The 57,270-nt window shown below is 65.4% G+C and carries 51 protein-coding genes and 1 tRNA gene (2 of these 52 cut by a window edge); 19 read left to right on the top strand and 33 right to left on the bottom strand.

Features of this window, described 5'->3' with window-relative positions; all coding sequences use genetic code 11:
• A protein-coding gene (locus DT069_RS13910; RefSeq protein ID WP_119460910.1) for a response regulator crosses the window boundary here: on the bottom strand, window positions 1-293 show its start. 409 nt of this gene lie to the left of the window's left edge; only the first 293 of its 702 coding nucleotides appear in the window; the start codon lies at window positions 291-293; its stop codon lies off the left edge, out of view.
• 127 nt (window positions 294-420) lie between these two features.
• Between DT069_RS13910 and DT069_RS13915 the strand changes: the two genes are divergently transcribed.
• Window positions 421-1,164 (top strand): HugZ family pyridoxamine 5'-phosphate oxidase, encoded by a 744-nt coding sequence (locus DT069_RS13915; RefSeq protein ID WP_119460911.1) that lies wholly within the window; start codon window positions 421-423, stop codon window positions 1,162-1,164.
• 182 nt (window positions 1,165-1,346) lie between these two features.
• On the opposite strand, the gene DT069_RS24965 is transcribed toward DT069_RS13915, so the two are convergent.
• From DT069_RS24965 to DT069_RS13930, 3 genes are all read right to left on the bottom strand, one after another.
• Window positions 1,347-1,484 (bottom strand): YMGG-like glycine zipper-containing protein, encoded by a 138-nt coding sequence (locus tag DT069_RS24965; RefSeq protein ID WP_425450231.1) that lies wholly within the window; start codon window positions 1,482-1,484, stop codon window positions 1,347-1,349.
• A gap of 233 nt (window positions 1,485-1,717) precedes the next feature.
• Window positions 1,718-4,591, bottom strand: a complete 2,874-nt coding sequence (polA, locus tag DT069_RS13925; protein WP_119460913.1) for a DNA polymerase I — start codon at window positions 4,589-4,591, stop codon at window positions 1,718-1,720.
• A gap of 133 nt (window positions 4,592-4,724) precedes the next feature.
• Window positions 4,725-4,904 (bottom strand): zinc-finger domain-containing protein, encoded by a 180-nt coding sequence (locus DT069_RS13930; protein ID WP_119460914.1) that lies wholly within the window; start codon window positions 4,902-4,904, stop codon window positions 4,725-4,727.
• Window positions 4,905-5,095: 191 nt separating this feature from the next.
• Here DT069_RS13930 and DT069_RS13935 point away from each other — a divergent pair, with 191 nt between their 5' ends.
• The 3 genes from DT069_RS13935 (at window position 5,096) to DT069_RS13945 (ending at window position 7,484) form a co-directional block, all read left to right on the top strand.
• Window positions 5,096-6,154: an ABC transporter ATP-binding protein gene (locus DT069_RS13935; RefSeq protein ID WP_119460915.1), complete on the top strand. Its 1,059-nt coding sequence runs from the start codon at window positions 5,096-5,098 to the stop codon at window positions 6,152-6,154.
• Complete coding sequence (locus DT069_RS13940) at window positions 6,151-7,296, top strand: alpha/beta hydrolase (protein WP_119460916.1); 1,146 nt, start codon at window positions 6,151-6,153, stop codon at window positions 7,294-7,296. Before DT069_RS13935 ends, DT069_RS13940 begins: the two co-directional genes overlap by 4 nt.
• Window positions 7,297-7,407: 111 nt before the next feature.
• Window positions 7,408-7,484 (top strand) — tRNA-Arg (locus DT069_RS13945).
• Here DT069_RS13945 and DT069_RS13950 read toward each other — a convergent pair.
• Entirely contained in the window at window positions 7,455-8,144 is a 690-nt protein-coding gene (locus DT069_RS13950) for a recombinase zinc ribbon domain-containing protein (protein WP_162913190.1), read from the bottom strand. The two genes, DT069_RS13945 and DT069_RS13950, sit on opposite strands and share 30 nt — an antisense overlap.
• A gap of 38 nt (window positions 8,145-8,182) precedes the next feature.
• Here DT069_RS13950 and DT069_RS13955 point away from each other — a divergent pair, with 38 nt between their 5' ends.
• A complete protein-coding gene (locus DT069_RS13955; RefSeq protein WP_119460918.1) occupies window positions 8,183-9,283 on the top strand; it encodes an SAM-dependent methyltransferase in 1,101 nt (366 codons plus the stop codon).
• Between the two features lie 52 nt (window positions 9,284-9,335).
• On the opposite strand, the gene DT069_RS13960 is transcribed toward DT069_RS13955, so the two are convergent.
• Complete coding sequence (locus tag DT069_RS13960; protein ID WP_162913191.1) at window positions 9,336-9,854, bottom strand: DUF1499 domain-containing protein; 519 nt, start codon at window positions 9,852-9,854, stop codon at window positions 9,336-9,338.
• A 223-nt stretch (window positions 9,855-10,077) separates the two neighbouring features.
• On the opposite strand from DT069_RS13960, the gene DT069_RS24650 reads away from it, so the two are divergent.
• The gene (locus DT069_RS24650) at window positions 10,078-10,542 is read left to right on the top strand and encodes a DUF2141 domain-containing protein (protein ID WP_162913192.1); all 465 of its coding nucleotides are present in this window, start codon (window positions 10,078-10,080) and stop codon (window positions 10,540-10,542) included.
• A gap of 11 nt (window positions 10,543-10,553) precedes the next feature.
• Here DT069_RS24650 and DT069_RS13970 read toward each other — a convergent pair whose 3' ends face one another.
• Window positions 10,554-12,020, bottom strand: a complete 1,467-nt coding sequence (locus DT069_RS13970; protein ID WP_425450232.1) for an aldehyde dehydrogenase family protein — start codon at window positions 12,018-12,020, stop codon at window positions 10,554-10,556.
• A gap of 102 nt (window positions 12,021-12,122) precedes the next feature.
• On the opposite strand from DT069_RS13970, the gene crtI reads away from it, so the two are divergent.
• Genes crtI through DT069_RS13990 form a run of 4 tightly spaced genes read left to right on the top strand, consistent with a single transcriptional unit; the run spans window position 12,123 to window position 17,175 of the window.
• Complete coding sequence (gene crtI / locus DT069_RS13975) at window positions 12,123-13,631, top strand: phytoene desaturase family protein (RefSeq protein WP_162913193.1); 1,509 nt, start codon at window positions 12,123-12,125, stop codon at window positions 13,629-13,631.
• 8 nt (window positions 13,632-13,639) lie between these two features.
• Window positions 13,640-15,208, top strand: coding sequence for a phytoene desaturase family protein (locus DT069_RS13980; RefSeq protein WP_119460921.1), 1,569 nt, complete (start codon window positions 13,640-13,642; stop codon window positions 15,206-15,208).
• A gap of 21 nt (window positions 15,209-15,229) precedes the next feature.
• The gene (locus tag DT069_RS13985; RefSeq protein WP_119461035.1) at window positions 15,230-16,024 is read left to right on the top strand and encodes a lysophospholipid acyltransferase family protein; all 795 of its coding nucleotides are present in this window, start codon (window positions 15,230-15,232) and stop codon (window positions 16,022-16,024) included.
• Window positions 16,024-17,175, top strand: a complete 1,152-nt coding sequence (locus tag DT069_RS13990) for a glycosyltransferase family 2 protein (RefSeq protein WP_425450233.1) — start codon at window positions 16,024-16,026, stop codon at window positions 17,173-17,175. The genes DT069_RS13985 and DT069_RS13990 overlap by 1 nt, the downstream gene beginning before the upstream one ends.
• 282 nt (window positions 17,176-17,457) lie before the next feature.
• On the opposite strand, the gene DT069_RS13995 is transcribed toward DT069_RS13990, so the two are convergent.
• Window positions 17,458-17,934 (bottom strand): organic hydroperoxide resistance protein, encoded by a 477-nt coding sequence (locus DT069_RS13995; RefSeq protein ID WP_119460922.1) that lies wholly within the window; start codon window positions 17,932-17,934, stop codon window positions 17,458-17,460.
• Between the two features lie 447 nt (window positions 17,935-18,381).
• A complete protein-coding gene (locus DT069_RS14000; RefSeq protein WP_119460923.1) occupies window positions 18,382-18,639 on the bottom strand; it encodes a DUF1127 domain-containing protein in 258 nt (85 codons plus the stop codon).
• Between the two features lie 135 nt (window positions 18,640-18,774).
• On the opposite strand from DT069_RS14000, the gene DT069_RS14005 reads away from it, so the two are divergent.
• The gene (locus tag DT069_RS14005) at window positions 18,775-20,283 is read left to right on the top strand and encodes a winged helix-turn-helix domain-containing tetratricopeptide repeat protein (RefSeq protein ID WP_119460924.1); all 1,509 of its coding nucleotides are present in this window, start codon (window positions 18,775-18,777) and stop codon (window positions 20,281-20,283) included.
• A 56-nt stretch (window positions 20,284-20,339) separates the two neighbouring features.
• Here the strand turns inward: DT069_RS14005 and DT069_RS14010 are convergent, their stop codons facing one another.
• The 6 genes from DT069_RS14010 to DT069_RS14035 form a co-directional block, all read right to left on the bottom strand.
• On the bottom strand, window positions 20,340-20,732 hold the full coding sequence (locus tag DT069_RS14010) for a GFA family protein (RefSeq protein ID WP_119460925.1): 393 nt from the start codon (window positions 20,730-20,732) through the stop codon (window positions 20,340-20,342).
• Between the two features lie 18 nt (window positions 20,733-20,750).
• Window positions 20,751-21,119, bottom strand: coding sequence for a hypothetical protein (locus DT069_RS14015; protein ID WP_119460926.1), 369 nt, complete (start codon window positions 21,117-21,119; stop codon window positions 20,751-20,753).
• Between the two features lie 415 nt (window positions 21,120-21,534).
• Window positions 21,535-25,260: a hypothetical protein gene (locus DT069_RS14020; protein WP_119460927.1), complete on the bottom strand. Its 3,726-nt coding sequence runs from the start codon at window positions 25,258-25,260 to the stop codon at window positions 21,535-21,537.
• Window positions 25,261-26,296: 1,036 nt separating this feature from the next.
• Window positions 26,297-27,058 (bottom strand): ABC transporter permease, encoded by a 762-nt coding sequence (locus tag DT069_RS14025; RefSeq protein WP_119460928.1) that lies wholly within the window; start codon window positions 27,056-27,058, stop codon window positions 26,297-26,299.
• Window positions 27,055-27,981, bottom strand: coding sequence for an ABC transporter ATP-binding protein (locus DT069_RS14030; RefSeq protein ID WP_119460929.1), 927 nt, complete (start codon window positions 27,979-27,981; stop codon window positions 27,055-27,057). Before DT069_RS14030 ends, DT069_RS14025 begins: the two co-directional genes overlap by 4 nt.
• Window positions 27,982-28,090: 109 nt before the next feature.
• Window positions 28,091-29,305: a phosphoglycerate kinase gene (locus tag DT069_RS14035; RefSeq protein WP_119460930.1), complete on the bottom strand. Its 1,215-nt coding sequence runs from the start codon at window positions 29,303-29,305 to the stop codon at window positions 28,091-28,093.
• A gap of 170 nt (window positions 29,306-29,475) precedes the next feature.
• Between DT069_RS14035 and DT069_RS14040 the strand changes: the two genes are divergently transcribed.
• Both DT069_RS14040 and DT069_RS14045 read left to right on the top strand, forming a co-directional pair.
• A complete protein-coding gene (locus DT069_RS14040; RefSeq protein ID WP_119460931.1) occupies window positions 29,476-30,528 on the top strand; it encodes a class I SAM-dependent methyltransferase in 1,053 nt (350 codons plus the stop codon).
• A 45-nt stretch (window positions 30,529-30,573) separates the two neighbouring features.
• Window positions 30,574-31,722 carry a DUF1207 domain-containing protein gene (locus tag DT069_RS14045; RefSeq protein WP_162913194.1) on the top strand — a complete coding sequence of 383 codons (1,149 nt, stop codon included), beginning with the start codon at window positions 30,574-30,576 and terminating at the stop codon, window positions 31,720-31,722.
• 13 nt (window positions 31,723-31,735) lie between these two features.
• Here DT069_RS14045 and DT069_RS14050 read toward each other — a convergent pair whose 3' ends face one another.
• The 7 genes from DT069_RS14050 to DT069_RS14080 all read right to left on the bottom strand — a co-directional run bounded on the left by DT069_RS14050 (window position 31,736) and on the right by DT069_RS14080 (window position 39,833).
• A complete protein-coding gene (locus DT069_RS14050; RefSeq protein WP_119460933.1) occupies window positions 31,736-33,235 on the bottom strand; it encodes an aldehyde dehydrogenase family protein in 1,500 nt (499 codons plus the stop codon).
• Between the two features lie 11 nt (window positions 33,236-33,246).
• Window positions 33,247-33,588 (bottom strand): cupin domain-containing protein, encoded by a 342-nt coding sequence (locus DT069_RS14055; protein ID WP_119461036.1) that lies wholly within the window; start codon window positions 33,586-33,588, stop codon window positions 33,247-33,249.
• Window positions 33,589-33,740: 152 nt separating this feature from the next.
• A complete protein-coding gene (locus DT069_RS14060) occupies window positions 33,741-35,750 on the bottom strand; it encodes a nucleotide disphospho-sugar-binding domain-containing protein (RefSeq protein ID WP_119460934.1) in 2,010 nt (669 codons plus the stop codon).
• Between the two features lie 175 nt (window positions 35,751-35,925).
• Window positions 35,926-37,032: an ABC transporter ATP-binding protein gene (locus tag DT069_RS14065; protein ID WP_119460935.1), complete on the bottom strand. Its 1,107-nt coding sequence runs from the start codon at window positions 37,030-37,032 to the stop codon at window positions 35,926-35,928.
• On the bottom strand, window positions 37,029-37,811 hold the full coding sequence (locus DT069_RS14070; protein WP_119460936.1) for an ABC transporter permease: 783 nt from the start codon (window positions 37,809-37,811) through the stop codon (window positions 37,029-37,031). Before DT069_RS14070 ends, DT069_RS14065 begins: the two co-directional genes overlap by 4 nt.
• Complete coding sequence (locus DT069_RS14075; protein WP_119460937.1) at window positions 37,808-38,671, bottom strand: ABC transporter permease; 864 nt, start codon at window positions 38,669-38,671, stop codon at window positions 37,808-37,810. Before DT069_RS14075 ends, DT069_RS14070 begins: the two co-directional genes overlap by 4 nt.
• Window positions 38,672-38,765: 94 nt before the next feature.
• Complete coding sequence (locus DT069_RS14080; protein WP_119460938.1) at window positions 38,766-39,833, bottom strand: polyamine ABC transporter substrate-binding protein; 1,068 nt, start codon at window positions 39,831-39,833, stop codon at window positions 38,766-38,768.
• A gap of 258 nt (window positions 39,834-40,091) precedes the next feature.
• Here DT069_RS14080 and DT069_RS14085 point away from each other — a divergent pair, with 258 nt between their 5' ends.
• Complete coding sequence (locus DT069_RS14085) at window positions 40,092-42,320, top strand: CHASE2 domain-containing protein (protein ID WP_119460939.1); 2,229 nt, start codon at window positions 40,092-40,094, stop codon at window positions 42,318-42,320.
• Window positions 42,321-42,327: 7 nt separating this feature from the next.
• Here DT069_RS14085 and DT069_RS14090 read toward each other — a convergent pair whose 3' ends face one another.
• Genes DT069_RS14090 through DT069_RS14105 form a run of 4 tightly spaced genes read right to left on the bottom strand, consistent with a single transcriptional unit; the run spans window position 42,328 to window position 46,340 of the window.
• Window positions 42,328-42,813 carry a GNAT family N-acetyltransferase gene (locus DT069_RS14090; protein ID WP_119460940.1) on the bottom strand — a complete coding sequence of 162 codons (486 nt, stop codon included), beginning with the start codon at window positions 42,811-42,813 and terminating at the stop codon, window positions 42,328-42,330.
• A 37-nt stretch (window positions 42,814-42,850) separates the two neighbouring features.
• Window positions 42,851-43,924: a D-alanine--D-alanine ligase family protein gene (locus DT069_RS14095; protein WP_425450234.1), complete on the bottom strand. Its 1,074-nt coding sequence runs from the start codon at window positions 43,922-43,924 to the stop codon at window positions 42,851-42,853.
• A gap of 5 nt (window positions 43,925-43,929) precedes the next feature.
• Complete coding sequence (locus tag DT069_RS14100) at window positions 43,930-44,946, bottom strand: D-alanine--D-alanine ligase family protein (protein ID WP_119460941.1); 1,017 nt, start codon at window positions 44,944-44,946, stop codon at window positions 43,930-43,932.
• Window positions 44,931-46,340 carry a KamA family radical SAM protein gene (locus tag DT069_RS14105; RefSeq protein WP_119460942.1) on the bottom strand — a complete coding sequence of 470 codons (1,410 nt, stop codon included), beginning with the start codon at window positions 46,338-46,340 and terminating at the stop codon, window positions 44,931-44,933. Before DT069_RS14105 ends, DT069_RS14100 begins: the two co-directional genes overlap by 16 nt.
• A gap of 658 nt (window positions 46,341-46,998) precedes the next feature.
• On the opposite strand from DT069_RS14105, the gene DT069_RS14110 reads away from it, so the two are divergent.
• The 5 genes from DT069_RS14110 (at window position 46,999) to DT069_RS14130 (ending at window position 51,980) form a co-directional block, all read left to right on the top strand.
• Complete coding sequence (locus DT069_RS14110; RefSeq protein ID WP_119461038.1) at window positions 46,999-47,544, top strand: methanogen output domain 1-containing protein; 546 nt, start codon at window positions 46,999-47,001, stop codon at window positions 47,542-47,544.
• Complete coding sequence (locus tag DT069_RS14115; RefSeq protein ID WP_162913195.1) at window positions 47,531-48,601, top strand: histidine kinase dimerization/phosphoacceptor domain -containing protein; 1,071 nt, start codon at window positions 47,531-47,533, stop codon at window positions 48,599-48,601. Before DT069_RS14110 ends, DT069_RS14115 begins: the two co-directional genes overlap by 14 nt.
• Window positions 48,598-49,107 carry a response regulator gene (locus DT069_RS14120; protein ID WP_119460944.1) on the top strand — a complete coding sequence of 170 codons (510 nt, stop codon included), beginning with the start codon at window positions 48,598-48,600 and terminating at the stop codon, window positions 49,105-49,107. The genes DT069_RS14115 and DT069_RS14120 overlap by 4 nt, the downstream gene beginning before the upstream one ends.
• Window positions 49,108-49,402: 295 nt before the next feature.
• Window positions 49,403-50,323 carry a DMT family transporter gene (locus DT069_RS14125; protein WP_119460945.1) on the top strand — a complete coding sequence of 307 codons (921 nt, stop codon included), beginning with the start codon at window positions 49,403-49,405 and terminating at the stop codon, window positions 50,321-50,323.
• A gap of 142 nt (window positions 50,324-50,465) precedes the next feature.
• Window positions 50,466-51,980 (top strand): aldehyde dehydrogenase, encoded by a 1,515-nt coding sequence (locus DT069_RS14130; protein ID WP_119460946.1) that lies wholly within the window; start codon window positions 50,466-50,468, stop codon window positions 51,978-51,980.
• Between the two features lie 78 nt (window positions 51,981-52,058).
• On the opposite strand, the gene DT069_RS14135 is transcribed toward DT069_RS14130, so the two are convergent.
• The 7 genes from DT069_RS14135 to DT069_RS14165 form a co-directional block, all read right to left on the bottom strand.
• Complete coding sequence (locus DT069_RS14135; protein WP_119460947.1) at window positions 52,059-53,681, bottom strand: trimethylamine N-oxide permease; 1,623 nt, start codon at window positions 53,679-53,681, stop codon at window positions 52,059-52,061.
• 231 nt (window positions 53,682-53,912) lie between these two features.
• Complete coding sequence (locus DT069_RS14140) at window positions 53,913-54,254, bottom strand: hypothetical protein (protein WP_425450235.1); 342 nt, start codon at window positions 54,252-54,254, stop codon at window positions 53,913-53,915.
• Entirely contained in the window at window positions 54,202-54,930 is a 729-nt protein-coding gene (locus tag DT069_RS14145; protein ID WP_425450236.1) for a hypothetical protein, read from the bottom strand. The genes DT069_RS14140 and DT069_RS14145 overlap by 53 nt, the downstream gene beginning before the upstream one ends.
• Window positions 54,931-54,995: 65 nt before the next feature.
• Window positions 54,996-55,421 carry a universal stress protein gene (locus DT069_RS14150; protein WP_119460948.1) on the bottom strand — a complete coding sequence of 142 codons (426 nt, stop codon included), beginning with the start codon at window positions 55,419-55,421 and terminating at the stop codon, window positions 54,996-54,998.
• Between the two features lie 38 nt (window positions 55,422-55,459).
• The gene (locus DT069_RS14155; RefSeq protein ID WP_119460949.1) at window positions 55,460-56,854 is read right to left on the bottom strand and encodes an APC family permease; all 1,395 of its coding nucleotides are present in this window, start codon (window positions 56,852-56,854) and stop codon (window positions 55,460-55,462) included.
• A 4-nt stretch (window positions 56,855-56,858) separates the two neighbouring features.
• A complete protein-coding gene (locus tag DT069_RS14160; protein WP_119460950.1) occupies window positions 56,859-57,047 on the bottom strand; it encodes a hypothetical protein in 189 nt (62 codons plus the stop codon).
• A gap of 43 nt (window positions 57,048-57,090) precedes the next feature.
• Window positions 57,091-57,270, bottom strand: the end of a protein-coding gene (locus tag DT069_RS14165; protein WP_119460951.1) for a hypothetical protein. 249 nt of this gene lie beyond the right edge of the window; 180 of the gene's 429 nt are visible here — the last part of the coding sequence; the start codon falls outside the window, past its right edge; the stop codon is at window positions 57,091-57,093.

Here is a 57,270-nt window from a genome sequence, read left to right on the forward strand (position 1 = left end):
TCGTCCGCGCCCATGCGCAGGCCCATCAGCTCGTCCACCTCGTCATCCTTCGACGTCAGGAAGATCACGGGCAGATCGCTGTGGCGGCGCAACCGCTCGAGCAGCTCCATCCCATCCATCCGCGGCATCTTGATGTCGAGCACCGCGAGATCCACCGGAGTCGCGGTCATCGCCCGCAAGGCCTCGGCGCCGTCGGTATAGACACGCACGGTGAATCCCTCGGCCTCCAGCACCATGGCGACTGAAGTGAGAATATTCTGGTCGTCATCGACCAGCGCGATGGTTTGCGGCATGGTCTCGTTCTCCCCCCGCCCTCATATGCGAAGAATCCCTATAAGGGACCGAGATGACAAGCGATTATGACGCGATGTCGGCGCCGACGATTGACGGGTGGCCGGGATTGCCGGAGATTGGGGCATTATGTCGCAAGATCCCTCTGTCGGAGCGGCAGCCCGACACCTCCTGCGCGACCTTGACCGCGCGACGCTGGCGACCCGACTCGAAGACCGCGAGGCGGATGCGGCCGGCTGGCCCTACGCCTCGCTCGTGCTGGTCGCGGCGGATCAGGATGGAACGCCGCTGCTGCTGCTCTCCGATCTCGCCGAGCACAGCCGCAACATCGCCGCCGACCGACGCGTGGCGCTGCTGTTCGACGGCACCGGTGACCGTCCCGATCCCTTGACCGGACCACGCGTCACGGTGCTCGGCACCGCCGAGAGATCGACCGACCCCGGTCAGCGGGCCCGCTTCCTGGCCCGCCATCCGAGCGCCGCGCTTTATGCTGGCTTCGCCGATTTCAACCTCTACCGGGTCGCCGTGAGCCGCGCCCATATGGTCGCCGGTTTCGGCCGGATCGACTGGATCGCGCGGGAGGATCTCCTCTTCGACACGCGCGCGACGGCGGCGCTGGCCGATCGCGAGCGCGATATCCTCGACCACATGAATACCGATCACCCCGACGCCCTCGACCTGATCGCGACGCGGCTGCTCGGCCACGCCGGAACGGCTTGGCGCATGACCGGCATCGACCCGGAAGGCTGCGACCTCCGCCGCGAAGGCACCGTCGCGCGAGCGCGGTTCGCGACGATCGTGGGCGATGCCGATGCGGCCCGCGCCGAGCTTGTCCGGCTGACGCGAGAGGCCCGCTCCCGGCCACTACCCTGAGACAAGCCGCTATCCTGAAACAAAAAGTGACCGGCCCGTGGGCCGGTCACATGCGTCAGGTAGAGGACCTTCTGGGGAACTGGGTTGCTCGACGGAAGCCACGTCTCGCCCAGGAACTATGCCTCCAAATGCAAAGACGGACTTGTGGCAAATTGGTGGCCGAACGGCGCAACCGGGCGCGCCTATTTCTTCTCCTCGATGATATAGCCGGTGGCAACGCCGGCCGCCGCGCCGATCGCCACGCCCGCGCCGACGCTCAATCCCGTGAGCGCCCCGACGACGGCACCCGCGCCGGCGCCGATCGCACCGCCGCTGAGCATCGTTTGCTCTTTCGAGCTCAGGTTGGAGCAGCCGGCTAGGCCGAAAAGCATTACCGCCATGGAGCAAGAAACGAGTCGCCGCATTAGAAACCCCTGAAAATCAAGCTCCCGAAGACATGATCTTCGTAGCCGAAATCATCCAGTGGCAAATTTGTGGCGACAGAACAGACGTCAGGATTGACTGCCCGCCCCATGGCATCAGTCGATTCCTGCTTACACTTTATTAACGTTTATTAATGAGCTTCCGCCCAATTATCGCCGATGCCGGCCTCTGCGACGAGCGGGACCGACAGCTCGAGAACCGGCAGGGTCGCCTGCTCCATGACGCGGCGGACCAGGGCCGCCGTCCGCTCGACCTCGGCGTCCGGCACCTCGAACAGCAGCTCGTCATGGACCTGCAGCAGCATGCGCGCCTTCAGGCCGGCGCTGGCCAGGGCCGGCGGCACGCGGATCATCGCCCGCTTGATGATGTCGGCGGCCGTGCCCTGCAACGGCGCGTTGATCGCCGCCCGCTCCATGAAGCTGCGCCGGGCCGGGTTCTTGTCATTGATCCCCGGCAGGTAGCAGCGCCGGCCGAACAGGGTGGTCACATAGCCGGTTTCGCGCGCCAGTTTCTTGGTTCGTTCCATATAATCGCGAATGCCCGGATAGCGGGCGAAATAAGCCTCGATATAAGCCTTGGCTTCGCCTTGGGGGATTCCGAGCTGCTGCGCCAGGCCGAACGGACTGATGCCGTAGATGATGCCGAAATTGATCGCCTTCGCCCGGCGCCGGATCATCGGGTCCATGCCGTCCACCGGCACGCCGAAGATCTGGCTGGCGGTGATCGCATGGATGTCGGCGCCGTTCCGGAACGCCTCCTTCAGCGCCGGGATCTCCGCCATATGCGCGGCGAGCCGCAGCTCGATCTGCGAATAGTCCACGGACAGCAGCTTGTCGCCCGCCTCGGCGATGAAGGCGCGGCGGATCTTCCGTCCCTCCTCGGTCCGGATCGGGATGTTCTGCAGATTCGGATCGGTCGAGCTCAGGCGGCCGGTCGAGGCGACCGCGAGCGAGAGCGAGGTATGAACCCGTCCCGTCTCGGGGTTGGTCTGGGCCACCAGCGCATCGGCATAGGTGCTCTTCAGCTTCGAGAGCTGGCGCCAATCGAGCACGCGGGCCGGCAGGTCGTGGCCCTGGGCGGCCAGCTCCTCGAGCCGGTCGGCGCCGGTGGCATAGGCGCCGGTCTTGCCTTTCTTCCCGCCGGACAGACCCATCTCGTCGAACAGCACTTCGCCGAGCTGCTTTGGCGAGCCGACATTGAAGGGGCGTCCGGCCAGCTTGTGAATTTCGGTCTCGAGCTCGGTCAGGCGCTCGGCGAACTCTGCGGAAAGACGACGGAGCACCTGCTGATCGACCTTGATCCCTGCTTGCTCCATCTCCGCCACCACCGGAATCAGCGGCCGCTCGATGGTTTCGTAGAGCGTGAGCATCCGCTCCTGGACCAGTCGCGGCTTCAACAACCGATGCAGCCGGAGGGTGATGTCGGCGTCCTCGGCGGCATAGTCGCGGGCCTTGTCGAGCGGAACATAGTCGAAGGTCACCTTCGCCCGGCCGGTGCCGGCCACCTCGGTGAACTTGATCGTCTGGTGATCGAGATAGATCGTCGCCAGCTCGTCCATGCCGTGGCCATGGGCGCCGGCTTCGAGCGCATAGGAGATCTGCATGGTGTCGTCGATCGGCGCGACCGCGAGGCCGGCGCGGCCGAGCACGATCATGTCGAACTTGATGTTCTGGCCCACCTTCAGGATACCGGGGTTCTCCAGAAGCGGCTTCAGCCGGCCCAGGACCTCGTCGCGCGGGAGCTGACCGGCGACCAGGCTGGGCACCCCCTCGCCCTTGCCTTTCGCATCATCGCGACCGAAATCGAGCGTCCCCTGCCCGTTCCCGCCATTCGTCTTGTGGCCGATCGGAATGTAGCAGGCCCGCCCCGGTTCGACCGACAGCGACACGCCGACAAGCTCGCAGCGAAGGGCATCGAGCCCGTTGGTCTCGGTATCGACCGCGACCACACCGGCCGCCGTCGCCCGCGCAACCCAGTCATCAAGAGCCGCGAGGTCCTGGACCAGCTCGTAGCTGGTGCTGACGACGGATAGAACGGCGGCGGGCGGGGTAGGCTCCGCCAAGGCGGGCTCGGCGCCCTGCTTGGTTGCCGCCGTCTCGCCGTCGGCGATCCGTCCGGCGGCGGCCAACCGGTTCTCCACCCGCGTGACCAGCGCGCGGAACTGGTTCTCGCGCAGGAACGCCAGCAGGGTTTCCGAGTCCGGCTCGCGCCGGATGAAGGTCTCGAGCGCCTCCTCGACGGGCACGTCGTCGCGAAGCCGCACCAGCTCACGGCTGATTCGGGCCTGCTCAGCGTTCTGCAGCAGGGTTTCGCGCCGCTTCGGCTGCTTGATCTCGCCCGCGCGCGCCAGCAGCGTGTCGAGATCGCCATAATTGGTGATCAGGTCGGCCGCCGTCTTGACGCCGATCCCCGGAACGCCCGGGACATTGTCCGTCGCATCACCGGCGAGCGCCTGGACGTCGATCACCTTCTCCGGTCCGACGCCGAACTTCTCCCGCACCTGGTCCGGCCCGATCGGGCGGTTCTTGATCGGATCGAGCATGATGATGCCGTCGCCGACCAGCTGCATCAGGTCCTTGTCCGAGGAGACGACGGTCACCCGCGCTCCCCCGGCGGCCGCTTGGCGCGCATAGGTCGCGATCAGGTCGTCAGCCTCATATCCCGCGAGTTCGATGCAGGAGACGTTGAAGGCGCGCGTGGCCTCGCGGATCAGGGCGAACTGCGGGACCAGCTCCGCCGGTGCGTCCGGACGATGCGCCTTATAAGCCGGATAGATCTGGTTGCGGAAGCTCTCCCGTCCCGCATCGAAGATCACGGCGATATGGTCGGCGTCGGTCTCCGCGATCAGCTTCATCAGCATGTTGGTGAAGCCGAGGACCGCGTTGACCGGCGTCCCGTCCGCGCGCGTCAGCGGCGGCAGGGCGTGATAGGCCCGGAAGATGTAGCCCGACCCGTCCACGAGATAGACGTGCCGAGGCGGCGATACGGCGGGTGCTGCGGTCATGCTTGCGGAAAACTGCTGTCGCCCCAGACTCTCGACGAAGCGGCAGCATGCAAGACGCGAGCCGCCCTGTCGAGACTATAGCATTCGAGACTATGGCATTTTGGCGCCGTAGGCCGGGCGCCGGAGTTCGTAATCAGTGACCGGACGCGACGGACGCGGGACGGTCGAGAATGAACCGGCGGCCGCAATAGGGGCAGTCGATCCGCCGTTCCTTCCCGATATTGAGATAGACGAGCGGATGCCCGAGGGCGCCGCCGCCGCCGTCGCAGCCGACCACCTCGGTGTCCACATGCAGGGTCTCGACAGGTTCCATTGTCACTCTTTTCCAGCGCCGGCCATTTCCGGTATTTGGGACGAAAGCCGGCGAGGCGCGATTGACCGCCGGCCGGGCCGGATGATAGGCATGACCAGGCTCCGCAGGCAACCGCTTCCGCCGCCGCCGCCCGCACCCCATATGTCAGCTGCATCCGCGTCTGTCGAAGTCATATCCGCCCGATTGTCCTGATGTCCAGCACAGCCATCTCCCGCCCCGATCCCGTACTCGCCGACACGCCTCCGATGCCGGCGAACGCGGTCGAAATTGCCGGTCTCAACAAGGTCTATGGCGGCGGACGGAAGACCGGGCCGGGAAAGCGGGCGCTGATCGACGTGAATCTCGAGATTCCCCGCGGAAGCCTGTTCGGCCTGCTGGGTCCGAACGGGGCCGGGAAATCGACGCTGATCAACATCATGGCGCAGCTTGTCAATAAGAGCTCGGGCACTGTCCGGATCTGGGACGCCGATCTCGACCGGTCGCCGCGCGCCGCGGCGGCGGCCATCGGCGTCGTGCCGCAGGAGCTGAACATCGATCCGTTCTTCACGCCGGCCGAACTGCTCGATCTGCAAGCGGGACTCTATGGCGTGCCGAAGCGGGAACGGCGGACGCAGGAGATTCTGAGCGCGGTCGGCCTCGCCGACCGGGCGACCGCCTATGCGCGGACGCTGTCCGGCGGCATGCGCCGCCGTTTGATGGTGGCCAAGGCGATGGTGCATCGGCCGCCGGTCCTGGTGCTCGACGAACCGACCGCCGGCGTCGACATTGAGCTGCGCCAGCAGCTTTGGGAGTATGTCCGAGGGCTTGCCACGGCCGGCACGACGGTCCTGCTGACGACGCACTATCTGGAGGAGGCGGAGCAGCTCTGCGACCGGATCGCGATCATCAACCACGGCCAGGTGATCGCCTGCGACACCACCTCCGCGCTGCTGCGCCGACTCGACCGCAAGGAACTGGTGTTCCTGACGGCCACGGACCTGCCGGGGATTCCGGCGCCGCTCGCCCGCTTCGATGCCGAACTCCAGGGTCCGCGGCGTCTTCTGCTGCGCTACCAGCCGAGCCGGACCCGGATCGGCGAGATTCTGGCGGCGGTGCAGACGGCCGGGCTCGAGGTCGTCGACATGACGACGCTGGAAACCGATCTCGAGGACATCTTCCTGCAGCTCACCCGCGGCGCGCATGCCGGAGAGTCGGATCCGGCAATGGCGGCAGATCGGCGCCCGCGCGTCGGGCACGATATCGACGGATGAGACGCCTGATCGGGTGTCGCGGCGCGACAGCCGGTGCAGCGCTCGGACTGCTGCTTGCCCTTGTTCTCGGCGCCTGCGCGCCGCGCGTTCAACCGATCGCGGTCGGCACACCGACGGCGACGCCGCACGTCACCGAGGATCGGCTTGTCATGAACGACGGCGTCGCGCTGCCGCTCCGGCGCTGGCTGCCGGAGGGCGAGCCGCAGGCGGTGATCCTCGCCCTGCATGGCTTCAATGACTACTCGAACGCCTTCACCAAAACGGCCGCGTACTGGGCCGAGCACGGCATCGCCACCTATGCCTACGACCAGCGCGGCTTCGGGGCGACGCGCTATGTCGGCCTGTGGCCCGGTGAGGATAGGCTGATCGAGGATTTGCGAACGGCGGCGGCGCTCCTGCACGCCCGTCACCCGGATCTGCCGCTCTATCTCCTCGGCGAGAGCATGGGCGGCGCCATCGTCATGGCTGCGGCGACATCTTCGGCCCCGCCGGACGCAGACGGAATCATCCTGGCCGCGCCGGCGGTCTGGGGCCGCGAGTTGCAAGGGCCGTTTCAAAGCGCGCTGCTGTGGCTGACCGCCCACACCGTGCCCTGGATGACGCTGACCGGCGAGGGGCTCGAGATCTGGCCGTCGGACAATATCGAGATGCTGCGCGCACTCTCGCTCGACCCGTTGGTCATCAAGGAGACGCGGGTGGACACGATCTACGGCCTGGTCAACGTCATGGACCGGGCCCTGGAAGCCGCGCCGGAGCTCGACGGGCCGGCATTGATCCTCTATGGCAGCCATGAGGAGGTGGTGCCGCCGGAAGCGGCGCTCGCCATGCTGCGCCGTCTGCCGCCGAACCCGCCGGCCGAGCATCGCATCGCCATATATCCCGACGGCTATCACATGCTGCTGCGCGACCTCCAGGCCGAGGTCGTGCGCCACGACGTCCTCGCCTGGATCGCCGATCCGGAGGCGCCGCTGCCCTCGGGCGCCGATCAGGTCGCGGCCGCCGTGCTCGCCTCCGACAGCGACAGCCTGGCGCTCACCGACGACAAGGCGGTGCGGGGCAAGCCGGTGGCGGGACCACCCGCCAGCGGCACGGACGAAGGAACGCGACAGGCCTCCGACGGCGCTTGGTGGACGGCCCGATAGCGGAGCGCCCGGAAGATTAAAGGCAGATGCAGACATGCTTTGCGCCGGCGGCGCCGATGCAGTATGGTGCCCTCCGATTCAGCCCGCCGCCCCGCGGCCGGGCCTGGGCATGCACCCGTAGCTCAGCTGGATAGAGCGCTGCCCTCCGAAGGCAGAGGTCACACGTTCGAATCGTGTCGGGTGCGCCAATTCTGAACAAAAGTGGGCACCGCGGCGGCAGGGTCCGCTGCCAGCTCTTCGGCGGCATTGGCGAGAGCTGTTTTCGGGCCGCGAATCCGTATTTCTTGCCGACCGATGGTAATTCGGTCGATGAATGACCGCACATACGGACGAACGAGTTGATGGCCGAGAAGGCGCTTAATCAGAAGATCATCCTTCACGGTATTTCCACTCTCGAGAAGCCTGTAAAGGTTATTTATCTTCGTTTCGCAGCTCGCTAACTGCCGCTTGAGCGAGTCGACCTCGGCTGTCGCCCTGCTCCGTAACCCGCTCCGATCTTCGAGAACCTTGCCGATGATTGTGCGAAGCCGATTAGGCCGCACGATCCGACCGAGGAAGTGCTTGATGACGATGTCGTCGATTTTGGCCATCGGGTAACTCTGCCCTGAGCATGCCGTAGTGCCCATACGCGCGCGGCTGCAGCAGGTGTAATAACGATATCGACCGCCTTTGCCCGTGCGAAGTGTCATCGCACCGCCGCAGATCTCGCATCGAATCAGGCTCGCGAGAAGGATCGGGCTGCTCGTCGTCCGCGGTGGCGTCACGATGGGGTTTTGGCGCTCGAGCTTTTCCTGTGCCCGTTCGAAGCGATCGGGCCGGATGATTACCGGGCACGGGACTGGACGCACTACGCTTTGTTCCCGATCTCAGCGGGAGTTTACGAGTCATGGCGTCGCGCTTGCCCGCCTTGCTGTCCTACATCGCTGGACGCGTCGTCGATCGGATGGCCGGGACGCGACCCGTGCGGAGCCTGGCCCGGCTGCGCGGTCGGCGGGCGGTGCAGCAGCGGGAGCAAGTGGAGCGGTCGGTGCAGGCCCTTCTCGAATCGGTCTGGACCGCCAATGCCTTGGCCGCAGCGGCCGAGACAACGCTGATCGAGGATCTCGGCCAAGCGCGGCCGCTGACCTTACTGGCGGCGCGCGCCGGGCTCCCCACGCCGATCGCGGAGGCCGTTCTCGATCTGCTCGTCGCCCTCGGATTCGCGCGTCGATCCGGCGATTCGTTCGAAGCTGCGCCGGGTCTTCGGCCCTTCGCGAATTCGGAAGGTGCGGCGGCGTTGCGCGCGACACTTCGCGCCGGACTGCTCCAGAGCCGGGATTTCCTCGACCGGGCCAAGGCCGGCGACCTCGACCTGGGCGGCTGGCGCCATGCCGATCCGGAGCTCATCGAGGCGCAGGGTGCGCTATCGGCCGCGATCGCCGAAGCGGAGATGGAGAAGCTCGCGCTACTGCCCGGCTTGGTGCCGCGCCTTGAGAGTTCCAATGCCGCGCTGCTCGATGTGGGCGCCGGCGCGGCCGCGCTCAGCGTTGCATTCTGCCGCCGGTTTCCCCGTCTGCGCGTTGTCGGGCTCGAGCCGGCGCCGGCGTCTCTCGCAATCGCGCGCCAGAAGATCGCCGAGGCTGGGCTCACGGCGCGGATCGAGCTGCGCCGGCAGAGGATCGAAGACCTCCGGGACCGCGCGGCGTTCGACCTCGCGGTGGTGCCGCAGATGTTCCTATCCGACGCCGTCGTAGAGCCAGCGCTGCGCCGCGTCCATGGCGCGCTCCGGCCGGGCGGCTGGGCGCTGGTGGCGACGATGAGCGGGCCAGGCGCGGACCGGGCCTCCGCGCTCGCGCGCCTGCAGAACCTGCTCTGGGGCGGCCATGTCCGCTCCGGCGCCGAGCTCCGTGCGCTTCTCGCACGGGTCGGCTTCGCGCCTTTGATCATGCCGCGGTCCGGTCCGGGGGTGCGGACGATTTGCGCGCGCCGCCCGCCCGCGCCGCGCTGAAGCAACGTCGGGCCGGCGTGCAAGGCGGCCAACAAATCGTCCGCGGAGGTGGTTAGGTGCCGTCACTCTCGGTCGTGATCTCAGCCGCGATCGCGCCGAGCCATCGCTCGACACGGTCACGGTTGGTCCCGAAGTCCCAGAGCAGACCGTAGTCCGAGCGACTGTAGACGGCGAGGGTCGAACGCGTCCTGTCCAGGGGGATGAACTCAATCCAAATAGTGTCGGGAAAGCCCGCCCATGGCGTGCGCTGCTGGTAGACAAGCTGCCCGCGCCCGCCCGGCTCCGCAGCATGCAGCAGCAGCGTGCGCGGCTGCGCCTGGATCGCTCGGCGCGTTGCAGCCGCCAACTCATGCGCCGCGACGTCAAACGCCGGGCTCATCATGTCGGCCTCCGCCCTGCAATAGTCCGGTGGGCAGGCAAGCGCATCGTTCAAGAGCCAGGTGCGTTCGGCGGTCCGAAGGTCCATCGGGTCGCGCTCCGGAGTGCAACTCGCGGCGGCTGAAGCGACCAGGACAAGAGCCATGAACAGGACGAGGCGACGCAAACGGACCGTTATCGACGACAGTAACATGGTGGCTCCTGTGCTCAGTGCCCACCAAGGCGGCGCGGATCGAGCCGACGGCGTCATGCGCTGGATACGCCAGCTACGGCCCTGCGGTGGCGCCGGACGTCCCGTTGAAATCGGTGGTGCCAGGACACATAATCTGCAGGAAGGCGCGGCAACTCACCAGGGCCGGCGAAAGCGCGGGCCAAGGGCACCTACACCGCCTGACCCGGGCTGTGAGGGAAAGAGCATGCGTTTCGACCATCGCAACGTCAGGTTGGCGGCCGCCGGCTTCGCCTCGATGCTCACACTCTTGGGTGTGGCGGCAGCGTCGGTCGCCACGGCCGGGTCTCCGGTGACGGTCGACCTCCGCGGCCTCCGCGACCGCGGCGGCGACATCCTCGTCGCCCTGTGCTCGTCCGCGACTTACAAGGCCAGGGCCTCCTGCGAGCTGACGCAGCGGTTTCCTGCCGCGCGGCTGAACGGGCCTTTCATTCTGCAGGCACCCGGGCCTGGCCGGTATGCGCTGCTGATCCTTCACGACGAGAATGCGAACGGCAAGCTGGATGCCAACTTGGTCGGCATGCCGACGGAAGCATATGGCTTCAGCAACAACCCGTCGAAGCGGCCCGGTCGGCCGAGCTTCGCGGAGGCCGCTTTCGAAGTAGGGAACGAGCCGATTCGGCTCCGCATAGAGCTCGTCCATTGGCCGTGACCAAGTGAGGCTCAGCGCATTCGTCGCGCCAAACGCCGCACGAGTTCGGCCCAGGCACGCCATCGGCCGGCTCCGTCGCCATGCAGGGCGGCGATCAGTGCCGCGTAGATCTCGGCATCGTCGTCACGAGGCGGATCGAGATGTGACGGTCGCAGGAGACGCCCACGCCGCGTGATCGCCTTCACCGCAGTCATCTCCAACAGCCCCTCGGGACCGCGGGTCACCCCGAAGCCGCTCGCCGCGCGTCCACCGAACGGCAGGCGGGGATCGGCAGTGGGCACGATCACATCGTTGACGGTGACCGCCCCGGCCTCGATCCGCCGCGCGAGCGCGTGGGCCGCGCGCGGGGGGCCGAAGACCGAGGCGCCGAGCGCATAGGGACAGTGCCTATCGAGGCGTAGCGCCTCCTCAACGCTGTCCACGGCCACGAAACTGAGCACCGGCGCGAACACGTCCTCACGCAGCAGCGCCAGATCAGTTCGCGCCCCCTCGACCAGCACCGGGCGAAAACCTGCGTCCACACCTGCGGTGGCGCGGTGCAGGTGGCAGCCGGCGCGCTCTGCCTCTGCAAGCAGGGAATCGAGATGCACCCGTTTGGCGGCGGGGAGAGGCGCAGGCGGCAGGTCCGCAAGCTTCCCGCGCAGCCGCTCAAGGAGATTGGAGACCGCGCCGGAGGCGGCGAAGACTCGCCGCGGCGCGATGCAGGTCGCGCTTCCATTGAGCCGCAGTCCATAGAGCAGCGCCGCCGCGGTGAGGTCGAGGTCGGCGCCGGGCAGCACGAACGCCGCATCGCTCCCCGACAGCTCCATGACTGCGGGGATTGGCCGATTGCCGCTGGCGAGTGCCCGTGCCACGGCTCCCCCTGTTTCGGCCGACCCGGTGAGGATCACCTTAGCGATGCGTCCGGTTGCGATCGCTCTTTCAGCCTGGGACCGATTCTCACCGAGCAGGGTGAGCAAGCCGTCCGGAAGCCCCGCGGCGTCGAGCAGTTCGGCCAGGCGCAGCAGCGGCCCAGCGCAGTTCGGCGCCGGCTTGGCGAACACCGCATTTCCGGCAACGAGCGCTTGGAGAATCTGCACGCCCGCCAGAAGCAACGGGTAGTTGGACGGGGCCAGGATCAGGACCACACCGAGAGGCTCGCGCCGGACCTCCGCGCGTGTGCCGAACAGCCAGAGGGGACGGCCGCGCGATCCGAGCCGACGGGCGGCAAGAAGCCCCGCCGCACTACGCTCCAGAAAACGGCAGGCCTCGAGCAGCGGCAAGACCTCGGCGACCATCTTGTCGCCAGCGCGCCAGTCGGAACGCAGGGCGGCCAGATCATAACCCAGGACCGCGGCGTCGGCCGCCAATGCCGGCCGGAGGCGCCTCAGGATCTTGAGCCGTGCCGCCACTGGACGGGCGGCCCAGGCCGTCTGCACGGCCTCAGCGCGCTGGATGGCCGCAAAAATTTCGTCGGGCGCTGGAACCTTTTGGCGCACGATCTACTTTCCTGCCCGGAGCGGCGCGCCGGAGACTGCCACCCCGGAGGGACATCCCCGGATGGCGGCCATCATGGACCACGTGCAAACGGGGGTGGAGTGATGCGGCACGTCGTCATTGTCGGAGCGGGGCCGGGTGGCCTGGCCACTGCCATGCTGCTCGCAGCGGCGGGCGCGCGGGTGACAATCCTCGAACGCCAGCCGCGCCTCGGCGGGCGCTCGGGTACGATCGAGGCTGATGGCTTCCGGTTCGACATAGGACCGACCTTCTTCCTCTACCCGCGCCCCCTTCAGGACATCTTCCGAGCCTGCGGTCGCCGACTGGAGGAGTGTGTCGATCTCCTTCGCCTCGATCCGCAATATCATCTCCGTTTCGAGGACGGCCAGGAGATTCACGCGACCAGCCAGCTTGAGCGCATGCAGGCCGAGATTCGACGCTTCGCACCGGCGGACGCTGAGGCACTGCCGCAGTTCATGGCCGACAATCGCCGCAAGCTCGCGGCGTTTCGGCCGGTCCTGGAGCGACCCTTCACCAGCCTGAGCGCCTTCCTGGACCCCGCCGTGATCAAGGCGCTTGCCCTCCTTCGGCCGACGAGGAGTGTGGACAGCGACCTGACCCGCCACTTCAAGGACTCGCGGGTGCGCCTCGCCTTCTCCTTTCAAAGCAAGTATCTCGGGATGTCACCCTTTCAATGCCCGAGCCTCTTCACGATCCTGTCCTTCATCGAGTACGAGTACGGCGTCTTCCATCCGCGCGGCGGGTGCGGTGCGGTCATGCAGGCGATGGCGGCTGCGGCCGGCGAAATGGGGGCCGAGATCCGGCTGGCCGACCCGGTGCAGGAGATCCTCTTCAAGGGACGAAGGGCTGTGGGCGTACGGACCGAGGCCGGCACCGAGCTACGCGCCGATGCGCTCGTCCTCAATGCCGACTTCGCCCACGCCATGACAGCGCTGGTACCCGACCGGCTCCGTCGCCGCTGGACGAATCGGCGGCTGGCCGGCAAGAAATTCTCCTGCTCAACCTTCATGATGTATCTCGGGGTCGATGGCCGGTTTCCGGATCTCGCCCATCACACGATCTGGCTGGCGCATGACTATGCGCGCAATATCGCCGAGATTCAGACCGGGCGGAGCCTGCCGGTCAATCCGTCATTCTACGTGCAGAACGCCTGCGCGACCGACCCCGGCCAGGCGCCAGACGGTTGCAGCGCGCTTTACGTGCTCGTGCCGGTCGCGCACCGCACGCCGCACATCGACTGGGCAGCGCGGCGCGCCGAGTTCCGTGCGCTGGCCTTCCGGCAACTCACGCGGATAGGCCTGCCGGCAGACCTCGAGCGGCGCATTCGGTTCGAGCGCATCGTGACGCCGGCTGACTGGGAGCAGGACATGGCCATCCATCGCGGCGCGACCTTCAACCTGGCCCACTCGATGGATCAGATGCTGCATTTGCGGCCTCACAACCAGTTCGAGGACCTCGAAGGTGTGTATCTCGTCGGCGGCGGGACCCACCCGGGCAGCGGACTGCCCGCCATCTTCGAAAGCGCGCGGATCACCGCACGCCTGGTGAGCGGGAATCTCGGCCTCGGACAGCTGAGGATGGCCGCGGAATGAGGCCCGCGATGGACGAAAGCGGGCCAGGGCCGGTACCGGTCGGCGTCATCGGCGGCGGCTTGGCGGGGCTTGCCGCCGCCTGCACCCTGGCGGCGCGCGGGTACCGTGTCGTGTTGCTCGAGAAGAACCCCTGGCTGGGCGGCAAGGCGGCGGCCCTCGAGTCGGACGGCTTCCGCTTCGACATGGGACCAACCATCCTTACGGTGCCGCGCGTGCTGCGGCGGATCTTCGCGGAAGCCGGGCACGACCTCGACGACGTGCTCGCCCTCGTTCGCCTTGACCCGCAGTGGCGCTGCTTCTTCGATGACGGCTCGGTTCTCGACTTGGTCGAGGACGTCGAGACGATGGCGAAGCAGATCCCCGCCCTGGGCGGTGCCGCGACAAACGCTGCGGCGGGCTATCGCGACTTTATCGGCCTGTCCGAGCGCCTCCACGGGATCTCGGAGCGCTTCTTCTTCTGGAAGCCGGTGGAGGACATCCGCGACACGCTCGACCTCGGCAAGAGCCTAGATCTCTCGATCCTGCGCGATGTCTTGAGCCTGCGCTTCGGCATGTCCGTTGCATCGGTGATCCGACGGCGGGTTGGCGACCCCCGCGTCGCCCAGATGCTTGACCATTTTGTGCAGTATGTCGGCTCCTCGCCTTATGGTGCCCCCGCCGTGCTCTGCTCCATCGCCCATATGCAGACGGACGGCGGCGTGTGGTACCCGCGCGGCGGCACACGGGCGGTGGCGGTGGCGCTAGAGCGCCTTGCCCGCGCGCTGGGGGTCGAGGTCCGGACGGACGTCGGCGCGACGCGCATTCTGCACCGCGGAGGCGGCGTCGCCGCGATCGAGACCGACCAGGGCGAACGGATCGAGGTCACGGCCGTGGTGTCGAACATGGACAGCGTGCGCACCTACCGCGAGCTCGTCGGCGGCGAGCCCGCGCGGGGCTTTCTGCGTCGGCGGCGGAGGATCGAGCCGGCCTGCTCCGGGATCGTGCTCTATCTCGGTCTCGATCGCGGCTATGACCACCTGCTGCACCACAACTTCGTCTTCTCGAACGACCCGGAGGAGGAGTGTGACTGGATCTATCGGAAAGGCGAGCCCACGCCCGATCCCACCTGCTACCTCGCGGCTCCGGCGCGCACGGAGCCGGCTGTCGCGCCGCCGGGCGGCGAGGCCCTCTATGTCCTCGTCCATACGCCCTACCTGCGGCCGCACCACGACTGGACGGCGATGCTCCCCGCCTATCGCCGGATCATTCTGGACAAGCTCGCGCGGACTGCAGGCTTGCGCGATCTCGAGGCACGGATCCGCTTCGAGCGTGCGCTTACGCCGCAGGACATTCATGACCGCTACCGCGTGCTGGACGGCGCGATCTATGGGCTGGCGAGCCATGGCCTTTTCTTTGGCGCCTTCAAGCCGGGCAACCGCAGTTGTCATCTTCGCGGGCTGTATCTCGCGGGCGGCGCGGCCCACCCCGGACCGGGCATGCCGATGGTGTTGATGTCGGGTTGGATCGCCGCCGACGCGCTCGACCGCGACCGCGGCGGCTCCGGCGCCGCCGAAATTGCCTCGGAGACGGCAGTTTAACCGAAGGTGAAGGTCCGGACGGTGGCAGCAGCACAGGGCAATTCGGCAGTGGATCCGCGACATCAGCGCTCACCGCGTTTCGTCCGCTATTTCACGCGCTACACGCGCCGGTACGTCGGCCGCAGCTTCCACGCCGTCCGCGTCAGCCGCGATAGCCTGCCCGAGCTGCCGCCGGGCCGTCCAGTGATCGTCTACGCCAATCACCCCTCCTGGTGGGATCCACTCATCGTCCTTCTGCTGACGGACCGCTTCTTCGCCGGCCGTTCGGCCTACGGGCCCATGAACAGCGAAACGCTGAAGAAGTACGGCTTCATGCGGCGGCTCGGGGTCTTCGGAGTGCGGCAGAACTGGCTGTGGAGCGGAGCGCAGTTCCTGAAGCTCGGCGAGGACCTGCTGCGCGACCCCGCCGCGCTCCTGGTGGTCACGGCACAGGGTCGGCTCGTTGACCCGCGCGAGCGTCCCGTTCTACTGATGCCCGGCATTGCCTATCTCGCGCGCCGCGTCCCAGCCGCAATCCTGCTGCCACTGGCGCTTGAATATCCGTTCTGGGATGAGCGCTATCCCGAGGCGTTGGCACGTTTCGGCGCACCGGTCCTCGGACATGACCGAATGCCGGCGCGGCTGCTCCCGCTGCTCCAGCGCCATCTGGAGGAGGCGATGGATGTCCTCGCGCGGGACGCTTTGAGCCGTGACCCGAGCCGCTTCCTGCCGGTTCTGGAGGGCAGCATCGGTGTGGGCGGAGTCTATGACGTGTGGCGGCGCGCCCGGGCCGGCCTGCTCGGGCAATCTTTCAGGCCGGGGCACGGGGACCGCTGATGATCGAATTCCTCGCCTGGTGCGCTCTTGTCCTGGCCGCCCTGCCTGCCGCAGTCGCGGCGATGAACCTCTTTTTCTACCGGCACCCGCGGCCGGCGCCCGCCGTTGTCGGCGACGGAGCGCGGCCCGCAGCGATCTCGATGCTGATCCCCGCCCGTGACGAGGCGGCACAGATCGGCGGCGCGCTGCACGCGGTGCTCGCGAGCACCGGTGTGGATCTGGAGGTCGTGGTGCTCGACGACCATTCATCGGATCGCACGGCCGAGATCGTGCGCGCCGTAGCGGCGGTGGACCCGCGGGTTCGATTGGCGATGGCCCCACCTTTGCCCACCGGCTGGTCGGGCAAGCAACATGCCTGCCATCGGCTCGCCGGTCTCGCACACCACGAGCTGATGCTCTTCGTCGACGCCGACGTCCGGTTTGCGCCGGACGGGCTTGCGCGCGTCGCGGCCTTTCTTCAGGCTCGTCCTGTCGTCGCCTTGGCCAGCGGCTTCCCGCATCAGGTAACGCGGACCCTGGCGGAGAAGCTGGTCGTACCGATGATCCTCTTCCTCCTGCTCGGCTATCTTCCGATGCCGGGCCTGCGCTGGACCGTATGGCCCGCCTTCGGCGCGGCCTGCGGTCAGCTCATTGCGGTGCGCCGCGCCGCCTACGAGCGCGCCGGCGGTCACGCTGCCATTCGGTCGTCGTTGCATGACGGGCTGACACTACCACGCGCCTTCCGCCGTTGCGGCCTGCGGACCGACTTGTTCGATGCGACCGAAATCGCATCCTGCCGCATGTACGAGGGCGCGCGCGCCGTATGGGCCGGGTTTTCGAAGAACGCGACGGAGGGGATGGCGACGCCCGCGGCCCTGCCGGTCTGGACCGTGCTCCTGTTCGGGGGGCACGTTCTGCCGTTTCTGCTCGTCGCTGCGGCGTTCCTGCTTGATTTGCCGCCGGGCGTGCTGTTGCTGGCCCTTCTGGCCACCGGCCTGTCGCTTGGCCTGCGGCTCGCCCTGGCGCTGCGGTTCCGGCAGTCCTGGCTCGGCGCCGTCCTGCATCCGCTGGGCGTGCTGGCAACCCTTGCGATCCAGATCTCGGCGCTGGCCCGTGCCCTGCGCGGTGCCCCGCCGGTGTGGCGCGGCCGATCCTACCGGTTCACTGAGTGATGATCCGCGGCGACGGTGCCTCGAAGGGACGCGGCGGTGAGGATTCGCCCGTCGACTTCCGGATGATTGCTACGCCTTTGCGTCCGCATGTCCTTGCGGTCTACGCCCTCGTCTTCGGACCGTCCTTACCGGTTGTCGTCGACCGGGCGCGATTGCCTAAGGCGCGTCACGCCTCTGACCAGCTGTGTGTGGCATTGTCTGGTCAGGTGCGGGAGCACTACCCTTTGCGTCGCGAGGACAGCCTCCAACCACGGCGGGGCGGCGCCAGCCTACTCCCTCGGTTTACCCGGTGGGAGAATCCGCCGACGCCAGACGCAGCCCATCCGGTTGCGGCGGTGCTGATGTTTCCGTACGGAGCGTGACCGGCAGGTTGTCGCGCGTGGCCTTCGAATAGGGGCAGGTTGCGTGCGCTGCCTGCATCAGCGCTTCTGCATCCGCCTGCTCTAAACCCGGCAGGTAGCCGACAATCACCGTCGATAAGACATACCCCTCGCCGTCCTTACCGATGGTGACCTCGGCAACGACGGACATATCGTTCAGGGCGAAGCCGCGCCGGCGTGCCTCCAGCCGCAGGCTGGACTCGAAGCAGGCGGCGTACCCTGCGGCGAACAGCTCCTCAGGGTTGGTGCCAAACGCCTCGCCAGGCCCGCCAAGGGCGCGCGGCATGACCATCCGCATCTCCAGAACGCCATTGGCGGATTTCACAAACCCCTCGCGACCGCCGCGGGCCATGACAATGGCAGTGTGCAACGATTTCATTCCGTCCTCCCAGCCTGCCGTGCAACAGGCGGTCAACAGGCTGACAAGGCAAAGGTTCCCTCTGATTGCTGCGGTCGCCAGCAGGGCCGTGGCGATTCCTGGGGATCAGGCCTTGGCACCCAGGTGCAGATTGGCTCGGATATTGATTCGATCGTCCGCCACTAGAGGATTTGGTCTCATCGGAGGCGCCAAAGACCGCCGATAGCCCTCTATGGTACGATATAGCCGCCGATTACCGCCGATTATACGCTACAGCTTGACGTGGTGGAATTTCAGTCAATTAGCATCTCGGATCGCACTGCCCGACGCCTAACCAGGCGCCATAGGAACCTACGACGTAAAGGTTCTGCTTTGCCCGCGAGACGGCGACATTGAGGATGTTCGGCGTTCCGGCGGCCCAGCTTCTCGCACCGGTCTGAGATGCTTTCGGCGCACCAAGGACGAGGATTATCGTCGCCAGAAGGGCTTGGCGATCTCTGCCTCGACCTGCCGTCTCGTCAGACCGATATCGTCGATCAAATGGCGATTGGCCTTCGACATTTGCTCAAGTTTCCTGCGAAAGCGTATCCGTTCGCGCCAGGTCGCGATAATCCTTCGCAAGGTCGCCAGGCTGTAGCGCCGACGCGACACTTCCGCCGGCCCCACGGGCGTTCCCGGCCGCGCTGCCTGATGCGGGGCCGACGCAAAAGCGGGAGTATCGTTCATGGCAACCTCCATCTGGTTCGAGGGTCCGGGAGGCCTCGACCTGAAAGAGGATGAATTCTGCAGGATACGAACAGCGTCGTAATTAAGCTCTCCCAAATAGTTCTCAAAAGTTCCAAACGGACTATGATGCGCCGTATGCAGGGATCGCGCTTTGCCTTTGGTCCGTTCGTGCTTGATTCCGGAGCGGGAACGCTCCTTCGGAACGATGTCCCCGTTGCCGTTGGCTACCGCGCGCTAAAGCTGCTTGCGGCGCTCGTCGGACGGCCCGGCGAAATCCTGGGCAAGGCCGAGTTGATGGACGCGGCGTGGCCGGGCATGGCCGTCGAGGAAGGCAACCTCACCGTCCAGATCGCGCTGCTGCGGAAGCTGCTTGGTCCGGCCGCCGATGGCGGTGAATGGATCGCCACGGTTCCGCGCGTCGGCTACCGCTTCACGGGGGCCGTCGAACAGCTCGGTGGCGCGAAGCGAAAACCTTTGCCGCTGCCCAGCAAACCATCGATAGCCGTGCTGCCTTTCGTTAATGTCAGCAACGATCCCGAGCAGGAATCCTTCGCGGATGGGTTGACTGAAGACCTGATAACCGACCTGTCCAGGATCTCCGGCCTGTTCGTCATCGCGCGCAACTCGGCCTTTGCCTACAAAGGAAGGGCGATGGACGTGCGCGAGATCGCACAGGATCTTGGCGTACGCTACCTGCTGGAGGGTAGCGCAAGACGCGCCGCGGGGCGCGTGCGCATCAACGCACAGCTGGTCGACGCGGTGAGTAGCGATCATTTATGGGCGGAACGCTTCGACCGCAGCCTCGAAGATATCTTTGCCGTTCAGGACGAGGTGACGGCTAAGATCGTGGAGGCGTTACTCGGTCGGCTGCGCGCACCGCCGCCGCGCAATCGGCCCAAAAATCTCGAGGCTTACGATCTCTGCGTGCGGGCGCGCAAGCTGATCGATGAGTCGCCGCAGACGGCACGGGAAGCGCATCTGATGCTCACGCGCGCGGTTTCGCTCGATCCGGGATACGCCGAGGCCTATCGCTGGCTTGCCATGAACCACTGGATGGGATGGGTGCATTGGGGCGAACCAATTGAACCTAACCGTAGCGTTGCTTTGGAACTGGCGCGCAAAGCTGTAGCGATCGATCCCAACGATGCTGGCTGCCGCTGGGTCCTGGCCTACCTGCTTGCATATGACCGCAGCTTCGCCGAGGCGGATGCGGAATTCGCCAAGGCGATCGAGCTCGACCCGAATGAGGCCGACACCTGGGCGACATTATCCGACATCGCGGTCTTGGCCGGGCGGATCGAGGAGGGCCTTGAGCACATTCGCAAGGCGTTCCGGCTGAACCCGTTTCCGGCAAGTTGGTACTATCTGACGCTTGGCCAGGCGCAATATGCGGCCGGCGAGTACGAGGCGGCTGTCGAGACACTGCGCAGGGACGAGACTTATCGTACAAGCTCACGCCGTTTCCTGGCGGCAAGCCTTGCCCAGCTGGGCCGGCTCGACGAGGCGCGCGCAGAGGTCGAACTGTTCCTCGTCGGCAACCCGCATTTCACAACCTGCCACTGGGCCACGACGGAGCCATTCCGCGACGCTGCGACGCTTGAGCATTTCATTGATGGCTACCGCAAGGCCGGTCTTCCGGAGTGATGCGCCGGCCTGATCTCCCAAATGGCCATTCGATCCGAAAGCTGCCGGTCGGCGACCTACTCCTCAAAGCGACCCGTGGCGTCACGATCGCGGTCGTATCGTCTCTTGAGCGGAAATGGCGGCAACCAGGACTCGCGACGGATGATCCAGCTTTCGTAGGTTGGCATCAGTTGGTCAGGGGCATCCAAGGATCCTAGGTTCACTTCGATTTCGTCTGCGCTGCGTGCGAAAACGGAGGAGCCGCAGCGGGGACAGAAAAACCGCCCGACGTAGTCGCGTGTTTCGCCATCGATCGTCACCGCATCCTGAGGGAACACCGCGGAAGCGTGAAAAAGGGCCCCATGATGCTTGCGGCAGTCGAGACAGTGACAAAGGCCGACCCGGTATGGGAGTCCCGACGCCACAATTCGGACGTTGCCGCACAGGCAACCGCCGGTGAATCGGTCCATGCTGCGTCTCCTCTAAAATCAAGCGGTCGGAATGGTTACGACGAACAGCATTGTCATTGCAATTGCCCGCTGCAGGCGGGGATGCGTCGTTCTTCCGTAGCGGGCGATAGCGATCATCGCTTCCAGGCGAACAGAGCCTATCAAATAACACTCCTGCAACATCGGAGCGTTTGGGTGGTTCGCGTAGCACACAAAGCTCCGCACCATAAACAGGCCCGCACTCATGGCTATGCCCGCAGCCGCTCGCGCCAAGAAACCCCTCGCTTCAACTGCATAGTCCCCTACGGTGACGGCGGACGGAAAGGAAAAACTAGGATGACTGTCGCGGAAGAACATCTGATGGCCTGAACGGCTCAGCTGCGTGGCCGAATGGTTCTGTTGGTCCAAGTTCGAGAGCTCGGCCGAGGAGTCCGTCCATTATAGGTCAGCGGCAATTGCGCCTCATTGATACCCACTTGGGCAATGCCGCATATGGCGAAAGAACACGTCTCGTTCCGAAATTTTATTTTTCTTTCAATGTGTTCCGTCTGCCTCTCAGGCCAGATTTTAGAGGGCTATAGCGTAAACGTAGTTCTCACCATCACCCGAGCCGGTGCGCCGATTTTCTCAAAGACTTAGGCGGGCGCACCAGCGGGCGTGACGCTTTAGCAACCACCAGATCGCGATTTCCGCGCCGCCAGTGGTCTGTGCAACCGGATCGGCTGGGCGATCAGCGCGCTGCTTCTATCCCACCCAAGGCGCGGGCTCAGAATATGCGAGCCAAGCGGATCGGCCCGGGATCGCGTTTCACCTGGTGCAATCGTTACACCGGGAATGCCGCGGCCGGAACGGTAGACCAGTCTATGCTGACCGCCACCTCGCACGGCGGAAGCAGAGCCAAGGGGCTCGCGCCCGCGGCGACTGGGTCGTAAGCGTAGATCCGCTCCCGGTTCAGGTAGAGCTCGTGCGCCGGGAAACCGTCATGCTGCCCGTTAACGATATAGAGCGCCGGCATACCACGCCGCTGCCAGAGAACGATGTTAATGGTTGCATCGATCGCGGGCGAGAACGGCACCAGTGGATTGGGACCCGCGGCAATCAGGCGAACCAGGAGCGTTTCGTCGTCGATCCGGGTTGCGACGGCGTTGAGATTCTCGACCGTGCGCGCCAGCGTGTCGTGGTTCGTCGACTGAGCACCGGGCTTGAGCCGGTGGAACCAGCCCGGCTGTCCGGGGACTTGCTCCGTATCGCTATCGTCATAGGCCGTGGTCTGGCCCCAGGCGAAGGACGGCTCGCCGACAATTGCAGAGGCGCGTGCCGGATCAAGGCTGACGACCAGCGAGATTTGCCCGCGGTGCGTCCCGTCCGAATAGGCGAAGTCGCGACCGTCGCCACCGAAGGCGCCCGGCCCGTAGTTGATGATCTCCGACGGGATGAACATACGGTACCGGATGTCGACCTCAGCTAAGGGGGGCGCAAAGGCGTCGGTCGCGCGCCCGGCCGGCGGCGCGGCGGCAACCTGGGTCAGCACGTCCGAAATCCCGGAGAATGGGTCTGTCTGGCGCCGGAAGGTGTCGACCTGGAGCGATCCCGACCCCGACCGTGAGGTCGGCGTGGCGCTGCCCGATGTCCCGCTGCCGCTCGCAGCACTCCCGCTCGTGCCACCACCGCTCGTCCCGCCCCCGGCTGCGCCGCCTCCCAGTGTCCCGCCCGCTGCCGGTGTCGCAGACTGCGTCCGGGGCGCTCCCGCGCCATCGAGCTTGCCCGCCTCATTGAGCACGGCACCCTGATTGGAGATGTTGCTGCCGCTGCCGGTGCCGCCGGCGGACGGGATCGGGACGCCGAGCGCGGCGCCGGCGGCGGCGGTCAGCAGCGGCATCACCGTCTTCAGCATCTCTATCTGGTATTGCGCCGCGGTCGCCATGTTGGCTCCAGCCTGGCTGCCGGCCGCGCTTGCAGCCTGCGCAGTCGTCTGGAGCCCGGCTTGGGTGAGGCCGATCGTCTGCGCGAGGCCGCTCATGTCGCGGAACATGCTGCCAGCGGTCAGCGCGTTAATGATGGCGCCCAGCCCCTGTGGGTCGGGCAGTGCCGTCGGGTTGACGATATTCACGAGCGGCTGGTCGAGCTGGCCCGGACGGACGTCCGCGTCGGTTGCACGGCTGCCGGCCTGGAGCGCGGCGATATCCGGCGCCGCAATCGGGATCGGCGAATCCTGCCAGTTCCAGAACCGGGTCATGTCGAGCTTCTCGGCGGCGTTGAAGCGGCCGAGCACCGCTTCCGCGAAGACTCCGCCGCTGGGCAGCGGTACCGTCTCGTGCGTCGTGCTTCGCGGATCGTCGAAGCCATGGGCCGAAAGCCAATCCTGCCAAGCCTTGGCCGCGGCGGCGTTGCCCTTGTCGACGTTCAGCCGAAACGCGAGATAGTTGCCCGCGACCGCCACCGGGACCGGATCGATCTGCTGCAGCAGCGGTCGGCCGTCATAGCGGTAGGGTGACAGCAGCAGGAAGACGCTCGCGGGGCTGAGGCTCATCCATACCGCCTGACTGTAATGGACGGCGTTGTCCTCCAGATATCGCACCACGGTCTGGGCCAACCCGACTCCGCCCGAAACCACGGTGATGACAGGCATGTCGACATATTGCCGATAAGCCTGCACGCTGCCTTCGTCCCACTCCGGGGCGCGTTCCTCCCGCAGAAAGTTCTGGTAGCCGTCGCCGACCCGGCCGTTGACGACATGGTTGAAGCTGGACGCGCCGAACCTCAGCTTGAGCGTCAGCCGCACTGGCTGGATTGGCCAATTGTAATGATTGTATGAGTCCTCGCCGAAACGGAAGTCACGGAAGGTGACCAGGATCGAGGCGACGTCGCCGAGCGCGACGGCGTCCTCGAGGGTCGTCGTCAGGGTGACTTTGCCGTCGCCGGGAAGCTCCCGGCGGCTGCCGTCACGCAGCACGATGACCGCGCGCTCGACATCCGGGCCGGAAAACGGCCCCCCGCCGACCTCGAGCCCTACCAGTTCGGTTTCGGTCGGCAGCTTCCAGTTGCCATCAATGTCGGTCGTGATGGTTCGTCCCACAGCGACACGCGCGGCGTCCAGGAGGATCTGCAGATGCTCGGGATCCTCCGCACGAGGATGACCAGGCGCCCAACTGCCCGTCTCCTGTCTCAGATCGACTAGGTCACTCCCCTCCAGAAGCGCCCGCTTCATCGCACCGTCCGGCGTTGCCGCCACCAGCGCCCGGAGATGGCGGTGGATGAGCGCCGGCGTCCATGTCCGGATCACCTTCATCGGGACGAACAGGCACTTCGTCACCTTGGCGACATGCGTCGACACCCGGTAGATCTGCACGACCTCGTAATACTGCACGGACAGCGCGTGCATATGGTTGTAGTTGGTGATGGCGCGGGTGCTGATGGCCTCACTCTCCGATTGCGAGATCTCCTGCACGATCGAGGCGCGGCGGTTGCGCGCCGAATTGGCATGCTGCTGGGTCCGGTCTGTGATCGTCTGCGACAGCGAGGCAAACAGCTCGCGGTTTCCGGAAGAGCCGGAGACGGCGAAGGTCTGACCGAAGCTCGTCGACTCGCCCTCGCTGTAACCGCCCGACGACGTCAGATTGCCACCGCCGCCGCTGCTCCCGTAGCTGACCGACCGGTTGGAACTCTGGACCGTTGAGAAGCCGCGCTGGGTCTCGTTGGCGACAGCATCCGTGACCTCGTTAATCGCTCGCCCATGCCTTGCGACATTGCTCAGCTGCTCGGTCTGCTGGATGTCCTCCGCCGTCCGCACGCCGGCCTGCCGCGACCAGTCGATCATGGCGATCCGCGTACTCTCGCCTGGCGCCAAGGCGACGGAATGCAGCAGATTACCGAGGGCGACACCCTGCGCATACCATGCCTGCTGCATGGTGACGACGGCACCGGTCGCCGGCTGACTGAAGCCGTCCAGGCTCTGATCGGCGAGATCGATTGGGGCGTCGATGTCGCGGTCGGCGGCGCCTGGGATGTTGTCGATGAAGACGGCGGTGTAGAACACCTTCTCGGTCGGATATTCGCCCGATTTCGGCAGCAGGTCGGGCGGCGCCTCGGGATCGAAACCATCCGCCAGTTCCGGCAACAGGACGTGGTGCAGAATCTTCTCCGCGGCCAGATAAGGAGGCCAGAGCGCCAGATCCCTGACCGTCGCCACGGAGAGCGCCTCGGCCAATGTAGGGCCGTTATTCGGGCCGATGCCGTCCAGCACAGCGATCGGCTGCTCGCCTAGCGTCGCCACATCGGGAGTGCCGGCCGCGGCGTCGATCATATCGGCGGTGACGCTGCCGAAACGGCCGAAGACATTCGCGTTCGATCGGGCAACCGCGGACATCTCGGCCGCGTTCCGGAAGATCCGGGACGTCGCCAGATCGAAGATCGTGAAGATCTGGAGGGACTTCAGCCGTTCGGCGGCTTCCACGCTGACGCCGAGAAGGATCGTGATGGGTGACTGGAGCAAAACCCGGGGCTCGAGATGGGCCGACGCGGTTCTGACGAAACTCCCAATTTCGATCACGGCTGCTGTCCCCCTGAATGACAATGCTCGCCAAAGCGGCGTCTCCCGCCCTGGACGCTTTCCTAGAGCTTTTACCAGGATCGCCTAAGTGAGGTTCTTCAACAACATTGATCGTGATTGAAAGGCATTCGACAGACAACATCTATGCTGAATGCATCTTGCCGCCCTTTCGGTCGTGCATCACGCCAAGGCGATAGGGTAGAGCGGAAGATGGCCGGCGCGATGTCTGGTACCGCTGTTCTGCACGATTCGGGGGCGTAGCAAGCTTATAATGTGGCCGCCATGCAGCACTGAGGTGCGCTGATAAGGCGGCACATCGCCCGCGTCCACGCATGCCACCCATTACGGCCAATCCCCGCGGGGCGGAAGCCCGGCGATGACCCGCCATGTAGTTCGCCCGGAGTTCTTACTTCGGAGTTCTTATTATAGGAGATCAGGTTGTGTAGTTCTGATTGCGCCGCCGTCGTCGCTCCATTTGCCCCGCGAACGTCATCCCGTTGCCCTGCGGACGTCGCTCCCTCGGCTTGATGATCGAGCCGCCAAGAGCCAAACGCGAAAAGCTGTGGATGTGCGGTACTCGTCATCGTAAAGCACGGCATGGTGGTCGATCCCCGCACACTGCCCTCCGTGATCCCATTGAAGCGGAGCCGGGCGATTGACGATTACGCCGAGATCTTTCAATTGCGTGATCGACTCCCGTATCGTGCGCCGGCGAAGAGCGAGAAAGCGAGCGGCTTCTGCTATCTGATCGTACTGGGACTCTGAACGAGTATCGTGCAGCACCCATCCGCCTTGCGAGCGCCAGCGATCCAGGGCAATCAGAACGCGGAGATCAGTGCACCGGATGCGGCTGTCGAGCATGGCTGCGACTGTGACGTACGACTTGGCCTGGATGGGAAGCTGATAGACGTTTCGGAACCAGTGGCCGCTGGACGCAGCACGCTTCCTGACAGAAACAAACTCTTGGTTCAGGCTGTAAATCGTAAGGGCCCGGTCGTACCGCGCCCGCGTCGCTTCAATGTGATCGGATCGCGTTCTAGCTCTTGAGCCGGTACCCCGTCTTGAAGATCCACCCCACGACCGCCAGGCATATGCCCAGGAACAGCATGGTCATGGCGAGGCTCGCCCCGATGCTCACATCGGCGATCCCGTAGAAACTCCAGCGGAAGCCGCTGATCAAGTAGACCACGGGATTGAACAGCGTGACGGTCTGCCAGAAGGGCGGCAGCATGTCGATCGAGTAGAAGCTGCCACCGAGGAAGGTCAGCGGCGTGACGATCAGGAGCGGCACGAGCTGCAGCTTCTCGAACCCCTCGGCCCAGATGCCGATGATGAAGCCGAAAAGACTAAAGGTCGCCGCCGTGAGCAGGAGGAAGAAGAGCATCCAGAAGGGATGCGCGATCTCGAGCGGCACGAACAGCCCGGCGGTCGCCAGGATGATCAGGCCGAGGATGATCGACTTCGTCGCCGCGGCGCCGACATAGCCGAGGACGATCTCGAAATAGGAGACGGGCGCCGACAGAAGCTCGTAGATCGTTCCCGTAAACCGCGGGAAATAGATGCCGAAGGACGCGTTCGAGATGCTCTGCGTCAGCAGCATCAGCATGATCAGTCCGGGCACGATGAAGGCGCCGTAGCTCACCCCGTCGATTTCGCTGATGCGCGAGCCGATCGCCGCGCCGAAGACGACGAAGTAGAGCGACGTCGAGATGACGGGCGAGACGATGCTCTGCAGCAGCGTCCGCCAGGTTCGCGCCATCTCGAACAGGTATATCGCGCGCACCGCTCGAAAGTTCATCGCCGTTCCCTCACCAGACTGACGAAGATCTCCTCCAGAGAACTCTGCTTCGTCTGAAGGTCCTTGAACCGTATCCCCGCGGCGTTGAGGTCTTTCAGCAGTGCGGTGATGCCGGTTCGCTCGCCCTGCGTGTCGTAGCTGTAGACCAGCTCACTGCCCTCGGCCGCAAGCTCGAGGCGGTAGGCGGCGAGTTCGGCCGGCACGTGATCGAGCGGGCTCTGCAGCTGCAACGTCAGTTGCTTCCGGCCGAGCTTGCGCATCAGCTCGGCCTTCTCCTCGACCAGGATGATCTCGCCCTTGCTGATCACCCCGATCCTGTCGGCCATCTGCTCGGCCTCTTCGATATAGTGCGTGGTGAGGATGATGGTCACTCCGGTTTCGCGCAGCGCCCGCACCACACCCCACATGTCCCGCCTCAGCTCGACATCGACGCCGGCCGTCGGCTCGTCGAGAAAGAGGATCTGCGGCTCGTGCGACAGCGCCTTTGCGATCAGCACCCGGCGTTTCATGCCGCCGGACAGCGTCATGATCTTGCTGTCCTTCTTGTCCCACAGGGACAGGTCCCTGAGCACCTTCTCGATGTGGCCGGGATTGGCGGGCTTGCCGAACAGCCCGCGACTGAAGCTGACAGTGGCCCAGACGGTCTCGAACGCATCGGTCGTCAGTTCCTGCGGGACGAGACCGATCCTGGACCGGGCGGCGCGGTACTCCGTGATAATGTCATGGCCGTCGGCCAGAACCACGCCCTCGCTGGGATTGACGATCCCGCAGATAATGCTGATCAGCGTCGTCTTCCCTGCGCCGTTGGGCCCTAGCAAGGCGAAGATCTCGCCGCGGCGGATCTCCAGATTGACGTTTCTGAGAGCCTGGAATCCGGAGGCATAGGTCTTGGAGAGATTGGAGACGGAAATGACGTGTTGCATGGGAGCGATGATAGCCGATGCGAAAGACGGTTCAGTGAAATCTCGCGAACGGAGGCCAAGGGCGGCCGGCGGCTCGGCCGCGGCCTGTAGGTAGCACCGGATTGTTTGACTACTGTTTAACGCGTCCCGCCGCCCGCAGAGCCGCGACGCCGGGCAGTTCGCGGCCTTCCAGCCATTCGAGGAAGGCGCCACCGGCCGTCGAGACATAGGAAAAGTCATCGATGACGCCGGCATGGGCCAGGGCCGCGACGGTGTCGCCGCCGCCCGCGACGCTCAACAACCGGCCCGCCTTGGTCAGCCGTGCCGCGGCTTCGGCTGCCGTGACCGTGCCGACGTCGAAGGGCGGCACTTCGAACGCGCCCAAGGGCCCGTTCCAGACCAGCGTGCGACAAGATTCCAGCCGCCCGACGATATCCGCCACGGTTGCTGGCCCGACATCGAGAATCATCCGGTCGGCCGGCACGGCGTCGATCGGCACGACCGCGCTGTCCACGCCCGCCTTGAACTCGGCCGCGACCACCGCGTCGCGTGGCAGCAGGACCTCGCAGCCCTGCCGCTTCGCCTTGTCCAGAATGTCGCGCGCGGTGTCCGCCATCTCGCGCTCGGCCAGCGAGCGGCCGATTTCCGTGCCCATGGCGTGGAGAAAGGTATTCGCCATGCCGCCGCCGATCACCAGAAGCTGGACGCGCCGCAGCAGATTGCCGAGCAGCTCCAGCTTGGTGGAAACCTTGGCGCCGCCGACCAGCGCCGCAACCGGGCGCTCCGGCGTCTCCAGCGCCCGGGACAGATGCTCGAGCTCGGCCTGCATCAGCCGCCCGGCGGCGGACGGCAAGAGGCGAGCGAGCGCCTCGGTGGAGGCATGGGCGCGATGCGCCGCGGAGAACGCGTCGTTGACATAGATGTCGCCCAGCGCCGCAAGCTGCCGGGCGAACGCCTCGTCGTTCTCCTCCTCGCCCTTGTGAAAGCGCAGATTCTCCAACAGGGCGACGTCGCCATTGCCCAGCTGGCCGACGACCGTCTCGGCTTCAGGCCCCACGCAATCCTCGGCGAACATTACCGCCCGCCTGCCCAGCGCGGCGCTCAGCGGCGCCACCACCGGCCGAAGCGACATCTCGGCCACCCGCTGACCCTTCGGCCGGCCGAAATGGGAGAGAACCACCACGCGCGCGCCCCGGTCGGCCAGTTCTGCCAGGGTCGCCGCCGTCCGGTCGATGCGCGTCGTATCGGTGACGCGACCGTCCTTGACCGGCACGTTCAGGTCGCTGCGCACCAGCACGCGCTTGCCGGCGACATCGAGGTCATCGAGCGTGTTGAAACGAGTCATCGGCAAGTCCTGTTTTCTGTTGACGCGTCCGGGAGGCCGATCATTCACAGCGTTGCCTGATTTGCAATCCTTCCGTCCGTGAGGTCCGTCGCTTGGCCTCTCGTCGAACTCTTGACATCATTCCTCGGCATTATCAGCCTCTAAATACCGTCTTCCGCGAGAGGAATCGGATGGTCACAGCACTCGAACGCACCGCCTATCAGCTGTCGCAGAGCGTTCGGCTCGGCTGGTATTCGGTCCAGTCGGCGCTCGCCTCCCGCCTGTCCGAACGAGTCCGGGCGCCGGCTGCGCTCCGGGCGGCAATGCCGAGCGTCGCAACCCTTTCCGAGGATCGGCGAAGGCTGATGCGTCGCGATCTCGAGAATATCGAGGCAGGTTATTATCGCCTGCCCCATGACCTGGTCGACAATCCGGCCGCCGTCCTGCGCCAAACGGTCCTATACTTCTCCGATCTTCGGGCCGTCAATCAACGGATCCGGCGCGGGGTGGCGGCGGAGGTCCGCGCGCCGGACCTCGAGCACTATCCGGACTATTACCGCCGCAGCTTTCATCATCAGACCGATGGCTATCTGAGCCGACGGTCGGCCGAACTCTACGACTATCAGGTCGAGGTCCTCTTCGGCGGCGCCGCCGATGCGATGCGGCGGCAGGCGCTGGTGCCGCTCCATCACTTCCTCCGCGGGAAACGCATCGCGGATCAGCATCTCGCCGATATCGGCTGCGGCACCGGACAGTTCCTCACCTTCGTGAAGGACAACTATCCGCGCCTGCCCGTCACCGCGCTCGACATCAGCCCGTTCTACCTCGACGAGGCGCGGCGCCGTTTGCGCCATTGGTCACGCGTGACCTTCGTCGAGGCGGCGGCGGAGACGATGAGCCTTCCGGAGGCGAGCGTCGACATCGCGACCTGCATCTATCTATTCCACGAACTGCCGACGGAGATGCAGGACAAGGTCGCCGCGAGGATGGCCCGCATCCTGAAGCCGGGCGGTATGCTGATCTTCATCGATTCGCTGCAGCTCGGTGACCGAGCGGACTATGACGCGCTCCTGGAATATTTCCCCATGGCGTTCCACGAGCCCTACTATGCTGATTATCTCCGTCGCGATCTGGGTCGCGTGTTCGAAGGAACAGGTCTTATGCTCGAGCAGATCAATCTCGCCTATTTGTCACGCATCACGGTCCTGCGCAAACCGGGAACACCGGCCGACCAGAGGCGTTAGCTATCGAACACGGGCGGACTGGCGTCCCAAGGAAAGGGCAAAGGCTTGAAACGATTTTCCTGTCGCGCGACCGCGGCAAGTGCGGGCTGCGCCGCGTTCCTTTGGATTTCGACCGGCTTCGCCGCAGTTCCGACCGACGATGAGTTTATCGCCGGTTACGTCGCCGCCATCCTCGAGCGCGAGTTCGGCCTCACCGACACAGCCATCGCGATCGAGAACGGCGCGGTGACGATCACGACGGAGCGTCTCGGCCGCCACAACCCGCATCAGTTGGAGACCGCGCTGTCGACCGTTCCCGGAGTGACGGCCGTCGAGATCATCGAAGGTGCGCCCGGTGAAGCGGTCCCACCCACGTCGGCCGCCGAGCAGGGTGACGCCGAGACGCCGACCGTTGTGACAGCCGCCACGGCGACGGAGCCCGAGTCCTCGCAGATCCTGCCCCGCGGCACGCTGTTCGAGCCGCTGCAGGCCGCACCGCGCTGGCCGCATTTCTCGGCCGCTTATCAATATGCCAACAATGATCAGGTCGCCGAGCATTTCGGCGCCGTCAGCTTCGGCGAGACCCTGTCACTTGTTCGCGGCGGAGCACTGGACGGAAAATTGGAGCTCGCCTTTCAGGCCGGGGTCTTCGCCACCTTCGATCTGGACAGCGAGAGCCAAGACCTGATCAATGCCGATTACGTGGTCGGCATCCCCCTCGTCTACCGCCGCGGCGATTTCTCGAGCTTTCTGCGCGTCTACCATCAGAGCTCGCATCTCGGCGACGAGTTCCTGCTGCGCGACGACGTCGACGAGGAGGATCGGATCAATCTGAGCTTCGAGGCGGTGGAGCTTCTCTTGTCCTACGACATCGATCCGCGCTGGCGGATCTATGGCGGCGGCGGCTATCTCTTTCATCGGCAACCTGACACACTCGAGCCCGGCATGGCCCAGGCCGGGCTCGAATATGAAAGCGACGAGGTCTATTGGGACGTGTTCCGGCCGGTGGCCGCGCTCGACCTGCAGTCCTGGGAGGACGACGACTGGTCCCCGGCCGTTTCCCTGCGCGCCGGCTTCCAGATCGGCGATCCCGGCATTCTGGGACAACAGCTCGAGGTGACGGCCGAGTATTACAACGGCCGAAACCCGAACGGACAGTTCTTCACCCGCGACATCGAGTATTACGGGATCGGCCTGCATCTGTATTTCAACTGATGCCGAGCCGGGGTTACTCGGCGCCGGGGTGGAAGACCTCGTTCGGGTAGGGATACCACCAGCCCTGGATCGCCGGCTGGTGATCGATGATCGCCATCTTCGATTGACGGAAGGCGTTCAGCCCCTGACGGCCCAACTCGCGCCCCATGCCTGACAGCTTGCGCCCGCCGAAGGGCAGGGCGTCGTTGTCGATCAGCGGGTTGTTGACCCAGACCATGCCGGCCTCGAGCTCCTCCACCGCGCGCATCGCCTCGTCGAGCCGCGTCGTGAAGACCGAAGCGCCGAGGCCGAAGCGGGAGCGGTTGGCGAGCCCGAGCGCCTCGTCGAAGCTCTGCACCTGGCAGATCGGCGCCACCGGCCCGAAGCATTCAGTGTTCATGATCTCCATCTCCGGCGTGACGCCGGTGAGGATCGTCGGCTCGTAGAACCAGCCGGTGTTGCGGTCGGGCGGCACGCGCCCGCCGCATTCCACCTTCGCCCCGGCCGCTACCGCCTGATCGACCAGCGCCATCACCTTGTCGCGGGCCGCGCGGCTGACCAGCGGGCCGATCTCTGTCCTGTCCAGGCCGTTGCCGATCCGCAGCGCCCGGGTGCGGCGGACGAAGGCCTCGAGGAAGGCGTCATGGATCCCGTCCTGGACGAACAACCGCTCGGCCGAGGTGCAGATCTGGCCCGAGAGATGGAAGGCGGCCGTGACCGCGCCGGCGGCGGCGACCTCGACCGGCGCCGAATCGGTGACGATCAACGGATCGTTGCCGCCGGCCTCGATGATGCAGGGTTTGAGCTGCCGGCCGCAGGCGGCGGCGACCTTCCGCCCGGTCTCGACGCCGCCGGTGAAGGCGACGACATGCGTGCCGGGCGAGTCGATCAGCGCCTCGGCAACCGCCGCCTGGCCAGGCAGACAAGAGACGAGCCCCGGCGGCAGCGCCGCGAAATGCTCCATGAATTTGAGCGTCGAGAGAGTCGTCGCCGGCGCCGGCTTGGCGATCACCGCATTGCCCGCCGCGAGCGAGGCAGCAGCCGTCCAGGCGAACAGCAGGATCGGGAAGTTAAAGGGCATGATGTGGACGCTGACGCCATAGGGCTCATAGCGGGCGAACTGGAAAGAGCCGGTCTGCGTCGTGCCGGCGATGTGACCGGCCTCGTCGCGCGCCATCTCGGCGCAATAGCGGAAGACCGGCGCGACGTTGGCGAGCTCGCCCACCGCCTCGGCGTAGGGTTTGCCCATTTCCCGCGTCATCAGCTCGGCCACCTCGCGGGTCAGGCTCCCCTCGATCGAGTCGGCGACCCGGTGCAGCAGCCCGGCACGCGATTTCGCGTCGAGCCGACCCCATTCGCGCTGCGCCGCATTCGCCCGCTCGACAACGCGCTCGACCTCGGCCGCCGCACAGTCGGCGGTCACACCGACCTTCTCCAGCGTCGCCGGATCGAGAACATCGGTGCGGGCGCCGCCGGTCGCGACGAAGGCATTGTCGGTGAAGAGCTGCGCGGCGAAGGGATCGAATACGGTCATGGGAGCCGGCCTCAGCGAATCATATAGACCTTGCGCACCGTCTCATGCACGCGGCAGGTGCCCTTCCAGTCCTTCGGGAAGAAGGCGATAGTGTCGGGCTCGATCTCGATCACCTCGCCCGACTCATGGGTATAGGTGCAGCGGCCTTCCAGGAAGTGGCAGAACTCGTCGCGGGTGACGTGACAGTTCCAGTAGCCGGGCGTGCAGACCCAGATGCCGCTTTCCGACTCGCCGTTCGGCCCCTTGTGCAGCAGCACGCCGGAGGTCATCGACCGACCCTCGATCATGGTCGGCACCGCTCCCCAATCGGTGAGGTCGGCAACGGCTTTCGGCTTCCGCAGAACGGGTGTCATTCGATATGCCTCCTTCCGGGTCATCATAGAAAAACAGGAGGCACAGAGAAGAGGGGATCGGTCCCTCTGGTCTCTGTGCCTCCGTGGTTCAGAAGCGATTATCGCAGCATATGGCCGTTGCGGGTTGTCCCCGCAACGGCGTAGCAGCCGGATCAGCCGGTCGCGGCACCCCGGGCGGACGCGATGTCGGCGATAATCCTGGCGGCTTTCTGCGCGCCCTTGGCCGCCTGCATGTTGCGGCTGACCTGAGCCAATCGCGCATGCATCGCGCTATCATTCAACAGCCGCTCGATCGCCCCCGCCAGCTCCGTGTCGGTCCAGCGATAGCGCGGTAGTTGCGCGCCATAGCCGGTGTCCTGGATGCGCGCGGCGTTGTCGAGCCCGTCCCAGCAGAACGGCATGATCAGTGCCGGCTTGCCGAAATATAGCGCCTCATTGAAGCTGTTGTTGCCCCCGTGATGGATGAACAGATCGACATGCGGGAGCACCGCCGGCTGCGGGAACCAGGATTCGAGACGCATATTGTCGGGAACATAGCTGTACTCGTTCCTGTAGTCGCCGACATTCATCAGGAACCTGTAGGGCAGGTTCGCGAACAGCGCGATCATCCGCTTATAGAGATCGACGTCGGCGGCGCCGAGACTGCCGTAGCTGACATAGATCAGCGGCTTGTCGTCGTTCTTGGCGAAGTGCGGCACCTCGTAGCTGCCTTCGTCGCGGACGCAGCCCTCGAGATACTGGAACTGCTTCGGGTCGAGCGGATGACGGCGCTTGAACTGCAGCTCCTTCGGATAGAGCAGCAGATTCATATAGGGCGATGCCTCGAAGAACTGGCCGAGCGGATAGGGCTCGTGCCCGACCTTGGCGAGGAAGTCGTTGAAGCGCTCGTGGGTCGGCCTGATCAGCCGCAGGAACTCGTCCTCGAAAGCCTTGAAGCACTCCCTGTCGTTCTCGTGACAGCCGGAGAGATGCGGCGGAATGTCGGGATCGGGGATCTCGTTCTCGGAGCAGGAGATGATCCGGACCCAGGGCTTGCCGGTCCGCTTGATCGCCGGGAACAGGATCACATTGTCGACGCAGACGATGTCGGGCCGGATCTCCGCGAGATGCGCCTTCAGGCCCTCCTCGGCGAGCATCGCGCTCTCGACGATCGCCTCCCAGACCGGCACGACATAGGTCGGCAGCTGCTCGATCGGCGACAGGCGGAAATGCGGCAGATGGCCGGCGATGAAGGTGGCCCAGAACTTCGCTACTTCCTCGTCCGACATGCCGCCGGACATATCAACGAGATATTCCGGGAAGCCGTACTTCTCGAACACGCCCTTGAAGCCCTTGTCGCAGACGAACACGGGCTTGTGGCCCATGTCGCGCAACGCCTGGGCGATACCGACACAGTTCAGCGCCGGCCCGAACGCCGCTTCCGGGAACAGAACGACGGTCTTGGAAACGGAACCGGCCTTGGTGGTCGAACGCTTCGGCGCCGTCTTGCGAACCGGAGCCTTACGCGTCACTGCCTTGCGAGCCGGGGCCTTGCGGACCGAAGTCTTGCGAACCGGGGCCCGGCGCGCCGCAGTCTTCTTCGTCGTTGTCTTCCGCGTCACAGTTTTTCGCGCCACGGTCTTGCGTGCCGCGGACTTGCGCGCTGGAGCCTTACGCACCGCCGTCTTACGCGCCGGAGCTTTGCGCGCCGCAGTCTTGCGTGCTGGTGCCTTGCGGGTCGCAGCCTTGCGCGCTGGGGCCTTGCGAGTCGCAGTCTTGCGGGTCGGAGCCTTGCGCGCTGGGGCCTTGCGGGCCGAGGTCTTGGCGCGAGTCTTCGCCGCGCTCTTCGATTTCAGCTTCGCTTTCGCCTTCGCGGCGCTGGTCGCCTTCGTTTGCGCCTTTGCCTTGGGCAGCGACTTGGCGCGGCTCTTCGGCGCAGCCTTCTTCTTGGCGGTCGTGCGTGACTTGGCCTTGGGTGCGACCCGGCTCTTGCTCTTCGCCGCAGTCTTGGTTTTGGTTGCCGCCTTACGCTTCGGGGCCGTCTTCTTGACGGCTGCTTTCCGCGCTGCCGCGGTCTTCGCCTTGAGGGCGGTCTTGCGCTTGGCCGTCGACTTGGTTGCCACCTTCTTGCCCGCCGTCTTGCGCTTGGTCTTCGCCGCAGTCTTCTTGCGTGCCGTCGCCATGATTAAGCTCCCCCTACTCTGGTGTCCAACAACTGATCCAGTTCGAGATATGTCGCTTCAGTCTTCGACTTCGTTATACCTGCTTTCCTAATTCTTCTTTACTATCGCCGCAGTCATCCCGGATCGCGATAGAGTTTTGACTGCGGACTGTCGCCGGGTCCATGGCAGGATCCGCCTAGACGAGGAGGATCCGGGAGTCGTTCGGTGGCCAGTCGCACCGGACTGCCGCGCCCTCGACAAGGTCGTCGGCGATGTGGCTGCCGCTGCCGAGCCGGGCGACGAGCGGTGCGGGCTGGCCCGGCAGCCCGATATGGACGATCAGGTCCTGCCCGAGATAGGCGACGCCGACGACCGTGCCCGACAGGGCATTCTGCCCAGCCGCGCCAGCCGGCGCGACCGAAAGCCGGACGCGCTCGGGCCGGACCGCCAGCGTCACCGGCCCGCCGACCGCGGCACCGTCGAGATCTTCGGTCTCGGCCCATAGCCTGCCCAGCCCGTCGACCTCGATCTCGGCCCTGCCGCCGGCAAGGGCCGCAAGACGCCCTTCGAAGAAGTTCATCACGCCGATGAAATCGGCGACGAAGCGGCTGGCCGGCCGTTCATAGAGCGCGCGCGGGCTGCCGAGCTGCGCGATCTTGCCCGCCTCCAGCAGCGCGATGCGATCGGCCATGGCCAGCGCCTCCTCCTGATCGTGGGTGACGACCAGGAAGGTGATGCCGGTGTCGTGCTGAAGCCGCTTCAGCTCGAGCTGCATCTGCCCGCGGAGCTTCTTGTCGAGGGCGGCGAGCGGCTCGTCGAGCAGCAGCAGGCGCGGCCGCTTGATCAGCGCCCGGGCGAGCGCGACCCGCTGACGCTGCCCGCCCGAGAGCAGATGCGGACGGCGGCGGCCGAACTCTTCGAGCCGCACCATGGCGAGCGCCTCGTCGACCCGCTGCTTCAGCGCGGCGCCGCGGACGCCCTCCATCTCCAGGCCGTAGGCGATGTTGTCGTAGACCGAGAGATGCGGGAACAGGGCATAGGACTGGAACATCATATTGATCGGCCGCCGGTTCGGCCGCACGGCCGTGATGTCGCGACCGTCGAGCAGGATGCGCCCCACATCCGGCTGTTCGAACCCGGCGATCATCCGCAGGAGCGTCGTCTTGCCGCAGCCCGAGGGGCCGAGCAGGGCGAAGAACTCGTTCTCGCGGATATCGAGCGACAGGACATCGACGGCGGTCACCGGACCGAACCGCTTGGTCGCTCCGGCGATCTCGACCAGCGTCTTTGCGCCGGCGGTCACGGCGTCACGCCCCGGTTCAGCCGCTGCGACAGGAGGATCAGCAGAAAGCTGAACCCGAGCACGAAGGTGGCGACGGCGTTGATCTCCGGCGTCACGCCGAAGCGGATCATCGCATAGATCTGCATCGGAAAGGTCGTCGAGGCGCTGCCCGCGCCGGAGGTGAAATAGGCGATGATGAACTCGTCGACCGAAAGGGTGAAGGCAAGCAGCGCGCCGGCGAGCACGCCGGGGAAGATCACCGGCAGGGTGATGCGACGGAAGGTCCGGAACTCGCTCGCCCCCAGATCGATCGATGCCTCGATGATCGATTTGTCGAAATGCCGCAGCCGGGTGCGCACTACGGCGCAGACGAAGGCGATGTTGAAGACCGCATGCGACAGGATGATCGAATGCAGGCCGAGCGTGACGTTCAGCAGCGTGAAGAACGACAGCAGCGCGATCGCCAGCACGATGTCGGGAATGATCATCGGCACGAAGACGATCCCTTCCAGCAATGCACTTGGCCGCAGCCGGTCGATTCCGAGCGCGAGCAGCGTGCCGATGCTGGTGGCGATCAGCGTCGAAACCGACGCCACGATCAGCGTATTGCCGACCGAGGAGAGGATCGCCTGATTGCGCAGCATCCTGCCATACCACTCCAGCGAGAACCCCGTCCAGGCCGTGGGCAGGCCGCTCTTGTTGAAGGACAGCACGATCAGCACCAGGATCGGCCCGTAGAGGAACAGATAGACGAGCCCGAGATGGCCAGCGAGGAGGCGGCGCTCGATAGGATGCCTCATGCGCGCGCCCTTTCCCCCTGCGCACGGTTGACGGCCCAGGCCTGGGCGAACAGCAGCAGCATCATGAGTCCGATCAGCAGGAAGGCGAGGCTGGCGCCGAACGGCCAGTCCCGCGCGCTGAGGAACTGGTCGTAGATCAGATTGCCGACCATCACCGTGCGGCCGCCGCCGAGCAGGTCCGGCGTGATGAAATTGCCGATGCTGAGCACGAAGACGAACACCGAGCCGGCGGCAATTCCCGGCAGCGTCAGGGGCAGCGTGACGCGGAGGAAGGTCCGCCAGCCCGGCGCGCCGAGATCGGCCGAGGCCTCGCGGATCTCCGGATTGAGCCGCGAGATCGAGCTATAGAGGGCCAGCACCATGAAGGGCAGATAGCCGTAGAGCAGCCCGGTGACGATCGCGAACTCGTTGTAGAGCAGGGGCAGCGGCGTTTCGATCAGGCCGATGTCCACAAGCGCACGGTTGATCAACCCCTCCCGGTTCAGTAGCACGATCCAGGCATAGGTGCGGATCAGATAGTTGCTCCAGAACGGCAGCATCACGAGGATCAGCAGCGGCACCTGCCGGTGCCGCGGGCCAGTCGCGATCAGATAGGCGGCGGGATAGCCGACCAACAGCGCGAGCGCCGTCGTGAGCGCGGCGATCTTGGCCGAGTTCAGGAAGATCGACAGATAGAGCGGATCGAAGGCGCGCGCGTAGTTCTCGAGCGTGAAGACGTAGTCGATGCCGCCATAGATGCCGCGCAGGAAGAAACTGTAGGCGAAGATCACGCCGCAGGGCACGACGAGAAAGAGCGCGAGCCATCCCAGACCCGGCCCGAGCAGCACGAGGCGCTGAACGAGTTCGCCGGTTTTTGTCATGGGGTAAAACTACCACAGAGGCACAGAGACACAGAGATTTGGAAGATCAACTCTGCTCCTTCTCTGTGCCTCTGTGGTTCAAGACGTCAGGCTCTTACTGCGCCGCCGTGATCTCCGTCACCGCACGGGTATAGTCGCGCTGCGCCCGGCCGAGGTCGCGGAGCTGTTCCTTCTGCATCAGCTCCTTCGGAGTCATGCCCAGATTCGGGTAGGTCTCGACCAGGCTGGGATCGAGGCTTTCCATCGCCGCCTCGTTCGGCACCTTGTAGAGAATGTTCTCCGCCACCCAGGCGTGGATCTCCGGCTGCAGGATGTAGTTGATGAAGGCGTGCGCCGCGTCCTTGTTCTCCGAGGCCGCGGTGATGACCATCGTGTCGACCCACATGTCGCTGCCTTCCTCGGGCACGACGAACTTGATCGCCGGGTTCTCGGCGATTCCATAGTTGCACCAGCCGTCCCAGGCATGGACGAGGCTGGCCTCGCCGGACACGAGCTTCGAATAGAAGGTGGTGTCGTCATAGGCGAGCAGGCTGTGCTTCGCCTCGATCAGCAGCTCCTTCGCCGCGGCGATCTCGTCCGGATCGGTGCTGTTGACCGAATAGCCCAGCGCCTTCAGCCCAGCGGCCATCAGCCAGCGATCGGTCGCCAGCATCGTGACCTTGCCCTTGAGATTGTCCGAGGGCTTCAGCAGATCCATCCAGCTATCCGGCTCCTCCTCGACGAGGTCGCTACGGTAGCAGAGCCCGGTCGTGCCCCAGGCATAGGGCACCGAATGCTGGTTGTCCGGGTCATATTCGAGATTTCGCGCCTCCGGATAGAGATTCTCCAGATTGGGAATCTTGCCGTGGTCCAGTTCGGCGATCAGCTCGAGGTTGGCGAGCGCCTCGACGAAGGGACTGGAGACGAACAGCACATCATAGCCCCTGCCGCCGCCGGCTGTGACTTTGCCCATCACCTCCTCGTTGGTTGCGTGCACCGACAGCTCGGCCTCGATACCCGTGTCCTCCGTGAACCTCTCCAAGAGATCCGGGGGCATGTAGCCGTCCCAGTTGGAGATCACGATCTTCTCGGCCGCCGCGACCGGCGTTCCTTGCAAGGTCAGGGTCAGGGCCAAAGCCGCCGCCCCGATCGCCGCAGAAAACCTGAACGCTCCCTTCGCCATTGCCTTCTCCTTCTTGGCCGGCCGACGCAGCCCCGCCGGCGATCCCTAGAGTAAACTCGTGGGCAAACTGAAGATTCGGGCGGAAATCTTTCGTCCCTGTCCCATAACAATCCTCTGGCGTGGGCTCGGTGGTCAACAGCGTTTTCCATGACGGCGCGCTTCCCCGAGGCCCTGCATACGGGCCGCGCGTGCGATGCTAGACTGTGACGGCAAGAGGGGGGACGCCTTGCCTGTATATGATGATTCGCGGCAGCGGCGATGATCGGCCGACTCGACTGGATCGTGCCGGGCCTGTTGCTGCTTCTGGCCCTGCTGCTGCGGGTGAACGAGCCGGCACTCGTCGAGCAGCTCCGCAATCTCGTGTTCGACAGCTATCAGCGGCTGGCGCCCCGGGCCTATGAGCCGCAGCCGGTGCGAATCGTCGACATCGACGAGGAAAGCCTGAAGCGGCTGGGCCAATGGCCGTGGCCGCGCGACCGGCTGGCCCGCCTCGTCGACCGGCTGGGCGAGATGGACGCCGCGGCCGTGGTGCTCGATATCCTTCTGGCGGAGCCGGACCGGCTTGCGCCCGAGAACCTAGCCGCGCTGTGGCCGGACCGCCCGGAGTTCGCGCCGCTGCAGGCCGAGATCGCCGCCCTGCCGGACCCCGACGCGGCCCTCGCCGACAGCCTGGCCCGAACCCCCGCGGTCACGGCCTTCGTCCTGATCGATCGGCCAAGCGGTGCCCGGGCCGATGGCCGAACGCCCGCGATCAAGGCCGGTTTCTCCCATGCCGGCGATGATCCGCGGCTGTTCGCCCCCCGCTTCACCGACGCGACGGTGGCGCTGCCTTCATTGGAGGCGGCGGCCCGGGGCAATGGCAGCGTCAACGCGATACCCGATGCCGACGGCACGATCCGCCGCGTCCCGCTGCTGGTGCGGCTCGGCGATCGACTCTATCCGAGCCTCGCCGCCGAGGCGCTGCGCGTTGCCCAGGGTGCCGGCAGCTACATGATCAAGGCGTCGGGCGCCAGCGGCGAGAGGAGCTTCGGCGAGGCGACCGGGATCACCCATCTGCGGATCGGCGCGGCGGTCGTGCCGACCGACGCGCGAGGCCGGATCCTGCTCTATGATTCGGGCAGCGTCGCGGCGCGCTTCCTGCCGGCCTGGCGCGTGCTGGAGCCCGATTTCGATCCCGCCGCCGTGGCCGGCCGGATTGCGCTGATCGGAACCAGCGCCGAGGGCTTGAAGGACGTCAGGACGACGCCGCTCGATCCGGTGATGGCCGGTGTCGAGGTGCATGCGCAGATCCTCGAGCAGATGTTGAGCGGCGTATATCTGCAGCGCCCGGACTGGGCGACAGGTGCCGAGCTTCTCCACCTTACGTTGTTCGGGATTGTCCTGATCGTCTTCATCCGCCGCGTCGGCGCGCTGTTGTCCGCGCTGGTCGCCGCCTCGGCGATCGTGATCGCGGTCTCGCTCTCCTGGGCCGCCTTCGCGCGGCATGGCTGGCTGCTCGACCCCCTGTTCGCCAGCCTCGTGGCCCTGCTGGTCTATCTCTCCGGCTCGCTGCTCGGCTATCTCCGGACGGAGCGGGAGAAGTGGCAGGTCCGCGGTGCCTTCGGCCGCTATCTCTCGCCGGTTCTGGTCGAGGAGCTGACCCGCCATCCGGAGCGGCTGACGCTGGGCGGCGAGATGCGCGAGCTGACGCTGATGTTCTGCGACATCCGCGGCTTCACCAACATCGCCGAAGGACTCGACCCGCAGGCGCTGACCCGGCTGATCAACGGCTTCCTGACGCCGATGACCGGGGTGATCCAGGACAAGGGTGGCACCATCGACAAATATATCGGCGACTGCATCATGGCGTTCTGGAACGCGCCGCTGACCGATGCCGACCATGCCCGCAGCGCGATCCGCGCCGCGCTCGCGATGCGCGCGGAACTCCAGCGGCTGAACGAGCTGTGGGATGCCGAGGCGATGCGTGAAGGCCGTGCGCCGCGGCGCATCGCGATCGGCATCGGGATCAACACGGGCTTCTGCTGCGTCGGGAATATGGGCTCCGAGCAGCGCTTCGACTATTCGGTGCTGGGCGACGCCGTCAACGTCGCCTCGCGGCTGGAAAGCCTGTCGGGGACTTACGGCGTCGATCTCGTGATCGGCGAGCGGACAGCGGAGCAAGTGCCGGAAATGGCGCTGATCGAGATCGACCAAGTGCGGGTGAAGGGCCGCGCCACGCCGATCGCGATCTACACCGCGCTGGGCGATGCCGACCTGCGCGACAGCGAGCTGTTCCGGGAACTGGCGGGCGCCCATGGTGCGATGCTGGCCGCCTATCGACGGCAGGACTGGCCCGAAGCCGCCCGGGCGCTGACCGCCTGTCGCGCCCTTGGCGAGATTCTGGCGCCGCTCTACGAACTTTACGAACGGCGCATTGCCGCCTTCTCGGCAACGCCGCCGACGAAGGAATGGGACGGCGTGTTCGCTCCGACCACGAAGACGGGATAGGAGTGCCTCAGCGCCGGTGCGGCGCGGCGAGCCGCTTCGCGAACACCACCTTGCCGTCATCCGGGGCGTAGAAATCTTCGAACAGCGCCGCCTCGCGATAGCCCATGCGCGTATAGAAAGCCCGCGTCGGCGCATATTGCGGCCGTGACGAGGTTTCGACATAGAGCTGGCCGCCGCCCAGATCCGTAATCGCCGCCTCGACTGCGCCGATCAGCAGCCGGCCGACACCGCCGCGCCGATGCCCGGCCTCGACGACGATCCAGTAGAGATCGTAGCTGGCGCGGGTGAGGGCGATCGGGCCATAGCAGGCATAGCCGACCACCCGCCCGGCCCGCTCAGCGAAGAGGAAGTGATAGCCGCTGGCCGGGCCCTGGGCGAGATGCGCCTCGACCAGCTCGACGGCGACCTCCACCTCCTCCGCCGAGAAGAAGCCGGTCCCCAGAACCAGCGACCGCACTGCTTCCACATCGGGGGCGGTCACCGCATCACGCAACGAGAGTCCCTCTCCCGCAAGGGGAGAGGGAGGTTCGTCATGGTGCCGCCAACGCAATGCCCGCCTCCGTCGTCTTGCTGTGCCGCTTCGCCGGCGCAGTCGTGACGGGCACCGCCATATCGGCGAGAATCCGGCGGATCGTCGCGGTCAGATCGAGCCCGGCGCGGGCCGCGGCCGCCGCGAACCCGGCATCCGGCGAGATGCAGGGGTTGACGTTCACCTCCAGCACCCACGGGCGCCCGTCGGCGTCGACACGGCAATCGACCCGCGCATAGCCACGCAGCCCGAACAGATGCCAGCAGGCCTTCGCGATCGCCTCCAGCCGCCGAAGGAGTGCGGCGTCGGCGGCGGGGAAGTCGAAGGAGCGGACCGTATTGTGATAGGCGAAGCTCGCCGGGTCCCATTTGGCGGCATAATCGATGATGCGCGGCTTGTTCGGCGGAAAGCCGACGAAGCGCATCTCGGCCGGCGGCAGCAGCTCGACCCCGCCAGGGCCCGCCAGCAAAGCGAGGTTGAACTCGCGCCCGTCGATGAAGCGCTCGGCGAACCAGTCACCGCCGAACCGGCGACGGCGGCGACGCATCAGCGGCGACAACTTGCGGGAATCGGCCACGACCGAGTCGGTGTCGAGCCCGATCGAGGCGTGCTGCCACACCGACTTGACGATGTAGGGACCGCGGAACAGCGGCGACGCATCCTGCGGGACGCCGTCCGTCCAGGCCGGCGTGTCGATGCCGGCCGCGGCAAGCTGGCGCTTGGCCACCAGCTTGTTCGATGTAAGGAACACCGCCTCCGTCCCCGAACCGGTATAGGGCAGGCCCAACGAATCGAGCAGGGCCGGCGCCAGATGGAGCAGTCGGTCCTGCCCGTCGATCGATTCGACGAGATTGAAGACGAAGGACGGTCGCAGATCGAGCAGCCGCCGGCGCGCCGCCTCGAGATCGAGCGAGAGCGGCACGGCGACGGGTACATAGCCGAGGCCGACCAGTGCCTGCCGAACCGCCTCGATCTCGACCAGGACGTCCTGTTCGTCGGCGGCGGCATCCGCGGCGACCGCGCCATAGAGCAGGGCGACCTTGGGGGAGCGGCGGCCTTTCATCGGAATGATCATCGGCCCTACTCCGCCGCCACCGGAACGCCCGACGCGGCGCCCAGCCTCAGTCCACAGCGCCGAAACGCCGAATCGAGAATCCGACCGATCAGCGCTTCATAGGGAATACCGGCAAGACGGCACATGATCGGCAGGTCGGAATGCTGCGGATGCAGGCCGGCGAGCGGGTTGACCTCGAGGAAGTGTGGCCGGCCCATCGCATCCGATCGGATGTCGATGCGCCCGCCATCGCGGCAGCCGAGCGCCCGCCACGCCGCGAGGGCCACGCGCGCCGCCTCCTGCGCTTCCGGATCGTCGGCGAGGTGGTAGCGGACGCGCTGATCGCATTCCTCCTTGTTCACGTAGGAATAGACCCCGGCCTCGGCCTCGGCCGTCAGCACCACCTCCATCGTGGCGACCGGCGCCGCGGCGGTGCCGGTGCCGGTGATCCCGATCGTGAATTCGCGGCCCGGCAGGAAGGTCTCGACCAGCACCGGCTGGCGGTAGCGGGCGAGAAGCTGTCGGCAGACCTTGCGCAATGCCGCAATCGAGGTGACGCGCGAGGTCGGCAGCACACCCTTCCCCGTGCCTTCCGCCACCGGCTTCGTGAACAGCGGAAAGGGCAGGTCGATGGCGGCGATGTCGGCCATCTCCTCGATTACGACGAAGGGCGCGGTCGGCACGCCCTTATCCCGGACGACATGCTTGGTCATGCCCTTATGCAGTGTCAGCGCCATGACCAACGGGTCGGAGAAGCAGTAGGGTACGCCATAGGCGTCGAGCAGCGCCGGAACCTGCGCCTCGCGGCCGATGCCGTGAAGGCCCTCGGCGATGTTGAAAACGAAGTCCCAGCGCTCGCCGGCGGCCAGCCGGGCGGCGAGCTGCTGAACCGTTCCGATCCGGTCGGCTGAGAGCCCGTAATGACCAAGCGCTCCCTCGATCCCTTCGATCGTCGCGATGCTGTCGAACTCCGCCGTCTCCTCGACGCCGTAGCCGGCCGCCAGATAATGGTCACGGAGATCATAGGTCAGGCCGACGCGCATGATCCGTCCCCCTCGCCCACGGACTTGCCGGCGTCCTGCGATGCCGCTGGATCCGCTTTGCCGAGGCCGACCTGTCCACCCGGATCGCGGTAGCGGTAGAGGCCGTTCTCGAAATTGGTCAGCAGCAGGTCGTCACCCTCGCGCCCGACGACGTAATCGGGGATCAGCGGGATCTTGCCGCCCCCGCCGGGCGCGTCGATCACATAGGTCGGCACGGCATAGCCGGTCGTGTGGCCGCGCAGCGCCCGGATGATCTCCAGCCCCTTCTCGACCGGCGTCCGGAAATGCTCCGAGCCGGTGATCGGATCGCATTGATAGAGGTAATAGGGCTTCACCCGGCTCATCAGCAGGCCGTGCATCAGCTTCTTCATCACGACGGCATCGTCGTTGATGCCCTTCAGCAGAACCGTCTGGCTGCCGAGCGGAATGCCGGCGTCGGCGAGGCGGGCGCAGGCTTCCTTGGTCTCCGGCGTCAGATCGTCGGGATGGGTGAAATGGATGCTCATCCACAGCGGGTGGTAGCGCCGCAACATGGTAACCAGGCTGCGGGTGACGCGCTGCGGCACGACCACCGGCACCTTGGTGCCGATGCGCAGGAACTCGACATGCTTGATGGCCCGCAGGCGCGCCAGAAGCCATTCCAGCTTCTCGTCGGCCAGGGTCAGCGGATCGCCGCCGGACAGCAGCACGTCGCGGATCTCGGGATGCGCCTCGATATAGGCGATCGCCCGCTCCCATTGCGGCATGCTGAAGCTGTACTCGCCGCCGGCCTCGCCGACCATGCGCGAGCGCGTGCAATAGCGGCAATAGGTCGAGCAGAAGCCGGTCGTCAGGAACAGCACCCGGTCTGGATAGCGATGAACGAGACCCGGAACCGCGGCGTCATGATCCTCGCCGAGCGGATCGTCGGCCTCGCCGGGCGAGCGGACATATTCCCCGCCGACGGGAATGTGGGTGCGGCGGATGGGATGGCTCGGATCGTCCCGGTCGAACAGGCTGAGATAATGGGGCGTGATGCCCACCGGCAGCGAACCGGTATGGCGCCGGATCGCGCTCTCCTCGTCCGCCGACAGGTTGATGATGCGGGACAGCGTGGCCAAGTCCTTGACCCGATTTCGGATCTGCCACCGCCAGTCGCTCCAATCGGCGGCCGAGGCGGCGGGGAAGAACCTCTTTCGGAAGAGCTGGCTGCGCGGGCTGATGGGAAACCGCTCGCGGGCGGTGCGTTGCCCCGGATTCTGCCCGGTGTGCTGCTTGAGTGTAGGCGCAAAAAAAGGCGGCTTCGCCGCCAGCTGGTCTTCGATCTTTTCGGAAATCGCAATGGACAGTGAGCCCTGTTTCGCGATCACGCTACTTGGAGGCTCGGCATCTTCCGCAGCGAAGCGATTTTCCATTCTTGAAGGCTCCTAGTAGTCCGTTCGCCCGCCTGGTTCCAGAATCGGGTGAATCGGCCCACCAAACCAAACGGTTTGCGGTTCGATTCGGCCCCCGAATGGGCATCATTCGTTGGCATCGAACCACGAGGCGACGGGCAGATAACTTGCTCGGTGGGGCCGCTGCCCGCCGGCTTGTTTCCCGGCCCCAACATTGAACGCACTTATTCCCAATTCAGTAGAATGTCCAGTACTCATGAAAAATTTATTGAGGGAGGCTCTTGGTAGGTATTTGGCGCGGACTCCGCCTCCTCTTTGCGGGAAAGGGCCGGGAAAAGGTGGGCCGCGGCGGCGAAGAGCAGCGCGCGGCCGGCAAGCCGCCGACATCACCAGCAGATGCCGAGACAGCATGGGCCGGCAGCTCTAACAGGTCTGTGAGGCCGGCTGCCGCATTCGAGGGCATCGAAACATGCAGGATGTCCAACGCGACGAAAGCATTTAGGTTGCATCCTTTCCACGATGCAGTGAATTAATGCACTGCCATCCCCGGTGCTGCTGGCCCCTTCGCCTGCAGCCTCTCGATCATCCGCAAGATTCGCTTTCATTCCCGCCTTGACGGCAGCTTGAGATGTGCTCTGATGGGTTGGGGGAACCTGTTGGCAACCGCGGAGGTACTGTCATGACAGCCCCGACGACGATTGAACACGCCCCCGTGCCGCTCGAGCGTGATGTGTTTCTGCGCAGCCTTATTCGCGAGCTGGCCGGCACGCTTGAGGATGTCGTCGGCTTGCGGGAGGCCGCCGGCTACATCAGCGTGGTCGGCAGCGCGATCGGCGAGCAGATCAACGCCGACTATAAGAGCGCACTCGGAACCGAGCGTCTTTCGCGCGCGCAAGTCGCACGGGTTCTGGTCGATCTGAAACGGCGCATTCAGGGTGATTTCTTCATCATCGAGGAGACCGACGAGCGGATCGTCCTCGGCAACCGGACCTGCCCGTTCGCGGAGAAGGTCGTCGGCCGGCCGTCGATGTGCATGATGACGTCCAACGTCTTCGGCCAGATCGCGGCCGACAATCTGGGCTATGCCAAGGTGGAGCTCCAGGAGACGATCGCGCAGGGGCATTCCGGCTGCCGTGTCGTCGTGCATCTTCAGCCGGCTAGCGCCGCGGCGGAGGCAGAGGGGCGCGAGTATTTCCGCAAGGAGCCGGCGATTGGCGGGGCTTGACTTTCACGCCTTTGCCCATGCCGATCCAACACCGATTCTTCTCGTTCGCACGGATGGCCTGATCCTGGCCGCCAATCCCGCGGCGTGCCAGGCGCTGCCGGGCGTTCGGCGCGACGGTGGAGGACAGCTGGCCGATGTCGTCAACGATCCGCCGGAGACAGTCGGCCACTATCTGGCACGCTGCTCGACCACGCGCGAAGGCCTTCTGGGCGCATTCACGCTCAAGGCGCCGGACGGACCGTTCCGGCGGCTTCGGTGCGATGGCGCGGTGGCGGAGCCAGCCTCCGAGGGCAGGCCGGCGGTCATCATTCTGCGCTGCCGTGACATCCAGGCGGCGCACGAGAAGTTCGTGACTCTCACGCAGAAAATCGCCGAGCAGCATGCCGAGATCCATCTGCGCGCGACGATCCAGGAGCGTTTGGAAGCGGCGCTGACGGAGAAGGAGATCCTGCTCCGGGAGGTGCATCACCGGGTCAAGAACAACCTGCAGGTAGTCGCCGGCCTGTTCACGATGGCCGTCGCCCGGGAACCGGACGAGCGCATGCGGCGAAAGCTCGTCGAAGCCGGCAATCGCGTCGAGGCGATGGTGTCCGTTCAGCGGCTTTTATACCAAGCGGACAGCGTCGCGGCCTTGAATGCGGCCAATCTCCTGGCGGAGCTGTGTAAGAGCATTCATCAGTCCTATAGTTTGGCGAATATCGGCTTGGTCCTCGATGTGCCGCCCACGACCATCAGCCTGGAAGCGGCAACACCGCTGGGGCTGGTCGTGAACGAGCTTCTCTCCAACGCCTTCAAGCATGCCTTCCCGGACGGCCAGGCGGGCACCGTGCGCGTGAGGCTGACGCCGTCTCCAGACGGCCGGCTGGAGCTCCTGGTCAGCGACGATGGCCGCGGCATGGCGGCGAGCCCGCGGGGCATGGGGCTGACGCTAGTGGAGGGCTTGGCGATGCAATTGGACGGCGACCTCGAGACCGGTGGCAACCCAGGCACTTGGGTCCGGCTGATTTTCAAAGACACCGGTCGATCGGCGGCAACGAAGACGCGGAGAAGCGAATGAAGGGAACCGTGGCGGCACTTCCGGACCATTGGTCGTCGGCAGCGCCCCCCCGGCGCTTCATCACAACCGCCGAGCCCGACGAGCCATCACACCCGAAGGAAGGCACTTCGGTAGAGACGGGATCGTCCAAGCGACAGCGGATCTTGATCGTGGAGGACGAGGCCCTGGCGGCGCTTGCCGCGCGCGATCTGCTCCACGCCGCCGGTTATGAGGTCGTCGGCATCGCCGCCACCGCTGAGAAGGCGGTGCGAAAAGCCGAGGAGACCCGCCCCGATCTCGTCCTGATGGACATCCGGCTGGCCGGAAGCAGCGATGGCATCGCCGCTGCGATCGATATCCGGACCCGCCTGGACCTGCCGAGTCTCTTCGTGTCGGCGTATTCCGATCCTGGCGTGAAGACCCGCGCCGCAGCAGCTCATCCGGCCGGCTTCCTGGCGAAGCCATACCGGCCGGAAGAATTGCTCGGCGCCATCCGTAAAGCCCTCTGGTCGCAGAAAACCAGTTAGTCCGATCGAGGATGCCCGGGCTCTGTGATCCGAGAGAGCCGGATGATCTCCGACCCGGCAGGGCATTGGTGTAGCGGCCGCGTATCGCTTCAGGATATCGCCACCGGCAGTAAGCGCGAGCGGCTCAGCGGGTCGGGCCTCATCAGTCCTGACTATACGGCTGCCATTCGATCGCAGGGTGAATGGCGATATCGGTAGATGCCCAATCAACAGATGCTTCGTCCCACGAAATCGGCAATCATCCTCCATCCTCGCGCCGCCCGCCTTTCGGCCCGCGTCACATCCGGATCCGCCGATGACTGCCGTTCCGCCCGCCGCCCCCACCGCCACGGACGCGACCAGCGTCCGCGGCATCCTGTTGATGCTGACCGCCGGCCTGTCCTTCGTCCTGATGGACGCGACGGCGAAGCACCTCAGCCAGACCTATCCCGTCGTCCAGGTGGTCTGGGCACGCTATCTGTTCCACATGCTGACCCTGCCCTTGTTCTTCGGCGGGCTTCGGTGGGGGTCGGTCGTTCGAACGCCGCGGCTCGGCCTGCAGCTCCTGCGCTCGCTCCTGCTTCTAGGCTCGACCTTCTTCTTCTTTCTCGCCGTGAAGCATATCCCGCTCGCCACCGCGACGGCGATCGGGTTCGTCGGGCCGTTGTTGGTGACCGCGCTCTCGGTCCCGCTCCTCGGTGAGACAGTGGGGCCGCGTCGCTGGGCCGCGGTGGTAATCGGCTTCACCGGCGTCCTGGTCATCATCCGGCCAGGTCTCGGTGGCATGCCCGGCGGCATGCATTGGGCGATGGCCCTACCGCTGCTGGTGGCCGTCTGCTTCGCGCTGTACCAGATCAGCACACGGATCCTCAGCCGGACCGACGGCTGGATGACCACGCTGTTCTATTCCGCCTCGGTCGGGCTCGTGGTTATGACCGCGCTGGTGCCCTTCCACTGGCGGACCCCGGACCTGGAGGGCTGGGCGTGGATGGCGCTGATCGGACTGATCGGCGGATTTGGCCATCTGATGATGATCAAGGCCTTCGCCGCCGCGCCGGCCTCGACCCTGGCACCCTTCACCTATCTGCAGCTCGTCTGGTCCACCGCCATCGGGCTTTTGATCTTCGGCGATTTCCCCGATGGCTGGACCCTGGTCGGCGCCGCGATCATCGCCGCGAGCGGGCTTTACATCCTCTATCGCGAACGCCGGCTGCGCGGCCCGTCGGCCGTGGCGTGAGGCGCGGCGCCGATGGGCAGGCAGATGCCCGTGCGGGGCTGGCGCGGATATTTCGGCCGATGCTATTGTCGGACAATCGCAGCCGCGGCCGACATCGCCTCACCGCGGCGCATGACGAAGGAGTCGGAGGAGGATCTCAGATATGAATCTCGAGCAGGCGAAGTCCCTCGACAAGAAGGGCTGGCACCGCTACGCGGGCGAGCTGAAGCCGGAAACCCGGATGTTCATCGACGGCGAGTTCGTCGACGCCAAGAAGGGCCGGACCTTTAAGTCGATCAACCCGGCGACCGGCGAGGTGATCGCCGAGGTCGCCCGCGGCAACGGCGACGATGTCGACCGCGCGGTCAAGTCGGCGCGCAAGGCGTTCAAGAGCGGCGTCTGGTCGCGCATGGCGCCGCGCGACCGGATGGACATCCTTTACCGGTATGCCGAGCTGATCCGCGAGCATGCGGTCGAGTTCGCGCTGCTCGACACGCTGAACATGGGCAAGCCGATCTCGGACATGATCAACAGCGATATCCCGGGATCGGCGCTGACCTTCCAGTACTTCGCCGAGACCATCGACAAGATCGACGGCCAAGTGACGAACACCGCCGCGACCGAGTTCCACTACATCCTGCGCGAGCCGCTCGGCGTCGTCGGCTGCGTCGTGCCGTGGAACTATCCGTTGATGATGGCCGCCTGGAAGGTGGCGCCGGCGCTCGCGGCGGGCAACTGCGTCGTTCTGAAGCCGGCCGAGCAGTCACCCTTGAGCGCCAATGTAATGGCCCGGCTGTTCATCGAGGCGGGCGGCCCCGCCGGCGTCTTCAACGTCGTGCAGGGCTTGGGCGAGGAGGTCGGTAAGGCCTTGGCGCTGCATATGGACGTCGACAAGATCGCCTTCACCGGCTCGACCGAGGTCGGCAAGCTGATGATGGTCTATGCCGGCCAGTCGAACATGAAGCGGGTGACCACGGAATGTGGCGGCAAGACTCCGCAGATCGTGCTTGGCGATGTCGAGAACCTGGATACCGCCGTAGAATATGCAATCAACGGCATCTACGGAAACCAGGGCGAGGTCTGCAACGCCGGCTCGCGCCTGCTGGTCGACGTCAAGCTGCATGACGCGTTCGTCGAGCGGTTCAAGGAGAAGAGCAAGACCGCCTTCGTCCCCGGCGATCCGCTGGACCCGAAGACCAGCATGGGACCGCTGGTCACGAAGGAGCAGCAGAAGCGCGTGCTAGGCTATATCAGCGCCGGCAAGGAGGAAGGTGCGACGCTGGCTTTCGGCGGCGCCGTGCCGGAGGGCCTGGAAGCAGGCTGCTACGTCGCGCCGACGCTGTTCACCGGCGTGAACAACAAGATGAAGATCGCCCGCGAGGAAATCTTCGGCCCCGTGGCCGCGGTGCTCCCCTTCAAGGATCTGGCGCAGGCGGTCGAGATCGCCAACGACACGAGCTATGGCTTGGCGGCCAGCATCTGGACCAGCAACGTCAACATCGCCCACAAGGCCGCACGCGACATCGAGGCTGGGATCGTCTGGGTCAATTGCTTCGACCATGGCGACATGACGCAGCCCTGGGGCGGCTACAAGCAGTCGGGCCAGGGCCGCGACAAATGCTTCGAAACGATGCTGCACCACACCCAGACCAAGTCGGTCTGGATGCATATCGGGTAATCCCGGCGGCAGCCGACGCAAAAAGCAACGGCGGGGCCTGGAGAGGCCCCGCCGTTTCTCTTGGTCTCGTCCTTCGCCTTACAGGTAGAAGAACCAGTTGGCGACGAAGACGACGGTCGCGCCGGCAACGAGCGTGACGTAAGGCAGAATGCCCGCCTTCCTGCCGTCGCCGAGCACCCGCTTGCCGTCGACCCGCAGATCATCGAGCATTTCCGGCGGGAACTCGCCCTTGTCCTGAACATAATGGCGGAACAGGAAGACCGGGATGATCAGGGCGATAGCGATGATGCCGGACATCAGCGTGCCCGGACCCCAGACGTTCGCCCCCGCGCCCAACAGCGCCGCATTGACGAAGGAAAGGACGACACCGATTCCCATCAGCCAGTTCGGCGCCTTCCACGGCCGCTTGACGTCGCCATTGTCGATGCGGTGGATCCAGCCTGCGTTCAGGTTCAGGAAGTTGAACACGAGATAGCAGCAGTTGGAGACCGCCAGCACGAACAGATAGTCCGACATCATCAGCAGGATCAGGTTGAAGCTGAGGTCGGTCCACATCGCCCGGGTCGGGGCGCCGTGCTGGTTTGAGTGGGAGAGATAGCGCGGCAACCAGCCGTCGACCGATCCCTGATAGAGCGTTCGGGACGACCCGGCCATCGACGTCATGATCGCCAGCAGCAGCGCCAGGATCAGCATGATCACCAGCAGGTTCTGAATGAACGGGCCGCCGCCGACCATGCTCGCCATCGCCGCAGCGACGCCGGAGCCGTCGACGATACCCGGCTCGAGCATGCCGTCGACGCCGAGCGCACCCTGGAACGAGAACGGCACCACGGTATAGACGACGACGCAGAGAAGTCCGGCATAAAGGATCGCCTTGTAGGTGTCCGTCGCCGGGTTCTTGAACTCGCTGGTGTAGCAGATCGCGGTCTCGAACGCATAGGCCGACCAAGCGGCGATGAACAGGCCGCCGAGGAACAGCGTCCACCCGGCCCGATCCCATTCGCCGGGGATCACGTTGCCCGCACCGTCGAAGGCGATCGGCACGAAGGGCGTGAAATGCTCCGAGACGACCTCACCGGTGAGGATCGGCACGATGCCGACGATCAGCAGCGGAATGATGACCGCGAGCCCGATGATCGTCTGGATCTTCGCCGTTCGCAGAATGCCGTGATGCTGCGCCGCGAACACGGCGAGCAGCAGGACGGTGCCGAGAACGAAGGTCGAATTGATCCGGATCGTCAGGCCCTCCTTCAGGAAGCCGAGATCGGCGAGCGTGATCTGCCAAGTGTTGATCGCCGCATCCGGAGCGAAGAGCGCCGTCAGGATGTAGCCGGCGCCGAGTCCGGCGCCAATCGCCAGAACGGGTGTCCAGGCGAGCCAGTTGCACCATACCGACAGGGGCGCGATAATCCGGCTGTAGCGTACCCAGGCGGCCGCGCCATAGACGGAGGCGCCGCCCGATTTGCTAGGAAACAGCCCGGCGATCTCCGCATAGGTAAAGGCCTGGATAAAGCCGAAGCTGACGGAAATGACCCAGATCATCCACGATGGCGAGCCAATCGTGGCGGCAATGCCGCCGATCGAAAAGAGCACCAAGGCCGGCACGCCGCTCGCAACCCAGAAGGCGTGCTTCCATCCAATCGTCCGGTGAAGCCCGGCGGACGCGGATGGTCCGGCCGCACTGTCGATTGTCGTTGTCATAGGTTCTCCCCGAAACTTATCGTTGAAAGAAAAAGAGCCGCCCAATCCGGTGAGGGACGGGGCGGCTCCAGTTAATAGTGCTATTGGCAAAGAAATTGTGAGCGAACAGGGAACCGGGAAACAAGCTTCCGGAAGGCTGAGGCAACCACCGTTCAGACCTCGGCCCTCCCCCATCGGGAGGAGGCATAAGGAGGCCTAACTCGTGGCTGTCGACCGGCCAGGGAAGTCGGGTCATTCCGTTGTCCTGTCCTGCCGGTGGAAGATCTCCCACCGGTATCGCGCCCAGCGATAGGCGTCGAGAACCGAAATCGCGTAAATGAAAAAGCCGCCGGCGAACCGCCCGACGAGGGAATGCTCCGGCGTCGTCAAATGGTAGCTGACCCAGCCGAGGCTGAGCATCGAAAAAGCCATCGTGAGGCCGCGCGTCGCCGTACCGTTGACGACCTGTCCCATGCCCGGCAGCGCAATCGCCACCGCGAGCACGAGATAGGGATGAAACGGCGGCTTGAGCGGCCGCTGGTCAGACGGCGAGCGCCGGTTCGTGCCGTCGGTCATCAGCGTCGTGTCGTTCATTCTGCCGAGATCCTTCTGTCCGCCCATCGGCCAAGGTCTGGTGCACGGCAATCGCCTGATCGAGCAGCCGCTGTACGAGCGCGGCGGGCACAGCGACATCTTTGAACTCCGCCTGACGCAGCACGAGATAATGCGCGCGGGTTGCCTGATTTGCCTGATAGACGATTCGCACGCCGCGTGGCGTGACCAGCAGCTCCTTGGTCTTCGGGTCGTCGAATATGGCGATATGGGGGGTCAGCAGGTGCATCGGCGGCATCTGCTCGGGCGCGTTGGTTCGAAGCGAGGCGTGCGGCGGCCATCCTGGCGGAATCTCGATTGCCGTATCCAGGCCGGCGGAGGGCGAAAAGAACTCGGTGTTCAGCGGTCGCGCCAGGAGATCGACGATCCCCTTGTAAGGGACCTCGCCATGCACCGTGACCAGCAGCCAGAGCGACGGAAGCTTGCGGACGGCGACATGATCGACGATCGGCTCGAGCCGCACCCGATAGCCGCGGTAATGTCCCGCCAGCACCGGAAAGTCGATATCATCCTGCGTCACCCGATAGCTGTCGAAGAGCGGCAGGCAGGCGTCGAAGAAACGCGTCCGCGTTTGCTTGATGGTCGCACGATGCCGACGGTGCATCAACCAAAGCACCGTTATGAAGGTAAGCGCAAGCGCCAGGATCTCGTACCGCATCGCACGACCTCGGTCAGGAATCGACCGCTATGGGCAAGGGCCGACCACTCGTGAACAATTCCGCCTCATCGGACGATGGTGACCGGGCAATGGGCCTTGCTGACGACCGCGCCCGCCACCGACCCGAGCAGCAGCCGGGCCGCTCCGGTCCGGCCGCTCGACCCTGCGATGATCTGGTCGAAGCGATTCGTCTCCGCATAGGCGACGATCGCCTCTGCGATGTCGCGTCCGACCGCCGTGACGCATCGAACATCGTCGAGACCGGCCTGCTTGGCCATAGCGGCGGCGGCGCTCAGTTCCTGATGAATCATCGCGTCGCCCGCCGCCAGGATCTCCTCGTCCCAGAAATAGGTCTTCGAGGCCCGTTCCGCGGAGACCGTGGTCACCGTCAGAAACGTCAGATGAGCATTCAGCTTCTTGGCGATATCGACCGCGTAGGCCACGGCCTTCTCGGAGGGGCGCGATCCGTCGGTTGCGCAGAGCAGTTTCATGGCAATCTCCCTCACGCGCCCCTCTGTCAAGGCTTCCGTCAGTAGCCGAGCGGTCTTGGCCACGGCATCGTGAACTGGTCGCCCCGCCGGACATATTTATAGCGGTGGAAGGCGAACCAGAGCGACACGACGATGTAGAACCCAATCATCGCCAGAAGCTGCACGCCATAGCCGAGGAACACGGCGAAATAGGTCGCCGTGCACAGGCTCAGCAGCACGATGGCCGGGAGCGGATGCCAGGGATGCACATAGCCGCGGCGAATGGAGCCCAACGGCCATTTCTTGCGGAACTTGTGCATGTTGATCGGCATGAAGGTGTAGCCGAGCAGCCCCGACAGGATCGAGAAAGTGATCACCTGGTCGAGCAGCCCGGTGAAGGCGAACGACACGGCGATCGGGATCAGAAACAGGATCGCGCGGAACGGCGTACGATAGCGCGGATGCACCGCTCCGAACCAAACCGGCATGTAGCGATCGCGCCCCATCGAGAACCAAGCACGCGACGCGTCATTGATGCAACCATTGGCCGATGCGACCGCCGAGAAGATCGTGCCGACGAACAGGAAGACGTGCAAAACCGTGCTGCCGGTCAGCGTCGAGGCGGTGTAGAGCGGCGCCAGATCCTGACCCAGATACTCCCAGGGAATAAGACCAGTCGTGATGTACCAGGTGAGGGACGCCGCGATCAGCAGGGTGATGATGCCGCTCATCGTGCCGAGCGGCAGCGCCCGACCCGCCGAGCGGACTTCCTCCGCCGCTTGGCAGGTGCCTTCGATGCCGAGATAGTACCAGATGCCGAACTGGAATGCGGCGAGCACGCCGATCCAGCCATAGGGAAGGTCTGTTAGCAGACCCTGATGCTGAAGCACCGCACCCGGATTCCACGGCTGCACTCCGATAAACAGAATCACGATCGAGGTGAACGCGGCAGCCGTGATGACGAAGTTCACGCTCAAGGTCATGAACACGCCGCGGTAGTTCAACAAAGCGAGCAGTGCGATGGTCAGAACGACGAAGGGACGCGGATCGAGACCGGGATGCCCGAACTGCGCCGCCGCGATCGCGATCAGGTCGCCCGTGACCAGCGCGTCGGCCGCCTCGAGCATGGTGTAGGCCATCACCAGATACAGGCCGACATTGAAGGCCATCAGTGGGCCGATCGTATGCTTTGCCTGTGCATATTGGCCGCCTGCGGCCGCCACCGTCGAGGTGACTTCCGAATCGATCATGGCGACGCAGGTGTAAAGCAGGCCGATCACCCAGCAGGCGATCAGGGAGCCGAAGGCGCCGCCCTTGCCGACCGAGAAATTCCAACCCATGAATTCGCCGACGAGGACGATGCCGACGCCGAGCGCCCAGACATGGGCGGGCCCGAGAACTTTCAGCAGATTGATGCGCTGTGGTTGCGCTTGGCCGAGAGCCTGGTCCGTCATGGGCCTAGCCCTCCCGACCGGGCCGGCCTGCGGCCGCCGGGTCCTCGAGCAGTTCGTCGATACCTTCCTGTGAGCTCATCAACAGACTCTCGTCGAAGTCGCGATTGACCTTGATCGCGTCGGCCACCATCCAGAGCAGGATCAGCCCCGATGCGATCCAGGCCGCGTAGCTGGCAATATCCCAGATATCCATACCTAAAATCCCCTTTGGAACCCTTTCGATCGACGGCGGAGAGCTATCGTCGCGCGTCGAATTTCTCGGCGATCACCTCTCGGTATTCCTTCTCGGACATCGTCACCAGGAAGATGAAATAGCCGATGATGGCGATCGCCGTGATCAGCAGGGACAGTGGCGCGATACTGTAGTCGAAGCGCGTGGTAATAATCTCCGCCGCCGCTTCAACGTCGTAACCGAG

Source organism: Virgifigura deserti (assembly GCA_003576685.1).
Lineage (GTDB): Bacteria > Pseudomonadota > Alphaproteobacteria > Dongiales > Dongiaceae > Virgifigura > Virgifigura deserti.

Coding starts and splice junctions, on each gene's coding strand:
- DT069_RS13915 (WP_119460911.1), top strand. CDS start 421: ATGTCGCAAGATCCCTCTGTCGGAGCGGCAGCCCGACACCTCCTGCGC.
- DT069_RS24965 (WP_425450231.1), bottom strand. CDS start 1,484: ATGCTCAGCGGCGGTGCGATCGGCGCCGGCGCGGGTGCCGTCGTCGGG.
- polA (WP_119460913.1), bottom strand. CDS start 4,591: ATGACCGCAGCACCCGCCGTATCGCCGCCTCGGCACGTCTATCTCGTG.
- DT069_RS13930 (WP_119460914.1), bottom strand. CDS start 4,904: ATGGAACCTGTCGAGACCCTGCATGTGGACACCGAGGTGGTCGGCTGC.
- DT069_RS13935 (WP_119460915.1), top strand. CDS start 5,096: ATGTCCAGCACAGCCATCTCCCGCCCCGATCCCGTACTCGCCGACACG.
- DT069_RS13940 (WP_119460916.1), top strand. CDS start 6,151: ATGAGACGCCTGATCGGGTGTCGCGGCGCGACAGCCGGTGCAGCGCTC.
- DT069_RS13955 (WP_119460918.1), top strand. CDS start 8,183: ATGGCGTCGCGCTTGCCCGCCTTGCTGTCCTACATCGCTGGACGCGTC.
- DT069_RS13960 (WP_162913191.1), bottom strand. CDS start 9,854: ATGTTACTGTCGTCGATAACGGTCCGTTTGCGTCGCCTCGTCCTGTTC.
- DT069_RS24650 (WP_162913192.1), top strand. CDS start 10,078: ATGCGTTTCGACCATCGCAACGTCAGGTTGGCGGCCGCCGGCTTCGCC.
- crtI (WP_162913193.1), top strand. CDS start 12,123: ATGCGGCACGTCGTCATTGTCGGAGCGGGGCCGGGTGGCCTGGCCACT.
- DT069_RS13980 (WP_119460921.1), top strand. CDS start 13,640: ATGGACGAAAGCGGGCCAGGGCCGGTACCGGTCGGCGTCATCGGCGGC.
- DT069_RS13990 (WP_425450233.1), top strand. CDS start 16,024: ATGATCGAATTCCTCGCCTGGTGCGCTCTTGTCCTGGCCGCCCTGCCT.
- DT069_RS13995 (WP_119460922.1), bottom strand. CDS start 17,934: ATGAAATCGTTGCACACTGCCATTGTCATGGCCCGCGGCGGTCGCGAG.
- DT069_RS14000 (WP_119460923.1), bottom strand. CDS start 18,639: ATGAACGATACTCCCGCTTTTGCGTCGGCCCCGCATCAGGCAGCGCGG.
- DT069_RS14005 (WP_119460924.1), top strand. CDS start 18,775: ATGCAGGGATCGCGCTTTGCCTTTGGTCCGTTCGTGCTTGATTCCGGA.
- DT069_RS14010 (WP_119460925.1), bottom strand. CDS start 20,732: ATGGACCGATTCACCGGCGGTTGCCTGTGCGGCAACGTCCGAATTGTG.
- DT069_RS14025 (WP_119460928.1), bottom strand. CDS start 27,058: ATGAACTTTCGAGCGGTGCGCGCGATATACCTGTTCGAGATGGCGCGA.
- DT069_RS14030 (WP_119460929.1), bottom strand. CDS start 27,981: ATGCAACACGTCATTTCCGTCTCCAATCTCTCCAAGACCTATGCCTCC.
- DT069_RS14035 (WP_119460930.1), bottom strand. CDS start 29,305: ATGACTCGTTTCAACACGCTCGATGACCTCGATGTCGCCGGCAAGCGC.
- DT069_RS14040 (WP_119460931.1), top strand. CDS start 29,476: ATGGTCACAGCACTCGAACGCACCGCCTATCAGCTGTCGCAGAGCGTT.
- DT069_RS14050 (WP_119460933.1), bottom strand. CDS start 33,235: ATGACCGTATTCGATCCCTTCGCCGCGCAGCTCTTCACCGACAATGCC.
- DT069_RS14055 (WP_119461036.1), bottom strand. CDS start 33,588: ATGACACCCGTTCTGCGGAAGCCGAAAGCCGTTGCCGACCTCACCGAT.
- DT069_RS14060 (WP_119460934.1), bottom strand. CDS start 35,750: ATGGCGACGGCACGCAAGAAGACTGCGGCGAAGACCAAGCGCAAGACG.
- DT069_RS14070 (WP_119460936.1), bottom strand. CDS start 37,811: ATGAGGCATCCTATCGAGCGCCGCCTCCTCGCTGGCCATCTCGGGCTC.
- DT069_RS14075 (WP_119460937.1), bottom strand. CDS start 38,671: ATGACAAAAACCGGCGAACTCGTTCAGCGCCTCGTGCTGCTCGGGCCG.
- DT069_RS14080 (WP_119460938.1), bottom strand. CDS start 39,833: ATGGCGAAGGGAGCGTTCAGGTTTTCTGCGGCGATCGGGGCGGCGGCT.
- DT069_RS14085 (WP_119460939.1), top strand. CDS start 40,092: ATGATCGGCCGACTCGACTGGATCGTGCCGGGCCTGTTGCTGCTTCTG.
- DT069_RS14095 (WP_425450234.1), bottom strand. CDS start 43,924: ATGATCATTCCGATGAAAGGCCGCCGCTCCCCCAAGGTCGCCCTGCTC.
- DT069_RS14100 (WP_119460941.1), bottom strand. CDS start 44,946: ATGCGCGTCGGCCTGACCTATGATCTCCGTGACCATTATCTGGCGGCC.
- DT069_RS14105 (WP_119460942.1), bottom strand. CDS start 46,340: ATGGAAAATCGCTTCGCTGCGGAAGATGCCGAGCCTCCAAGTAGCGTG.
- DT069_RS14110 (WP_119461038.1), top strand. CDS start 46,999: ATGACAGCCCCGACGACGATTGAACACGCCCCCGTGCCGCTCGAGCGT.
- DT069_RS14120 (WP_119460944.1), top strand. CDS start 48,598: ATGAAGGGAACCGTGGCGGCACTTCCGGACCATTGGTCGTCGGCAGCG.
- DT069_RS14125 (WP_119460945.1), top strand. CDS start 49,403: ATGACTGCCGTTCCGCCCGCCGCCCCCACCGCCACGGACGCGACCAGC.
- DT069_RS14130 (WP_119460946.1), top strand. CDS start 50,466: ATGAATCTCGAGCAGGCGAAGTCCCTCGACAAGAAGGGCTGGCACCGC.
- DT069_RS14135 (WP_119460947.1), bottom strand. CDS start 53,681: ATGACAACGACAATCGACAGTGCGGCCGGACCATCCGCGTCCGCCGGG.
- DT069_RS14140 (WP_425450235.1), bottom strand. CDS start 54,254: ATGAACGACACGACGCTGATGACCGACGGCACGAACCGGCGCTCGCCG.
- DT069_RS14145 (WP_425450236.1), bottom strand. CDS start 54,930: ATGCGGTACGAGATCCTGGCGCTTGCGCTTACCTTCATAACGGTGCTT.
- DT069_RS14150 (WP_119460948.1), bottom strand. CDS start 55,421: ATGAAACTGCTCTGCGCAACCGACGGATCGCGCCCCTCCGAGAAGGCC.
- DT069_RS14155 (WP_119460949.1), bottom strand. CDS start 56,854: ATGACGGACCAGGCTCTCGGCCAAGCGCAACCACAGCGCATCAATCTG.
- DT069_RS14160 (WP_119460950.1), bottom strand. CDS start 57,047: ATGGATATCTGGGATATTGCCAGCTACGCGGCCTGGATCGCATCGGGG.